General features: G+C 72.1%; 51 protein-coding genes and 1 tRNA gene. 28 read left to right on the top strand and 24 right to left on the bottom strand.

What is annotated here, in order from left to right; genetic code table 11:
* Positions 1-165: 165 nt before the first annotated feature.
* Positions 166-1,014, bottom strand: a complete 849-nt coding sequence (locus tag AB0J02_RS02930; RefSeq protein ID WP_363191725.1) for a DUF4097 family beta strand repeat-containing protein — start codon at positions 1,012-1,014, stop codon at positions 166-168.
* 176 nt (positions 1,015-1,190) lie between these two features.
* Positions 1,191-1,724: a hypothetical protein gene (locus tag AB0J02_RS02925; protein ID WP_363191724.1), complete on the bottom strand. Its 534-nt coding sequence runs from the start codon at positions 1,722-1,724 to the stop codon at positions 1,191-1,193.
* A 226-nt stretch (positions 1,725-1,950) separates the two neighbouring features.
* On the opposite strand from AB0J02_RS02925, the gene AB0J02_RS02920 reads away from it, so the two are divergent.
* The gene (locus AB0J02_RS02920; RefSeq protein ID WP_363191723.1) at positions 1,951-2,658 is read left to right on the top strand and encodes a DMT family transporter; all 708 of its coding nucleotides are present in this window, start codon (positions 1,951-1,953) and stop codon (positions 2,656-2,658) included.
* Positions 2,655-3,107 carry a DMT family transporter gene (locus tag AB0J02_RS02915; protein WP_363191722.1) on the top strand — a complete coding sequence of 151 codons (453 nt, stop codon included), beginning with the start codon at positions 2,655-2,657 and terminating at the stop codon, positions 3,105-3,107. The genes AB0J02_RS02920 and AB0J02_RS02915 overlap by 4 nt, the downstream gene beginning before the upstream one ends.
* A gap of 30 nt (positions 3,108-3,137) precedes the next feature.
* Here AB0J02_RS02915 and AB0J02_RS02910 read toward each other — a convergent pair whose 3' ends face one another.
* Positions 3,138-3,566 (bottom strand): cytidine deaminase, encoded by a 429-nt coding sequence (locus AB0J02_RS02910; protein WP_363191721.1) that lies wholly within the window; start codon positions 3,564-3,566, stop codon positions 3,138-3,140.
* A 296-nt stretch (positions 3,567-3,862) separates the two neighbouring features.
* Here AB0J02_RS02910 and AB0J02_RS02905 point away from each other — a divergent pair, with 296 nt between their 5' ends.
* Entirely contained in the window at positions 3,863-4,084 is a 222-nt protein-coding gene (locus AB0J02_RS02905; protein ID WP_324776050.1) for a hypothetical protein, read from the top strand.
* A gap of 129 nt (positions 4,085-4,213) precedes the next feature.
* Here the strand turns inward: AB0J02_RS02905 and AB0J02_RS02900 are convergent.
* Positions 4,214-4,286 (bottom strand) — tRNA-Arg (locus AB0J02_RS02900).
* 365 nt (positions 4,287-4,651) lie between these two features.
* Here AB0J02_RS02900 and AB0J02_RS02895 point away from each other — a divergent pair.
* The 8 genes from AB0J02_RS02895 (at position 4,652) to AB0J02_RS02860 (ending at position 14,992) form a co-directional block, all read left to right on the top strand.
* Positions 4,652-6,295 carry a GTPase domain-containing protein gene (locus AB0J02_RS02895; protein WP_363191720.1) on the top strand — a complete coding sequence of 548 codons (1,644 nt, stop codon included), beginning with the start codon at positions 4,652-4,654 and terminating at the stop codon, positions 6,293-6,295.
* Positions 6,292-8,085, top strand: a complete 1,794-nt coding sequence (locus AB0J02_RS02890) for a YfjP family GTPase (protein WP_363191719.1) — start codon at positions 6,292-6,294, stop codon at positions 8,083-8,085. Before AB0J02_RS02895 ends, AB0J02_RS02890 begins: the two co-directional genes overlap by 4 nt.
* Positions 8,086-8,183: 98 nt before the next feature.
* Positions 8,184-8,657, top strand: coding sequence for a single-stranded DNA-binding protein (locus tag AB0J02_RS02885; protein WP_363191718.1), 474 nt, complete (start codon positions 8,184-8,186; stop codon positions 8,655-8,657).
* A gap of 434 nt (positions 8,658-9,091) precedes the next feature.
* Positions 9,092-10,447, top strand: coding sequence for a Cys-Gln thioester bond-forming surface protein (locus AB0J02_RS02880; RefSeq protein WP_363191717.1), 1,356 nt, complete (start codon positions 9,092-9,094; stop codon positions 10,445-10,447).
* A 111-nt stretch (positions 10,448-10,558) separates the two neighbouring features.
* The gene (gene argG, locus AB0J02_RS02875; RefSeq protein WP_363191716.1) at positions 10,559-12,004 is read left to right on the top strand and encodes an argininosuccinate synthase; all 1,446 of its coding nucleotides are present in this window, start codon (positions 10,559-10,561) and stop codon (positions 12,002-12,004) included.
* Between the two features lie 224 nt (positions 12,005-12,228).
* Positions 12,229-13,893, top strand: a complete 1,665-nt coding sequence (gene ettA / locus AB0J02_RS02870; protein WP_363191715.1) for an energy-dependent translational throttle protein EttA — start codon at positions 12,229-12,231, stop codon at positions 13,891-13,893.
* Entirely contained in the window at positions 13,893-14,312 is a 420-nt protein-coding gene (locus AB0J02_RS02865) for a thioesterase family protein (protein WP_363191714.1), read from the top strand. Before ettA ends, AB0J02_RS02865 begins: the two co-directional genes overlap by 1 nt.
* Complete coding sequence (locus AB0J02_RS02860; RefSeq protein WP_363191713.1) at positions 14,309-14,992, top strand: hypothetical protein; 684 nt, start codon at positions 14,309-14,311, stop codon at positions 14,990-14,992. The genes AB0J02_RS02865 and AB0J02_RS02860 overlap by 4 nt, the downstream gene beginning before the upstream one ends.
* Positions 14,993-15,037: 45 nt before the next feature.
* Here the strand turns inward: AB0J02_RS02860 and AB0J02_RS02855 are convergent, their stop codons facing one another.
* Positions 15,038-15,916 carry an ATP-binding cassette domain-containing protein gene (locus AB0J02_RS02855; protein WP_363191712.1) on the bottom strand — a complete coding sequence of 293 codons (879 nt, stop codon included), beginning with the start codon at positions 15,914-15,916 and terminating at the stop codon, positions 15,038-15,040.
* A gap of 49 nt (positions 15,917-15,965) precedes the next feature.
* Between AB0J02_RS02855 and AB0J02_RS02850 the strand changes: the two genes are divergently transcribed.
* On the top strand, positions 15,966-16,550 hold the full coding sequence (locus AB0J02_RS02850) for a hypothetical protein (RefSeq protein WP_363191711.1): 585 nt from the start codon (positions 15,966-15,968) through the stop codon (positions 16,548-16,550).
* A 274-nt stretch (positions 16,551-16,824) separates the two neighbouring features.
* On the opposite strand, the gene AB0J02_RS02845 is transcribed toward AB0J02_RS02850, so the two are convergent.
* Entirely contained in the window at positions 16,825-17,229 is a 405-nt protein-coding gene (locus tag AB0J02_RS02845) for a globin (protein WP_363191710.1), read from the bottom strand.
* A 104-nt stretch (positions 17,230-17,333) separates the two neighbouring features.
* On the opposite strand from AB0J02_RS02845, the gene AB0J02_RS02840 reads away from it, so the two are divergent.
* Complete coding sequence (locus AB0J02_RS02840) at positions 17,334-18,326, top strand: methyltransferase domain-containing protein (RefSeq protein ID WP_363191709.1); 993 nt, start codon at positions 17,334-17,336, stop codon at positions 18,324-18,326.
* A 33-nt stretch (positions 18,327-18,359) separates the two neighbouring features.
* Here AB0J02_RS02840 and AB0J02_RS02835 read toward each other — a convergent pair whose 3' ends face one another.
* From AB0J02_RS02835 to AB0J02_RS02775, 13 genes are all read right to left on the bottom strand, one after another.
* Complete coding sequence (locus AB0J02_RS02835; protein ID WP_363191708.1) at positions 18,360-19,580, bottom strand: FHA domain-containing protein; 1,221 nt, start codon at positions 19,578-19,580, stop codon at positions 18,360-18,362.
* A 52-nt stretch (positions 19,581-19,632) separates the two neighbouring features.
* Positions 19,633-20,973 carry a VWA domain-containing protein gene (locus tag AB0J02_RS02830; RefSeq protein ID WP_363191707.1) on the bottom strand — a complete coding sequence of 447 codons (1,341 nt, stop codon included), beginning with the start codon at positions 20,971-20,973 and terminating at the stop codon, positions 19,633-19,635.
* Between the two features lie 67 nt (positions 20,974-21,040).
* A complete protein-coding gene (locus AB0J02_RS02825; protein WP_363191706.1) occupies positions 21,041-22,348 on the bottom strand; it encodes a PP2C family serine/threonine-protein phosphatase in 1,308 nt (435 codons plus the stop codon).
* A 4-nt stretch (positions 22,349-22,352) separates the two neighbouring features.
* On the bottom strand, positions 22,353-24,911 hold the full coding sequence (locus AB0J02_RS02820) for a tetratricopeptide repeat protein (protein ID WP_363191772.1): 2,559 nt from the start codon (positions 24,909-24,911) through the stop codon (positions 22,353-22,355).
* Between the two features lie 89 nt (positions 24,912-25,000).
* Positions 25,001-26,320, bottom strand: coding sequence for a hypothetical protein (locus AB0J02_RS02815; protein ID WP_363191705.1), 1,320 nt, complete (start codon positions 26,318-26,320; stop codon positions 25,001-25,003).
* Between the two features lie 50 nt (positions 26,321-26,370).
* Positions 26,371-27,414 (bottom strand): glutamate ABC transporter substrate-binding protein, encoded by a 1,044-nt coding sequence (locus AB0J02_RS02810; protein WP_363191704.1) that lies wholly within the window; start codon positions 27,412-27,414, stop codon positions 26,371-26,373.
* Between the two features lie 14 nt (positions 27,415-27,428).
* Entirely contained in the window at positions 27,429-28,886 is a 1,458-nt protein-coding gene (locus tag AB0J02_RS02805; protein WP_363191703.1) for a hypothetical protein, read from the bottom strand.
* 220 nt (positions 28,887-29,106) lie between these two features.
* Entirely contained in the window at positions 29,107-30,093 is a 987-nt protein-coding gene (locus tag AB0J02_RS02800; protein WP_363191702.1) for a BadF/BadG/BcrA/BcrD ATPase family protein, read from the bottom strand.
* The gene (locus tag AB0J02_RS02795; protein WP_363191701.1) at positions 30,084-31,349 is read right to left on the bottom strand and encodes a 6-phospho-beta-glucosidase; all 1,266 of its coding nucleotides are present in this window, start codon (positions 31,347-31,349) and stop codon (positions 30,084-30,086) included. Before AB0J02_RS02795 ends, AB0J02_RS02800 begins: the two co-directional genes overlap by 10 nt.
* 16 nt (positions 31,350-31,365) lie before the next feature.
* Entirely contained in the window at positions 31,366-32,274 is a 909-nt protein-coding gene (locus AB0J02_RS02790) for a carbohydrate ABC transporter permease (protein WP_363191700.1), read from the bottom strand.
* 5 nt (positions 32,275-32,279) lie between these two features.
* A complete protein-coding gene (locus AB0J02_RS02785; protein WP_363191699.1) occupies positions 32,280-33,215 on the bottom strand; it encodes a sugar ABC transporter permease in 936 nt (311 codons plus the stop codon).
* A 10-nt stretch (positions 33,216-33,225) separates the two neighbouring features.
* Positions 33,226-34,563 carry an ABC transporter substrate-binding protein gene (locus AB0J02_RS02780; RefSeq protein ID WP_363191698.1) on the bottom strand — a complete coding sequence of 446 codons (1,338 nt, stop codon included), beginning with the start codon at positions 34,561-34,563 and terminating at the stop codon, positions 33,226-33,228.
* A 59-nt stretch (positions 34,564-34,622) separates the two neighbouring features.
* A complete protein-coding gene (locus AB0J02_RS02775; protein WP_363191697.1) occupies positions 34,623-35,789 on the bottom strand; it encodes an ROK family transcriptional regulator in 1,167 nt (388 codons plus the stop codon).
* A 314-nt stretch (positions 35,790-36,103) separates the two neighbouring features.
* On the opposite strand from AB0J02_RS02775, the gene AB0J02_RS02770 reads away from it, so the two are divergent.
* The 4 genes from AB0J02_RS02770 to AB0J02_RS02755 all read left to right on the top strand — a co-directional run bounded on the left by AB0J02_RS02770 (position 36,104) and on the right by AB0J02_RS02755 (position 38,299).
* Positions 36,104-36,433: a hypothetical protein gene (locus tag AB0J02_RS02770; RefSeq protein ID WP_363191696.1), complete on the top strand. Its 330-nt coding sequence runs from the start codon at positions 36,104-36,106 to the stop codon at positions 36,431-36,433.
* Positions 36,434-36,440: 7 nt separating this feature from the next.
* Positions 36,441-36,968, top strand: a complete 528-nt coding sequence (locus AB0J02_RS02765) for a hypothetical protein (RefSeq protein ID WP_363191695.1) — start codon at positions 36,441-36,443, stop codon at positions 36,966-36,968.
* A 24-nt stretch (positions 36,969-36,992) separates the two neighbouring features.
* The gene (locus tag AB0J02_RS02760; protein ID WP_363191694.1) at positions 36,993-37,979 is read left to right on the top strand and encodes a hypothetical protein; all 987 of its coding nucleotides are present in this window, start codon (positions 36,993-36,995) and stop codon (positions 37,977-37,979) included.
* Between the two features lie 149 nt (positions 37,980-38,128).
* The gene (locus AB0J02_RS02755; RefSeq protein WP_363191693.1) at positions 38,129-38,299 is read left to right on the top strand and encodes a hypothetical protein; all 171 of its coding nucleotides are present in this window, start codon (positions 38,129-38,131) and stop codon (positions 38,297-38,299) included.
* Between the two features lie 125 nt (positions 38,300-38,424).
* Here AB0J02_RS02755 and AB0J02_RS02750 read toward each other — a convergent pair whose 3' ends face one another.
* Entirely contained in the window at positions 38,425-38,961 is a 537-nt protein-coding gene (locus AB0J02_RS02750; protein WP_324769927.1) for an HNH endonuclease, read from the bottom strand.
* A gap of 270 nt (positions 38,962-39,231) precedes the next feature.
* Between AB0J02_RS02750 and AB0J02_RS02745 the strand changes: the two genes are divergently transcribed.
* Complete coding sequence (locus AB0J02_RS02745) at positions 39,232-40,308, top strand: mechanosensitive ion channel family protein (RefSeq protein WP_363191692.1); 1,077 nt, start codon at positions 39,232-39,234, stop codon at positions 40,306-40,308.
* Between the two features lie 24 nt (positions 40,309-40,332).
* Here the strand turns inward: AB0J02_RS02745 and AB0J02_RS02740 are convergent, their stop codons facing one another.
* The 3 genes from AB0J02_RS02740 to AB0J02_RS02730 are packed head-to-tail and all read right to left on the bottom strand — an operon-like array spanning position 40,333 to position 42,943.
* The gene (locus AB0J02_RS02740; protein WP_363191691.1) at positions 40,333-41,685 is read right to left on the bottom strand and encodes an FtsX-like permease family protein; all 1,353 of its coding nucleotides are present in this window, start codon (positions 41,683-41,685) and stop codon (positions 40,333-40,335) included.
* The gene (locus AB0J02_RS02735) at positions 41,682-42,404 is read right to left on the bottom strand and encodes an ABC transporter ATP-binding protein (protein WP_363191690.1); all 723 of its coding nucleotides are present in this window, start codon (positions 42,402-42,404) and stop codon (positions 41,682-41,684) included. Before AB0J02_RS02735 ends, AB0J02_RS02740 begins: the two co-directional genes overlap by 4 nt.
* Positions 42,401-42,943, bottom strand: coding sequence for a PadR family transcriptional regulator (locus AB0J02_RS02730; protein ID WP_363191689.1), 543 nt, complete (start codon positions 42,941-42,943; stop codon positions 42,401-42,403). Before AB0J02_RS02730 ends, AB0J02_RS02735 begins: the two co-directional genes overlap by 4 nt.
* A 264-nt stretch (positions 42,944-43,207) precedes the next feature.
* On the opposite strand from AB0J02_RS02730, the gene AB0J02_RS02725 reads away from it, so the two are divergent.
* From AB0J02_RS02725 to AB0J02_RS02690, 8 genes are all read left to right on the top strand, one after another.
* Positions 43,208-43,420, top strand: coding sequence for a hypothetical protein (locus AB0J02_RS02725; protein ID WP_363191688.1), 213 nt, complete (start codon positions 43,208-43,210; stop codon positions 43,418-43,420).
* Positions 43,417-45,528, top strand: coding sequence for a 4-alpha-glucanotransferase (gene malQ, locus AB0J02_RS02720; RefSeq protein ID WP_363191687.1), 2,112 nt, complete (start codon positions 43,417-43,419; stop codon positions 45,526-45,528). Before AB0J02_RS02725 ends, malQ begins: the two co-directional genes overlap by 4 nt.
* A 20-nt stretch (positions 45,529-45,548) precedes the next feature.
* The gene (locus AB0J02_RS02715) at positions 45,549-45,788 is read left to right on the top strand and encodes a hypothetical protein (protein ID WP_363191686.1); all 240 of its coding nucleotides are present in this window, start codon (positions 45,549-45,551) and stop codon (positions 45,786-45,788) included.
* Positions 45,789-45,959: 171 nt separating this feature from the next.
* Entirely contained in the window at positions 45,960-47,444 is a 1,485-nt protein-coding gene (locus AB0J02_RS02710; protein WP_363191685.1) for an FAD-dependent monooxygenase, read from the top strand.
* 27 nt (positions 47,445-47,471) lie between these two features.
* Positions 47,472-48,737 (top strand): sensor histidine kinase, encoded by a 1,266-nt coding sequence (locus tag AB0J02_RS02705; protein ID WP_363191684.1) that lies wholly within the window; start codon positions 47,472-47,474, stop codon positions 48,735-48,737.
* Positions 48,701-49,345: a response regulator transcription factor gene (locus AB0J02_RS02700; RefSeq protein WP_363191683.1), complete on the top strand. Its 645-nt coding sequence runs from the start codon at positions 48,701-48,703 to the stop codon at positions 49,343-49,345. The genes AB0J02_RS02705 and AB0J02_RS02700 overlap by 37 nt, the downstream gene beginning before the upstream one ends.
* Before the next feature lie 123 nt (positions 49,346-49,468).
* Positions 49,469-50,404, top strand: coding sequence for a DMT family transporter (locus tag AB0J02_RS02695; protein WP_363191682.1), 936 nt, complete (start codon positions 49,469-49,471; stop codon positions 50,402-50,404).
* Between the two features lie 89 nt (positions 50,405-50,493).
* Entirely contained in the window at positions 50,494-51,477 is a 984-nt protein-coding gene (locus AB0J02_RS02690) for an alpha/beta hydrolase (RefSeq protein WP_363191681.1), read from the top strand.
* On the opposite strand, the gene AB0J02_RS02685 is transcribed toward AB0J02_RS02690, so the two are convergent.
* A complete protein-coding gene (locus AB0J02_RS02685; protein WP_363191680.1) occupies positions 51,437-51,949 on the bottom strand; it encodes a GNAT family N-acetyltransferase in 513 nt (170 codons plus the stop codon). The two genes, AB0J02_RS02690 and AB0J02_RS02685, sit on opposite strands and share 41 nt — an antisense overlap.
* 33 nt (positions 51,950-51,982) lie before the next feature.
* On the opposite strand from AB0J02_RS02685, the gene AB0J02_RS02680 reads away from it, so the two are divergent.
* Both AB0J02_RS02680 and alc read left to right on the top strand, forming a co-directional pair.
* Positions 51,983-52,888, top strand: coding sequence for a LysR family transcriptional regulator (locus tag AB0J02_RS02680; RefSeq protein ID WP_363191679.1), 906 nt, complete (start codon positions 51,983-51,985; stop codon positions 52,886-52,888).
* 76 nt (positions 52,889-52,964) lie between these two features.
* The gene (alc, locus tag AB0J02_RS02675) at positions 52,965-54,089 is read left to right on the top strand and encodes an allantoicase (RefSeq protein ID WP_363191678.1); all 1,125 of its coding nucleotides are present in this window, start codon (positions 52,965-52,967) and stop codon (positions 54,087-54,089) included.
* Positions 54,090-54,499 lie beyond the last annotated feature (410 nt).

Genomic DNA, 54,499 nt, shown 5'->3' with positions numbered 1-54,499 from the left:
GAGGGCGGAAGGGGCTGAGGCGGAGGAGGCCGAGACGGAGAGGCCGAGGGCGGAAGGGGCTGAGGCGGAGGAGGCCGAGACGGAGAGGCCGAGGGCGGAAGAGGCCGGGACGGAGGAGGACGGGACGGAAGGGGCTGAGGCGGAGGAGGCCGGGGCGGGCGGGGATCAGACGCGGGCGCGCCGGACCTCGATGTTGCCGTGCCGGGTACGAGCTCTGACTTCAACCGTGTCCTCGGTCTTCCCCGGGCTCTCGGACGCGGTGAGCGAGTTGAGAACCTGCCCGGAACCCGAGCTGACGTCGAGCCAGGCGGCCGTGCCCTCGCGAACGCCGACCTCGATGGCCCCGTAGGACGTCTCCAACTGCACGGTTCCCCGGGCGACTTCGAAGAGACGCAGAGTGCCGTGGGCGGTGGTGGCGGTGACGGAGCCCTCGGCCCGGTCGATGGTGATGTCACCGTTGGCGCCGCTGACCCGCAGATCGCCCGTGATGTCGCCGAGGGTCGTGGTGCCGTGCGTGTTCTTCAGGACGGCAGCGCCCTCCACGGCGCCGACGCGCAGACTGCCGGAGCTGGTGGTGATCTCGGCCGGGCCTGTGACCCGGTCCACGGAGATCGAACCATGGGAGGCGGTCAGGTGCAGCGGCCCGGTCGTGCCGAAGCGGACGTCGCCCGACGAAGTCTTCACGCGGACCTCGCCCAACGTCCCCTCACCCCGTACCTGCGCCCAAGCGCCGGTGATGTCGAGCCCCGAGCCGGCGGGCAGTTCTACCGTCACGTCGACGGTGCCGGTGCGGCCGAGGCCGAAGAGGGCGGCCTTGGGCGTCCTGATGTGCAACGTGCCGTTGCTGAAGGCGACCTCGGTCTGCTCGGCGGCCTTGACGTCCAGTTCCCTCTTCGCATCGCGGGGCCGCGCTTCGACGACGGTGTCGCCGCGCTTGCCGGCCACGAACTGGAGGGACCCGGCGTCCACATGTGCGGTGACCGAGATCGGCTGCGGAGTGTCGAAAGCAGGCATGGCTGTCCCGTCCTCTTGGCTCTTGGTGCGCCCCGCTGGGGGACGTGAAGGTGGATGGCGAGTGGGGCGGCGTGCGGTGTGCAGCGTGTGGCGTGCACCGTGTGGAGTTCCGGCCGACGGGTTCCGGGTTTCGGGCGCCAGGCGCCTGGCGCCCGAAACCCGGTGGTCGGCTGCGGTCAGCGCACCCAGCCGGTGAAGCTCTGTCCGACGGCGCGGGTTCTCTCCGGTGTACGAGGCTGAGCGCCGCCCGGTTCGACGGCGGCCGAGACGGCCCGCACCAGCCACGCGTTGACCGACAGCCCCTCGCGGTTCGCCGCTTCCTCTGCGCGAGCCTTGAGGTGGGCGGGCAGCCGCAGGTTGACGCGCGCGGTGCCGCCCTCGTCGGCGGCGTCGGCCGCGGCGGGGGCCGGAGCCGGAGCCGTCAGCGGTTCGGGCTCCCGTCTCTGCTCCCCGTGAGGAAGATCGCCGGGCGCCAGCATCACCACGAAGTCGGGGTCGAGCCCGCGCAGCCGTACATCGACCGAACCAGGGGCAAGTTCGCGGGTGACCTCGCCCATCGCGGCGGAGAGCGCGTTGAGCAGGGTCAGTCGGGTCGCCGACTCCAGGGGGGCGGTGAGCCGCTCGGCCAGCGCGCGAGCTTCATCCCCTCCGGCTTCGGCGGCCACCGCGAGTTCGCGGCGGAGCGAGTCGACGTACGGCGTGAGGTCCATGGCGCCATAATGGCACCACAATGGCACCATGCGCAAGACCGGATGCGATCTGAACGTTGCCGTACGCCTGCGCACGTGCCCTGAACTGCGAGAACGCGGTGGCGCCAACTTGTCTCGACGTGATGCCATCGAGACTCTGGACCGAGCTGGAGTCAGCAATGGCGCCGAATGGCGCCAGGTGGCGCCACGTGGGTGCCAAACGACACCACGCGGCGCCACAGGCCTCGTGCGGCAGCTACACGGCGCGCCGCGCCGGTCCGCCACGCACGGCGCGCCGCGCCGGTCCGCCACGCACGGCGCGCCGCGCCGGTCCGCCACGCACGGCGCGCCGCACAAGCCCGTCACGCACGGCGCGCCGCACAAGCCCGTCACGCACGGCGCATCGCTCGTGGTGTGGTGCCACACGGCGTTCACGCTGCCGCAGCACCGCGCCCCTACCGTCGGAAGGATGACGACATCGGGGCACGGCGGCCGGCACGGGCGCGCCGCAGACTGGCTGCTCGCCTGCGCGGGCGGTGTGCTGCTGACGCTCATGACCCGGTTCAACGCGGAGCTCGCCGCGTACTCGACCGCCGCGTACGCCTCCTGGATCGCGCACGCGCTCGGCGCCGCCGTGGCGCTCGGCCTGGTCGGGATCGCGGCCCGCCGCCCGTTCGACCCGCCGGACCTCTCGCCCGGCAGGGCCCCGCTCTGGTTCCATCTGGGCGGCATCCCCGGCGCCCTCGTGGTGACGCTCTCGGCGATCGCCGTCAACAGCGACCTCGCCCTCGCCGGCACCACCGCCTTGATGCTCACCGGCCAGATCCTCTTCGGCATCGCCTCCGACGCCTGGGGCCTGCTGCGCGTCCCGCGCCGCCGGATCACCGGAGTCGACCTCGCCTCCGCGTTGTGTGTGCTCGGCGGCAGCCTGCTGATCGTCACGGGCGGGGCGTGAGCGCGGTGTTCCCGTACGTGGTGCTGGCTCTCCTCAACGGAGTCCTCATCGGCACGAGCCGCGCCGTCAACGGTCAACTGGCCGCCCGCATCGGAGCCTTCAGAGCCTCGGTCTGGAACCACGTCGTCGGCTTCGCGTTCCTGACGCTGTTCCTGCTCGGCGCGATGGTGCTGTTCGGCAGCTGGCCAGGACCGGGCGACGCCCCTCCCGCCGCGTACCTCGGCGGCGTGTTCGGCGCCCTCTTCGTCGCCGTCAACAGCCACGTCTTCCCGCGCCTGGGCGCCATGAACGCCTCGCTCCTGGTGATCGGCGGGCAGGTCCTGTCGGCGGTGCTGCTCGACTGCGTGGCACAACGCGCGTGGCCGACGGCGCTGCGTATGGGGGGAATGGCCCTGGTCCTGGCCGGGCTGATTCTGCCGCGGGTCGTGCAGCGGGGTCGGCCGCGCTGAGGGCGCGGACGGGTCGAGGCGTTCCGGGCTCTACTCGATCTGCTGCTCGTCGAGTTGATGGTCGGCCCATACGTAGGTCACGGGAAGCAGCTCACTGATCCGAACGGTTCGGATGGCCCCACCCGTCCCGTCCCCGACGATGACCTCGATATCGGGGAAGTAGTCGAACAGCACCTGGCGGCACCGCCCGCACGGCGGCACGACGCCCCGGTCGCGGTCGCCCACGGCGACGATGGTGTCCAGCTCGTACGCGCCCTGGGCGGCGGCCGCGCCGATGACGACGAGCTCCGCGCAGGGTCCGCCGGTGAAGTGGTAGGCGTTCACGGCGGTGACGATCCGGCCGTCCCGGGCACGGGCCGCGGCGGCAATGGTGTGGTTGTCGCCGCGACAGCGCGTGCGGGCGACGTCGGCCGCGGCGTCGATGAGTTCGTGGTCGACGCGCGGTGCCTGCGTGGTCATGGTGGTCTCCGCTCAATTCGGGCCCAGCTCGGTACGCCGGGCAATTCAGTACTCGGGCAGCCCTCGGGCTACCGGCCTCCCCGCGGCGACCTTCATCATCGCGGCAGGCCCCAGGCGGGCGGGAACACCCCCCCGGGGCCTGGCGGGCGGGAACGCCCGGGGGAGCCCGCGTCGCGGCCCGCCCCGAAAGGGACCCTGGTCAGGGGCGTGTCGTAGGCGCGAGTCTCGCTTCGTTGCCTTACTGGGTCCTTACGGCCTGACATATCGAGGCTCCGTGGGCGCATACTGGCATCACGATGACGAAGCCCTCCGCGCCCCGACGCCACCTGCCGACAAGCCCCTTCAACGCTCCGTCCGCTGCACCCCCCAAGCACTTCGCCCTGGGGGATCGGGTCACTCACGACCGCTACGGCCTGGGAAGGATCATCGGCGTCGAGAACGGCGTCGCGATGCTCGTCGACTTCGGCTCACGCCAGGCCCGCATCAGCAGCCCGTACACGCACATGGACAAACTCTGAAGTTCGTCCAACCGGCCGGCCCCGGCCTCTTCCCCTGATCGGTGAGGGAGAGGGCCCGGGGCTTTGTCGTGTCGCACATCACCCCGGCGACCAGCAAAAAGGCCCTCCCGAAGGAGGGCCGTGGAGAGGCGCCCCCGGCAGGACTCGAACCTGCGGCCAAGCGCTTAGAAGGCGCCTGCTCTATCCACTGAGCTACGGGGGCCGGTGTGTGGCCGGTGGCGCGGACCGGATGTGGGGGAGATCCGTGACCTTGCCGGGGACAAGGATAGGGCTCCCGGGTCCCGGACCTTGCTGCTTCACCTCCGTGATGCGATGTGGAGGTTCAGTGAAGCGGTCCTGATAATCGCAGGCAGGTACGAATCGTGCATCGCTTTTGGCGTCTCACGCCCCGGGTGTTGTGCACTCGTTATGCCTGCGCCCCCTGCCTCCCCATCCGTCCCGCTGTGTGCTTCCTGTGCGGAAACGAGCACCTTGTTCGGGGTGCCGTGCCTGCCGACCGGTGCTTTATCGGCGCGCAGAGGTGGTCATATGCTTCAGAAAGCGGCCAAAATTGGGCATTCTTCGCATGTGGTGACCTTGGACGTACGGCCTCAGCTGCTCGACGCACTTACCGCCCTGCGCGACCGCGTCGCCGCCGCGCGCTTCCCGCTTCCCCTCGCGGGGGCACCACGGGCGCGCTCCAACCGCGGTGAGTTGCTCGCACAGCTCGACGACTATTTGGTGCCCCGGCTGCAGGCCCCCGAAGCCCCGCTGCTCGCGGTGATCGGCGGCTCCACGGGGGCAGGCAAGTCCACCCTGGTGAACTCCCTCGTAGGGCGCGTGGTCAGCGAGGCGGGCGTGTTGCGGCCGACGACGCGTACGCCCGTACTCGTCTGCCATCCCGACGACCACCACTGGTTCTCCGGGATGCGGGTCCTGCCCGACCTCACGCGCGTGTGGGTGCCCCGACAGGCGGACGACGAGGCCGACGGCGACCTCGACGAGGACGAGGCGCTGACGCCCCTCCTGGAGGACGGGGAGCGGGCGTTGCGGGTGGAGACCGCGGGGACGATGCCTCGGGGACTCGCCCTGCTGGACGCGCCGGACGTCGACTCGCTCGTCGCCGAGAACCGGCTCCTCGCCGCCCGGCTGATCAACGCCGCCGACGTGTGGGTCATGGTCACCACCGCCTCCCGTTACGCCGACGCCGTGCCGTGGCACCTGCTGCGTACCGCCAAGGAGCACAACGCTTCCCTGGTCACCGTGCTCGACCGCGTACCGCATCAGGTCCTCGCCGAGGTGTCGCGGCAGTACGGCGCGCTGCTCACCAAGGCCGGACTGGGGGAGGTGCCCCGGTTCACCGTGCCCGAGCTGCCCGAGTCGACGGGCGACGGCGGGCTGTTGCCGGCCACCGCCGTCGCGCCGCTGCGTGCCTGGCTCACCCATCGCGTCCAGGATTCCGACGCCCGGGCCCTCGCCATGACCCGCACCGCCCGGGGCGTCCTCGACTCGCTGCGGACCCGGATGCCGGAACTGGCCGCATCCGTCGCCGCCCAGTACTCGGCCGCGGTCCGGCTCACCTCCGCTGTCGAGGACGCGTACGAAAGCGAGCACGCGCGCGTACGCACCAGGCTGCAAGGAGGTGGCGTACTCACCGGGGACGCCCTGAAGCGGTGGCGGAGCTACCCGTTGGACTGCTCGGCGGGCGAGCTGCTCGACGCGCTCGTCGAGAGTCTGGGCGCGCTTCTACTGTGCGCGGTGACCGCCGCTGACGAGCGGATCGACCAGGCGTGGCGCCGCGAGCCGGGGAGCGGCGCCCGCGAGCTGGCCGGGCGCGACCCCGAGTTGGAGAGCGCCGAGCACCGCGTCGGGATGTCCGTACGACGCTGGCGGCGGGTGCTCGAGGAGTACGCGGAGGAAGAAGTGCGGGCCGTCGGCGACCTCCAGGGCTCGACGCCGCCCGACCCCGAGGTCGTCGCCGCGCTGGTGGCCACCGCCCTGCTCGGCGGGCGGCGGGCCGCCGCCGCGGGCGAGAACCTCGCCGAGCGGATCGGCGCGCAGGGCGCCCTGCGCCTGCGCGATCGCGGCGGGCGACTGCTGAGCGAGTACCTGGACAGCGTCCTCGGCTCGGAGCAGGAACGCCGGCTCGCGCCGATGGACACGCTCGGCGTCGGCCCCGAACCCCAGGCCGAACTGATCGCCGCCCTGTCACTGCTGCAGAAGGAGAGGTGAGGGCGGTGACCGCCGTCACGGACCACTCGGATCACACCGAACGGGCCGAGCCCTGGGACGACGGGCTCATCGCGCGCCGTGCCGGAGGACTGCCGGTCGAGGCGCTGGAGACGGGCCCGATGAGCCCGGCGACGTACGAGGCACCTCCCGAAGGGGAGCTCAAACAGCGGCTCGACTCGCTGCGCGAACTCGTCGGGCTGTCCCGGACGCGGCTCGACGGAGCGACGCTCGCCGAGGCCGGGCGCGTACTGGACGAGGCGGCTGCCCGGCGGCGCCTCTCCGCACGGCACACCGTGGTCGCCGTCGCGGGAGCGACCGGGAGCGGCAAGTCGACACTGTTCAACGCCCTGGCCGGGGTGCCCCTTTCGGAGACCGGGCTGCGCCGGCCCACCACTTCCGCGCCGATCGCCTGCAGTTGGACGGACGGCGCGGCCGGGCTGCTCGACCGGCTCGGCATTCCGGGACGCTCGCGGCGGCGGCCGCTGCAGGGACAGCACGGCGACGCGACGCTGGACGGCCTCGTCCTCGTCGACCTGCCCGACCACGACTCCGCGGCGCCCGCGCACCGCCAACAGGTCGACCGGGTGCTCGCCCTGGTGGACGCCGTGATCTGGGTCGTCGATCCCGAGAAGTACGCCGACGCCATGCTGCACGAGCGGTACCTGCGACCCATGGCGGGCCACGCCGAGGTCATGTTCGTCGTCCTCAACCAGGTCGACCGGCTGCCCGGGGACGCCGCCGAGCAGGTCCTCGACGACCTGCGCCGACTGCTCGACGAGGACGGCATCGCGCTCGGAGAGCACGGCGAGCCCGGCGCCACCGTGCTGCCCCTGTCGGCCCTGACCGGCGAGGGAGTCGGTGAACTGCGCGAATCTCTCGGCCAGTTCACGGCCGAACGGGGAGCCGCCGCCCGCAGGATCGCCGCCGACATCGACGCCGCCGCCGACCAGTTGCGGCCCGTGTACGCGGTGGGGCGGCAGACGGGGCTGAGCGAGGCGGCCCGCGAGGAGTTCGCGGACCGGCTCGCCGACGCGGTGGGCGCCGCCGCCGCGGGCCAGGCCGCCGAGCGCGCCTGGTCCCGCGGGGCCAACAAGGCGTGCGGCACCCCCTGGCTCAGGCTCTGGCGGTGGTACGAGGATCAGCGCAGCCTCACATCGCCGGCCGCGGCCCCCTCGGTGCCGCCCGACGAGGAGGCCACGGCGCGGCAGCGCGTCGAGCACGCGGTGCGGGCGGTGGGTGACGCCGCCGCGACGGGGCTGCCCGCCGCGTGGGGACAAGCCGTGCGGGAGGCCGCCGCGCGGGGTGCGGAAGGGTTGCCTGAGGCGCTGGACGAGCTGGCCGTGGAGGCCGACTCGCCGGACGGGGGCGTCGGCCGGGGCTCCGTCGTGCCGTACGGGAGCGGCGGCAGCGGCTGTGGCGGGAGGCCGCCGCGGCCCGGGTGGTGGCCGGTCGCGGTGCTCGTCCAGGTGTCGATGACGGTGCTTCAGGTGCTGGGCGGGCTGTGGCTGTTGGGCCAGATCGTCGGCGTCGTCCCGCCGAACCTGGGCGTGCCCGTGCTGATGATGCTGACCGGGATCGTGGGCGGCCCGTGCGTCGAGTGGTCCTGCCGGCTGGCGGCGAAGGGGCCCGCGCGGCGGTACGGCCACGAGGCGGAACGGCGCCTGCGGGACGCGGCCGCGGCGTGCGGCAGGGCGCGGGTGCTCGACCCCGTCGCGGCGGAGTTGCTGCGGTACCGGGAGGTGCGGGAGCAGTACGTACGGGTGGCCGGGTTTTCCACAACCGGCCGGTAGAACACAGGCGTCGGCGCGGTTCGCGGCGCCGGGGCAGTCTGGGATTCGCGGCTCGGGGAGGGCTCGGGCCGCGATGCGGACGGGGAGGGACGTACGACATGAACGAGACGCTGCTGACCGTGGTGGGGAACGTCGCGACGACACCGGTGTACCGGGAGCTGCCGACAGGGCCGGTGGCACGGTTCCGGCTCGCGGTGACCCCACGCCGCTTCGACGCGGTGCAGAACACATGGGTGGACGGGCACACCAACTTCTTCACGGTGTGGGCCAAGGGAACGCTCGGCGCGAATGTGCAGGGTTCGGTGTCGATCGGTGAACCGGTCATCGTGCAGGGCCGGTTGAAGGTACGGGACGAGGAGCGGGGCGGACAGCACTGGACGTCGGCGGACATCCAGGCCACGGCGGTCGGGCACGATCTGTCGCGCGGCACGTCGGCGTTCCGCCGGGCCGCCAGGAGGGCGGCGGCGGACGCGAGCGGACTGCAGGACGGACTGCAGGGCGGGCGGCAGGACGGGCCCCAACAGGTCCAGGACGACGTGTCGTTCGAGATTGAGCCGGAGCCGGTGGGGTGAGCGGCACCCGGCGACGGGATGGCGGGTCACCGACGACGGCCGACCGGTGGCGGGTGACTGACGGCGGCCGAGGGGTAGCGGCCGGGTGGGGGTGACCGAAGTGCGGCTTATCGACGACTGCGTGCCGGTGATTTGTCGATAAGCCCAGTTCGGAGGCGGTGTCGGCGATAACGATTGCGAGTCGGATCGGTTGCCGGGGCGCAGCTCCGGGGATCGTGATGGGCCGCGTCCCTAGGATGCCGGGCGTAGCTCTATGGGCTTCATGGGTGTCGAGAGCCTCAAGAGGCTCCAAAAGGCTCAATGATTCTGTCGGCGGGACACCACCCCCCCATGTGTGTAAGAGCGTCCTGCCTGAAGGGAATTGCGTGTTTTCTGTGTTCTCACGGGCCGGGCGTCGTCGGCGAGGCACCACTCGCCTCGCCGCGGCGGCCCTGATGTCGGGACTCGTGGTGGCCGGGGCGATATCCGGTACCGGACCGGCCTTCGCGGACGACGGCACCGAGAAGCCGGGCGGCGCGAGCGCCACGATAGGGGGCTTGGAGACGTACGGGGCGGCCGTCATCCACGACGGCGGGCGCGACGAGCAGGTCTCCGCGGGGCTGTTCCGGATGACCGTCGACGGTGGCGGGATGCTGCAGACGTACTGCATCGACATCCACAACCCGACCCAGACGGACGCCAAGTACCAGGAGACCCCCTGGAGCGGCACGTCCCTGAGCGGCAACGCGGACGCGGGCCGGATCCGCTGGATCCTGCAGAACTCCTACCCCCAGGTCAATGACCTCGCCGCGCTCGCCCGCAAGGCCGGTGCGGGCAGCCTCACCGAGCAGGACGCCGCGACCGGCACGCAGGTCGCCATCTGGCGCTACTCGGACAAGGCCGACGTGGACGCCGTGAGCCCCGCGGCCGAGAAGCTCGCGGACTACCTGCAGAAGAGCGCCCGCGATCTCGCCGAGCCCGGCGCCTCGTTGACCCTGTCGCCGGCGGCCGTCTCCGGGCGCCCGGGCGAGCGGCTCGGCCCGGTCACCGTGCACACGAACACGGACGCCGTCTCGGTGACACCGCCCGCCGAGGCCGCCGCCGACGGCGTGACGGTCGTCGACAAGGACGGCAAGCCGGTCACCGCCGCGGCCGACGGCAGCCAGATCTTCTTCGACGTGCCCGAGGACGCCTCGGCGGGCTCGGCCGCGCTGACCGTGCAGGCGTCGACGACCGTGCCGGTCGGCCGTGCCTTCGCCTCCGAGTCGCGCAGCCAGACGCAGATCCTCGCGGGTTCCAGCGAATCCATGGTCGCGGCGACCGCCACGGCGAACTGGGCGAAGGAGGGGCCGGTACCGGCGCTGTCCGCGCGGAAGAACTGCGCGAAGAGCGGGGTGGACATCACCGCGGTGAACAAGGGCGACAAGCCGTTCACCTTCACGTTGATGGGCGCCGAGTACACGACTCCGGCCGAGGCCTCGCGGACGGTGACGATCCCGCTGCAGGAGGACCAGGCGTACGACTTCACGATCAAGGGGCCGCACGGCTTCGAGAAGCGGCTGCGCGGGGTGCTGGACTGCCGGACGGTGGCCGACGCGGCCGCCTCCGCCGAAGACGGGCTGACCACGCAGACGACGACGCAGCCGAGCCCGGCGTCCGTCGGCGGCACCGGTGCCGGCCAGGACCTCGCCGAGACGGGCAGTTCCAACGCGACGCCGGTGATCGCGGGGATCGCCATCGTGCTGGTCCTGATCGGCGGAGCCTCCGTCTTCCTGGTCCGTAAGAAGAAGACGCCGACCAAGGGCGAGTGAGCCCCGTTCCCACCCCGTCGGCGGCCGTCGCCGCCGACTGTTTCCGCCGTCCGGCGGGGTGGGACGCACATCACCTTTGCATGATCATGCGTGATGATGCATACTCTTCCTATGTCCAAGGTCCTCACCTCTCTTCCCGTCGGCGAGCGCGTCGGCATCGCCTTCTCGGGTGGCCTCGACACCTCTGTCGCGGTCGCGTGGATGCGTGACAAGGGCGCCGTCCCCTGCACCTATACGGCGAACATCGGCCAGTACGACGAGCCCGACATCGACTCGGTCCCGGGCCGTGCGCAGGCCTACGGCGCCGAGGTCGCGCGCCTGGTCGACTGCCGTGAGGCGCTCGTCGAGGAAGGGCTCGCCGCGCTCACCTGCGGGGCGTTCCACATCCGTTCGGGCGGTCGCGCCTACTTCAACACCACGCCGCTGGGCCGCGCCGTCACCGGCACGCTCCTGGTCCGCGCGATGCTCGAGGACAACGTCCAGATCTGGGGCGACGGCTCGACGTACAAGGGCAACGACATCGAGCGGTTCTACCGCTACGGCCTGCTCGCCAACCCGAACCTGCGGATCTACAAGCCGTGGCTCGACGCGGGTTTCGTGGCCGAGCTCGGCGGCCGCAAGGAGATGTCGGAGTGGCTGGTCGCCCACGACCTGCCCTACCGGGACTCCACGGAGAAGGCGTACTCCACCGACGCCAACATCTGGGGCGCCACGCACGAGGCCAAGATCCTCGAGCACCTCGACACGGGTGTGGAGACGGTCGAGCCCATCATGGGCGTCCGTTTCTGGGACCCGTCGGTCGAGATCGCCACCGAGGACGTCACGATCGGCTTCGAGCAGGGCCGCCCGGTGACCATCAACGGCAAGGAGTTCGCCTCCGCCGTCGACCTGGTGATGGAGGCCAACGCCATCGGCGGCCGCCACGGCCTGGGCATGTCCGACCAGATCGAGAACCGGATCATCGAGGCCAAGAGCCGCGGCATCTACGAGGCACCGGGCATGGCCCTCCTCCACGCCGCGTACGAGCGCCTGGTGAACGCGATCCACAACGAGGACACCCTCGCCCAGTACCACAACGAGGGCCGGCGTCTCGGCCGTCTGATGTACGAGGGCCGCTGGCTGGACCCGCAGGCCCTGATGGTCCGCGAGTCGCTGCAGCGCTGGGTCGGCGCCGCCGTCACCGGTGAGGTCACCATCCGCCTGCGGCGCGGCGAGGACTACTCGATCCTCGACACGACCGGACCGGCGTTCAGCTACCACCCGGACAAGCTGTCGATGGAGCGCACCGAGGACTCGGCGTTCGGCCCGGTGGACCGCATCGGCCAGCTCACCATGCGCAACCTCGACATCGCCGACTCGCGCGCCAAGCTGGAGCAGTACGCCGGCATCGGCCTCATCGGCACCGCCAACCCGGCGATCGGAGCCGCCCAGGCCGCCGCGACCGGCCTCATCGGCACCATGCCGGAGGGCGGCGCCGAGGCCATCGCCTCGCGCGGCGACATCTCCGACGACGCGGAGCTGCTGGACCGGGCCGCCATGGAATTCGGCACGGACTGACCCGCAAAGCCCCAACAGCCCGGCCCGACGCCCGCACGGCGCCGGGCCGGACTGCCTACGTCCCTCTCTCCGCTCCCACAGACCCCCAGCTCAGGCCCACCCCCTGATACGGGTTTCCGCCCAGGGGTGGCCGTACGGCAAGATGGGGTGTATCTGCCCTCACGCGGTGGAGCCGCCTCACGCGGGCCCCTCGCTGCCACACTTCGACTGCCGGACGGTTTCTCTTGGCTGAGTTCATCTACACCATGCGCAAGACGCGCAAGGCGCACGGCGACAAGGTGATTCTTGATGACGTCACCTTGAACTTCCTGCCGGGGGCGAAGATCGGCGTCGTCGGTCCGAACGGTGCGGGCAAGTCGACCGTTCTCAAGATCATGGCGGGCCTGGAGCAGCCGTCGAACGGTGACGCCTACCTGTCGCCCGGTTTCAGCGTCGGCATCCTCATGCAGGAGCCGAAGCTCGACGAGTCGAAGACGGTCCTGGAGAACGTGCAGGACGGCGCCGCCGAGACCATGGGCAAGCTCAAGCGGTTCAACGAGGTCGCCGAGCTCATGGCGACCGACTACTCCGACGCGCTCATGGAAGAGATGGGCAAGCTCCAGGAGGACCTGGACCACGCCAACGCGTGGGACCTGGACGGTCAGCTGGAGCAGGCCATGGACGCGCTGGGCTGCCCGCCCGGCGACTGGGGTGTCACGAACCTCTCCGGTGGCGAGAAGCGCCGCGTCGCGCTCTGCAAGCTCCTCATCGAGGCGCCCGACCTGCTCCTCCTCGACGAGCCCACCAACCACCTGGACGCCGAGTCGGTGAACTGGCTGGAGCAGCACCTGGCCCAGTACGCGGGCGCCGTCGTGGCCGTCACCCACGACCGGTACTTCCTGGACAACGTCGCCGAGTGGATTCTCGAGCTCGACCGCGGGCGGGCCATCCCCTACGAGGGCAACTACTCGACCTACCTGACCAAGAAGTCCGAGCGGCTCAAGGTCGAGGGCAAGAAGGACGAGAAGCGGCAGAAGCGCCTCAAGGAGGAGTTGGAGTGGGTTCGCTCCAACGCCAAGGGGCGGCAGGCCAAGTCCAAGGCGCGTCTGGCCCGTTACGAGGAGATGGCCGCCGAGGCCGACAAGATGCGGAAGCTGGACTTCGAGGAGATCCAGATCCCGCCGGGCCCGCGCCTGGGCAGCATCGTCGTCGAGGTCGAGCACCTCAGCAAGGCGTTCGGTGACAAGGTCCTCATCGACGACCTCAGTTTCACGCTGCCGCGCAACGGCATCGTGGGCGTCATCGGTCCGAACGGTGCCGGTAAGACCACCCTGTTCAAGATGATCCAGGGTCTTGAGACGCCGGACTCCGGCGCGATCAAGGTCGGCGACACCGTCAAGATCAGTTACGTCGACCAGAACCGCGCCAACATCGACCCCAAGAAGACGCTGTGGGCCGTGGTGTCGGACGAGCTGGACTACATCAACGTGGGGCAGGTGGAGATGCCTTCGCGCGCGTACGTCTCCGCCTTCGGCTTCAAGGGTCCCGATCAGCAGAAGCCCGCGGGCGTGCTCTCCGGTGGTGAGCGCAACCGCCTCAACCTGGCGCTGACCCTCAAGCAGGGCGGCAACCTGCTGCTCCTCGACGAACCGACGAACGACCTGGACGTCGAGACCCTCAGCTCCCTGGAGAACGCGCTCCTCGAGTTCCCCGGTGCCGCTGTGGTCGTCTCCCACGACCGGTGGTTCCTGGACCGGGTCGCCACGCACATCCTCGCCTACGAGGGTGACTCCAAGTGGTTCTGGTTCGAGGGCAACTTCGAGTCGTACGAGAAGAACAAGATCGAGCGGCTCGGTGCCGACGCGGCCCGTCCGCACCGCGCCACCTACAAGAAGCTGACCCGCGGCTGATGGCTCGCCACGTATACGCCTGCCCCCTGCGCTGGGCGGACATGGACGCGTACGGCCACGTGAACAACGTGGTCTTCCTCCGGTACCTGGAGGAGGCGCGAATTGATTTCCTGTTCCGTCCGGACAAGGATTTTCAGCAGGGGTCCGTCGTGGCACGCCATGAGATCGACTACAAGCGGCAGTTGGTCCACCGGCACGCGCCGGTGGACATCGAAATGTGGGTCACGCAGATAAGGGCGGCGTCGTTCACGCTCGCCTACGAGGTCAAGGACCCGGACCAGGTGTACGTCCGGGCCTCGACGGTGATCGTGCCGTTCGACTTCGAGGCGCAGCGGCCGCGCCGCATCACCGCGGACGAGCGGGCGTTCCTGGAGGAGTACCGGGACGAGAGCGGTGACGCGGGGGCGCTCGCCGCATGAGCGCGCCCTTGCTGCACTTCGCCGATGCCGGGGAGGCGGCGGATCTCGCCGCCTTCCTGGGCCGGCTGCTGCACTACGACAAGGCGGCCGCCGTACGCCTCCAGGCGCAGGCCGGCGGTCAGGCGCTCGCCGTGTTCGGGCGGCCGCCCTCGTTCGAGGTGCTGGCGATCCGTACGGCACGGCTGCTGAAGCCGTACGAGAACGGGATCGACGACGTACTCGACGCGACCGTGTCGGCCGGGGAGCTGCTCGAATCAATCGACGAGGGTGCTTCGACCGCCGCGGTCCCGGGGGCCGTCACCGGGCCGCCGTGGGCCGGGGTGCTGCCGCCGCGCGGCGGCTGGGAGCGGGTCTCCGGATTTCCGGGCGCGGAGGCGCTGCGCGGCCTCGTGAAGGTCGCCGTGGGTGAATTCCGGGCGCGGGTCGAGGAGTTGGCGCCCGAGGAGCGGACCCGGGCCGGGCTCGACGGGATCGGCCGGGAGATCTGGTCCCGGGAGATCGGCGGCACCGGGGTGCCGGTGCGGCTCGCGCACGCGGCGGCCTCGCTCGGCTTCCTCCGGGGCGACCATGTCGATCTGCTCGCGGCCGGGGCGTGGGCGCGGTTGCGCACCCCGTACGGGTCCGTGGCCCTGCGGCGCGGGACCGCCGGACTCGGCGGCCTCGCGGTCACCCCGGCCTGAGCGCCTGCCGGACCGGCTGCCGGACCGACTGCGGCGCCAGGTGTGTCACCGCTCCTGGTCGTCCGGCCAGATCTGGATGTGGTCCTCCTCCAGTTCCAGCATGACCCGGTCCCGCATGCCCAGTGACTCGGTGTATTCCGCGGGGAGTTGCAGCCGGCCCGCGCGGTCCAGCATCGCGTACTCGCGCGAGAGCAGGGACTCCTGGCCCGTCGCCGCGTCGACGTGGGTGCGGCGCAGCACCTCCGTCGACGTACGGCCGCCGCGGATGGCGACCGTGCGGCGCACCTCCGAGGCGACCGTCTGGTCGTGGGTGACGATGACGACGGTCGTGCCCAACTCCTCGTTCGCCGTGCGGAACGCGGCGAAGATCTGCTCGCCGGTGTGCGAGCCGAGCTCACCGGTGGGCTCGTCGGCGAGCAGCACCTTGGGTTCGTTGGCGAGGGCCACGGCGATGGCGACGCGCTGCTGCTTGCCGCCGGACATCTGCTGCGGGCGGCGGTCGTGACAGTCGGCCACGCCGAGGAGGTCCAGGAGTTCGGTGGCCCGCTCGGTCTTCTTGGACCGGCGGGTCTTCCCGCGCAACTGCATGGGCAGCGCCACGTTCTGAGCTGCCGTCAGGTACGGGAGGAGGTTGCGGGCCGTCTGCTGCCAGACGAAGGCGACGGCTTCGCGGCGGCAGCGGAGCCGTTCCTCGGCGCCCATCGTGAGCAGGTCGTGGCCGGCGACCTCGGCGGCGCCCGCGGTCGGGCGGCGGGTGAGGTCCATGGTGCGCAGCCGGGCCAGCAGCGCGAGGCGTTCCGGGGCGGCCCTGGCCAGGGCGAGGAGCAGGGCCAGGGCGGCGAAGCCCGCGCCCGCGGCGACCGCGGCGACGTAGATGCCGGTGGCGCCGGTCTGCGGCGGGGAGTCGATGTAGCGGGCGCGCACACGGACGGTCCTTGCCGGGCCCGCCGCCTTGTGGAGCGCGCCCGCGTCGATGGCGGCCCCGCCGAGCAGCAGCGTCGTGGGGCGCTTGGGGGCGCCGGTCGTCGCTGACCTTGCCGCCGGCCACCACCGACGGGTCCGCGAGCAGCGGCCCGTACGTCGTGAAGCTCAGCTTGCGGACTCCGCGCCCGCCCAGTTCGTCGAGCGTCCAGTACGGGGACTGCGGCCGGGCCGGGCGGTAGACGCCGGTCAGTTCGACGGCGACCGCGGGGCCGCCGAGCCGGTCGGCGAGGGTGAGGCGGTCGCCCGGCTTCAGCTTCAACTGCTGCGCGGCGACCACCGGGAGCGCCGCCTCGATCACCGGGCCGTCAGCCGCCCGGGGCAGCCGTCCCGCGGTGACCTTCACCTCGGACGGCTCGATCGCCGCGAACCTCGTCAGGTCCGGCTGCTTGCCGCGCGGGGTGTGCGGCAGACCGTACGGGCCGGAGGTGATCAGCGCCTCACGGCGTACGGGCAGCCCGTCGAAGGTGTGCCGCGCGCCTTTGTCGAGCGCGGCGATGGCTGCTTCGCGCCCCTCTGCCGGGACATCGGCGCGGACCACGAGCGCGGTCGTCGCCGCGTCCCGGGTGCGCAGTGAGTGCCGCAGCGAGGCGTCGCCGATCGCCCCGGAGAACGCGCTGAGCATGGCGAGCACCGAGGTCGTCAGCAGCACGGCGAGCACCGCCGCGGTCAGCAACAGGCGATGCGCCCGCACACGTAGGAGGACAAAACCCCACACCTTGGCCGCCCGCGGATTCCCCTGCCACGCCACACGCCCCCGAAAGCCTGTCCGGACGCTGTCAGAAGCGACCGGGGTCGGGGAAGAGGTCTGGACCGGGCGGGGTGCCCGTTGAGCGGTGTTCCGGCGGGCGTCAGCCCTCGGTGTTCACCATCGACGCGGCCGCGTACGTCAGGTAGTTCCACAGCGTCCGCTCGTGCTCGTCGGAGAGCCCGATCTCGTCCACCGCGTCCCGCATGTGCTTCAGCCACGCGTCGTGCGCCGCCCGGTCCACCTGGAACGGGGCGTGCCGCATCCGCAGGCGCGGATGGCCCCGGTTGTCGCTGTACGTGCGCGGGCCGCCCCAGTACTGCATCAGGAACAGGGCGAACCGCTCCTCGGCGGGGCCCAGGTCCCCCTCCGGGTACATGGGACGCAGCAGCGGGTCCTGTGCGACGCCCACGTAGAAGCGGTGCACGAGGCGGCGGAAGGTCTCCTCGCCGCCCACCTGCTCGTAGAACGTCTGCTCCTGAAGCGTGTCGCGCGGGATCTCAGTCACAGGTCCATGGTCTCAGACAGGGGGGCCTAGGACTTGGGGCTCAGGACCCCGCCGGTCGTGACGAGGGGCTCGCCGATCCGGCGCCCGCGCAGCACAGTGGACATATGGGCGCAGAGCACGTCGAAGGACCTGATGACTTTGAACTGCTCGCCGTACGCGCGCGGGCCGCGCTCGTACGGGAGATCGCGGAGAGCGGGGCGTGGGACGCGGACTCCCGGTGGCGGGAGGCGTTCGAGCACGTACCCCGCCATCTCTTCGTGCCGTACTACTTCGCCGGCGTCACCGGTGGCTACGAACGGCTGTGGGGCGAGTATCCCGAACCCGAGCGGCGACGGCGCTGGCTGCGCGGTGTCTACGCGGACCAGCCGCTGGCGACCCGGCTGCGCGACGGGGAGCTGGTCTCCTCCAGCAGCCAGCCGTCGCTGATGGCCCAGATGCTGGTCGACCTGGACGTCCGCGACGGGGACCGGGTCCTGGAGATCGGCGCGGGCACCGGCTACAACGCGGCGCTGCTCGCGCACCGGCTCGGCGACGAACGCGTGACGACTGTCGACCTCGACCCCGAGATCACCGAATCGGCGCGGTCGCACCTCGCCGCCGCCGGGTACCGGCCGACCGTGGTCACCGGGGACGGGGCGCGCGGCTGCGCGGAGCGGGCCCCCTACGACCGGATCATGGCGACGTGCGCGCTGCGCTCGGTACCGGTGGCCTGGCTCGCGCAGTGCCGTCCCGGGGCGCGGATCCTCGCGCCGCTGTCGACCGGGCTGCTGATGCTGACCGTGCGGGACGCGGCGTACGCCGAGGGGCGGTTCCTGCACACGCCCGCGTACTTCGTCGCGCTGCGCGGCGACACGGAGGGCGCGGCGCCCGTGCAGCACATCGGGGGACTGCCGCGCCGGGTGCTCCAGGACGAACTCTTCCGGTTCCTGCTGACGCTGACGGCCGGGGCCATGGACCCGCACGAGGCGATGGCGCTGTGGCTGCGGGAGGGCCGGCCCGCGCGGGAACGTTTCGGGGTGACCGTGTCCGGGGGGCGGGAGTGGGCGTGGCTGGACGATCCGGAGGGGCCGTACGTGTGGGCCCTGCGGGGGGCTTAGCGCGGCCCCCCGCCCGGCGTCCGCCGGAAGGTGTCAGCCCCGGTGGATCGTGATGGTCGTCCAGGCCCCTACGTGCACCCGGTCGCCGTCCTGCAGCGGGACCGGGACGAACGGCTGGATCGGTTCCTCGCCGCCGTTGACCGTCGTGCCGTTCGTCGAGTTCTGGTCGACGACCGCCCACGTGCCGTCCGGCTGCTGCACCAGCACCGCGTGCGAGTGCGAGACGCCCGGGTCCTCCGGCGGCACCGACAGGTCGATGTCGGGGGTGTCACCGGTCGAGTGGCGGCGGCGGCCGATCGTGATCTGGTTGCCGATGAGCTGACGCTGCTGCTCGGGCGAGTACGCGGGCAGGTTCAGGCCCGACGCCTCGGGTCCGCTGCGGTGCATCATCGCCATGAAGTACTCGCGGTCGGGACCGATCGTCGCCGACCAGCTCACGGGCGCCTGCGGCTGCTGCGGCTGCTGTTGGTAGGGCGGCGGCGCGGCCGGTGACTGTGACGACGGCGGCGAGATCACCCAGTCGTCACCGTTGGTCCCGGTCCCAGGTCCGGTCCCGGAACCGCCGAAGGACGGGTTCGAGGGGGCCGGCGGCGGAGGCGGGGCCTGTGGGGACTGGGGACGGTTGAAGTCCGGGTACGGCGGCGGCGCGGGCGGACCCGGCTGCGTCGGCGCGGGCGCCGGCGGCTGCTGCTGGAACGCCTGGGGGACGCCGCCCCCCGTCCCGGTCGGCCCCGGCGGCGGCGGGAACGGGGACGGGCCCGACGGCTCACCGCCGAAGGGGCTCGGCGGGATCGGCTCGGCCGGCCGGTTCATCTGAGAGGGGCGCGAGCCCTGGTACTCGTACGGGTCGCGGCCCTGCGGCGGCTGCTGGAAGCGCAGCGCCGGGTTCGCACCCTGCGGTCCGCCGGGGCCTGTGGGACCACCGGGACCACCGGCGCCGCCGGGGCCGCCCGCGGTCGGGAGCGGCGGGTTCGGGGCCGCCGGGGTGTACGACGTCGCGGTGTTCGTGAGGAAGTTCCAGCGGCACTCCTCGCAGAACGGCGCGCCGCCCTCACGCGGCGTGCGGCACTGCGGGCACAGCTCGGGCGCTCCGCCCATGCCCCCCGGCATCGGCGGCACGGCAGGCCCGGGGTAGCCGTAACCGGCGGCCGGGGGCGGCGGAGGGGGCGGGGGCACGGCACCGGTCATGCGGTGACCGCAGACCTCGCACCAGTCGTCGGAACCCGACTGGTGTCCGTTCGGGCAGGTCGGCATGTCGGCGCTTCCCCCTCTCCTTCGTACGTACTCGTACGTCCGTCTGAGCTGCTTACTTCTTCACGCGAACTGTCTTGGTGGACCGGGTCTCGAGAGTCATCTCGTCGGCCTCCGCGACCTTCGCCTTCAATCGAACAGTACCTTCCGCGGCATCGACCACGTCCACCACCTTCGAAAGCAGTTTCGCCGTATCCGCGTTCCCGGAGAGCGCCGCGAGCTGCACCGCACGGCCCAGTTTCGCGGTCGCCCCGTCCGCGTCGCCCGCCTTGCGCGCGTCCAGGCCCTGCTGGATGGCCTGGGCCAGTTCGGCCTGGCCCGTGTAGTGCGCGACCTGCGGGTTGATCGACGTAGAGGCCACCATGTCGTCCGTCCACACCGCGCGGACGAGGCCCTGCGAGAGGGTCTGTGCCGTGCCGTCCGGCTGCGGGATCACCAGGGAGACGCGGGCGGCGAGCATCTCCTGGCCGAGCTCGGCGTTGGGGACCTGGACGCACACGTGGTAGTCGCGGGACTCGTCGCCCCACGAGCCGGTCGGGTAGTCGCCCGCACGCGGTCCCGCCTCGGTGCGCCGGTCGGTCAACTCGCCGACGGTGGGCGCCACTTGCTTGACGAACTTGATCTCGGAGCCGAGCGGGGTCCACAGCCGCAGGGCGACGTCGGCGACCTCCTTGCCCATCGCCGTCTCCATCATCCGCGTGAAGTCGGACGCCAGATGCGCCGGGTCGGCGACGATGTCGGCGGTGCCGAGCAGCGCCGAGGCGACGCCTGTGACCTCCTTCACCTCCCAGTCCGTGCCGACGCCGCGGGCGTCACAGGTGAAGCGGCCCGCGCACGCGTCCAGCGTCGCCCGCAGGTCCTCGGGGGACTCGTGCTCGTTGCGCCCGTCGGTGAGCAGGATGCCGTGGCGCACCGCCGAGGCGGGCACGTCGGCGGAGGAGAGGAGGCGGTCGGCCAGGCGCAGCCAGGTGCCGATCGCGGTGCCGCCGCCCGCGGAGAGCTGACGCAGCGCCTGCCGGGCCTGTTCACGGGTGCTCGGTGAGGCGACGGCGAGCCGCCCGGCGCCCGGATAGACCTCCTTGGCGACGTGCGTGCCCGCGATCACCGCGAACCGCACCCCGTCGCGCAGGGCGTCGATCGCCGCGCCCGACGCGTCCCGGGCGCCTCGCATCTTGGTCGGCGGATAGTCCATCGAGCCGGAACAGTCCACCATCAGCACCACCGCGGCGTCCGTCCCGCCACCCGTGCCGTACAGGTGCGGGGCGCCCGCGGTGCCGCCGCCGGTGGACGTCACGGTGACGATCGCGTTGACCTCGCGGCCGCCCTCGGGCAGGTACTCGTTCTGATAGACCTCGACGGAGAACTGCGGGACGTTCGACTTCGAGAAGTTGGCCATGGTGACAAGTCCCCCCTGAACAAGACCATCTGTGACGTTCGACACGAGCCGCACGTATACGTCCGGCCTAGGCCGATCCTGCCCCCTGCTGCGCGACCGGGAACGGCAGCACCGCCACTGTTACGTTGTCGTGGCCCCCACCGTCGAGGGCGTGCCCGACGAGCACCTGGGCACTGTGCAGCGGGCGCAGCGCGGCGTCGGCGGGCACGATCCGCGCCATCTCCTCCGCGCTCTCCGCGTAGTTCCACAGTCCGTCGGTGCACACCACCACCACACCAGGCCGGTCCGGTTTGAAGGAAGCGGTGTGCGGCTCCAGTTCGTACGCGTCCGCGCCGAGCCAGCCGGTGATCGCGTGGGCCCGCTCGTCGGCGTACGCCTCCGCCTCGTTCATCAGACCGGCGGCCACCATCTGCGCGGCCCACGAGTCGTCCTCGGTGAGCCGGGCCGCGGGCGCCGTGCGGTCGTCGGGCACCCAGTAGGCGCGCGAGTCGCCGACCCAGCCGACGATCAGCAGCTCGCGCGTGATGACCGAACCGACGAAGGTGCAGGCCGGCGCGTTCTGATGCGGCTGGTGCTCGCGGGCCGTCTCGGGCTCCTGGGCCAGGGCGTTGACCGACTCGGCCGCCGCCACGATCGCCTCGTGCATGGCCTGCTGCGGGTGCGTGCCCCGGGGCAGCGACTCGTGCAGCGCCTCGTTGGCGGCGCGGGACGCGGCCAGCGACGCGTCGTCGGGGCGGGTCGCCGAGGACACCCCGTCACAGACGACGGCGACGACCGCGGGGAACCCGTCGGGCAGCGCCGCCGAGGAGATCGCGAACGCGTCCTCGTTGCGGTGGTGCCGCAGGCCCCGGTCGCTGACGGCCGCGACCGCGCCCAACTCCTGCTCCATGTGGTCGCGTTCGCGCGGCTGGGCGTGCCCGCAGTTCTCGCAGTAGCCGTCGGCGTCGACCTGCCCGGCGCGGCAGGCCACGCACAGCTTGGTGCCGGACGCCGGTGTCGCGGCCTCCAGCTCCTCGGGCGAGGCCGTCCGCGGATCGGGCGCGGCGAGCTCGAAGTCGCCCTCCGGGGGGTCGTCGAACCGGACGGCCGCGGGCAGTTCGCCCCCGCCGGACTCGATGCCCTCCAGGTCGCTCGCCCGATGGACCGGCGCGGGCGTGTCCGAGCTGGTCGGCTCGGGGGCGTCCGGCCAGTCCACCTCGGCGGCCTCCGCCGCCTCGGGAGCGGCGACAACCGGCTCCGACGACGGGCCGTCCGACAGGGACGGCTCCGACGACAGGTCGTATCCACAGGCCCCGCAGAAGCGGTCGCCCGCGTCGAGCGGCTCCTCGCAACTGGGACACACCGACATAGCGGTCGGCTGGTGCGTCTGCGACATCAACTCACACCCACGTCCGGGGGCGGTAGCGGTTTGCCCGCTCCACCAGTTCGATCCTCTCCTCGCCGCGCTGAGCGAGCCTGGCCAGTGTCCGGTACGAGCGCTCCAGGCCGAGGCGCAGGCCGCGCTCGTCCAGATCGTTGCCGAGAACCACCGTGCGCCCGGGGCCCTGCGGCTGACCGGAACCCTGCCTACCGGAGAGTACCCAGTCCAGCGCCGTGCCGAGGACCTCGGTGGACAACTGCTCGCGGCGGACCGCGTCGAGGCCGAACGAGTCGAGCGCCTCGACCTGTCCGGCCGCGGCGGTCAGGTCGTTCAGCAGAGGGTCGCCGTTGACACCCTCGGTCATACGTCCCCGCAGCCGTGCCCGTACCGAGGCGACCCGGGCCGCCGTGTAGTGGATCGAGGACTCCGGCACCGACTCCAGGGTGCGCACCGCGCCGCCCCGGTCGCCGGCCGCGAGCTGCACCCGCGCCAGTCCGAAGGCGGCGCTCACATAGCTCGGGTCGGTGGACCACACCAGGCGGTAGTACTCCGCCGCGTTGTCCAACTGACCCAGGACCTCCGCGCACACGCCGAGGGCGAGCTTCGGCGCGGGCTCGCCGGGGAACGCGTCGTAGATCGCGTCGAACGACAGCGCCGCGTTCTCGTGGTCGCCCGTCGCGAGCGCCGCGACCCCCCGGTACCAGACCACCCGCCAGTCGTCCGGATGGTCGGCCTCCAGCGCCGCGAGGCCCCGTACCGCGGAGTCCAGTTCGCCCATCTCCAGGCGGGCCCGCAGTTCGCGCAGGCGCAGCTCCAGGGAGCCGGTGGGGGCCGCGTGCAGCGCCGAGATCAGCTCGGCGGGCGCGGACGCCATCAGGCCCGCGAGGAACCCGGCGTTCGGGTCTGCCGGGTCCACCCGCGGCACCGGCAGCGCCAGCGCCGTGGTGGGGGCCTGGAGCCGCTTGACGAGCGCGGACGGCGACGGCGGCAGGGCGGGCACCGGCGGGGCGGCGGGGGTGCCCGCCTTCTGCCGTACGCGCACGGGGACCACGCGGGACCCGAGGTGCGACACCTCGCCCACGAAGCGCCCGAACAACTCCGTGTCGGTGACCTTCACTTCGGGACCGAAGAGCGTCGACAGAGCGGGACGCGGCCGGTTCGTCTGCAGCGCCACGACCTCGCGCAGCACGCCCGTCAGCTGCTCGGTCATCTCCTGCGCGGAGGCGAACCGGCGGGCCGGGTCCGGGTCGGTGGCGCGGACGAGGAGCCGGTAGAACGACTCGTACCGGCGGAAGACGTCGATGTTGTCGGGGTCGGGCAGGGAGTCCACGAACACATTCGTGTAGCCCTGGAAGTCGAAGGTCAGCACGGCGAGGGTGCGGGCGACCGTGTACAGGTCGGACGCGACGGACGGGCCGACCTCGGCGACCTCGGGCGCCTGGTAGCCCACCGTGCCGTAGATGGCGGACTCGTCGTCGTCCATCCGGCGGACCGCGCCCATGTCGATGAGCTTGAGCTGGTCCTCGGTCTGGATCGCGTTGTCGACCTTGAAGTCGCAGTACAGCAGGTTGCGGCTGTGCAGGTGGCCGAGGGCCTCGAGCGCCTCGATGCCGAACGCGCACGCCTGCTCCACCGGCAGCGGGTCGCGCCTGCCGTCGGGGGTGCGCCGCTCGTTGGCGATCTCCTTGAGCGACTTGCCGCCGACGTACTCCATGACGATGTAGCCGTCCATGGAGCCGGTGCGCTGGTCGAGGTGCTCGACGAAGTTGTAGATGCGGACGATGTTGGAGTGCTCGATCTCCGCGAGGAAGCGCCGCTCCGATATGGCCGCCGCCATCGCGTCCTGGTCACCGGTGTCGAGCAGGCCCTTCAGGACCACCCAGCGGTCGGACACGGCACGGTCGATGGCGAGATAGACCCAGCCGAGGCCGCCGTGCGCGAGGCAGCCCACGACCTCGTACTGGCCGTGCACGACGTCGCCCGCGCCCAGCTTCGGCACGAACGAGTACGGGTGGCCGCACTTCGTGCAGAACCCTTCCGTGCGGCCCGGCCGGTCGCCGCGCGCACGCCCCACCGGGGCACCGCAGTCCGAACGCGAGCAGAAACGCTTCCGCTCGGGGACCTCGGGGTTGCTCTGCACCATCACGCGCGGGTCGGGCCGCGGCACGTCCGGGACGCGCACCAGACCCGCGCCGAGCCGGGCCCGCCCCGAACTGCTCGCCGCCGAACCGGAACTGCGCACCGACACCGACCGGGACGCCGGGCTCCCCGACAGCGAACGGGACAGCCGCCCCGACACCGACCGGCGCGACTGCGAGGACCGGGCCGAGGCCCGCGACGAGGCCCGCGAAGTCGACGCCGAACTCTGCGAACCGCGTGAACCGCCGCCCGCGATCCCGGTCGGCGGCGACGACACCAGGCCGGTCGGCGACACCACCGGGGCGAGCCCACAGGTGTCGCAGTACAGCTCGCCGCCGCCGACATCCTCGTACGAGCCACCGCAACCGGGTCGCTGGCAGACCCGCGACGCGGCCCCTCCCTGTACCGGGGCGCCCGCCGCCGCGCCGTCCGGCTTCATCCCGCACAGATCGCAGTACAGCTCGCCCGCGATGTCCTCGTACGACCCCGTACAACCGGGCCGTGTGCATCTCCGCTCTCCGGCCATGCCTACGACTCCCCCCTCCGGTCGGTGGGCGCGGCCCGCTCGGGCCCGCCCGTCGACAACACCTCGGCGGCAGCCCGCTGATAGCGCAGCACCGCCTCTCCCGCCACCCGCAGATCACAGGGCGCGCTCCACAGCATGCGGCGCGCCGCGTCGTACCGCTCCACCAGGAACGGGTCCTCCGCGAAGCCCAGCCGCGAGACCTTCGCCTTGTACGCGTCGAGCCGCCCGCGCAGCTCCGCGCGGACGGCCAGCGGAGCCGTCACCGCCGTCAACGACTCGCGGGCGCGCAGCAGTTCGTCCTCGGCCTTCGCCTCCAGCGATTCCAAAAGGGGCGAGAGCCGGTGCCACTGACCGTGCCTGCGGTAGTCGGCGGCCGCCGCCAACTGCTCCTGCAGGGCGATCGGCGGCCCGGACACCGCGGGCACCTCCGACGCGGCGATCTTCGCCAGGACCTCGCCGCGCGCCGATCTCGCCTCGGCGAGCGTACGGTCCGCGCGCGAGAGCACGTCCCGCAGCCGGGCGAGCCGCGCCTCCGCGTCCTGCCGCACGGTCAGCACGGCCTCGATCTCGCGCCGCACCTCATCGAGGGCGCGCGCCTGCCGGTCGTACGCGGTCGTGTCGGGGCGCCCGCCGCCGGGAGCCGAACTCCCCTGCGCCTTCTGCCAGTACGTGAGCGGGTCCGACACCACCTGCTCGCGCAGCCGGGTCAGCGAGCTCGTGATCCGCTCCAGGTCGTCACCGGCCGGATGCTCCCCGGGACGTACGCCCACGGAGTGCGCGAGCCTTCGGGTGCGGCCCAGTTCGGCGGAGAGCAGGTCGATGCGGGCGGGCAGCGCCGACCACACCGCGTCGGCGGCCACGACCATGTCGAGGGACGACGCGTACAGGTCGTTCATCCGCTCCACGAGCGCGGCCAGCGTGAAGTGCTCGGAGAGCTTGGCCGGGCCGTTGATCGACGGCGACGGCGACGGCGCTGCGTTCCCCGCGACCGTGACGGCCTCGCCGCGCAGCACGTCCGTCAGCTGCGCGAGGTCGTCCCGGTTCGGCCACTTGCGCCGGGAGCGGACCTCGCGCGCGGTGCGCAGCGCGGCCGCGTACGCGTCGAAGTACGACCACAACAGCGTGATCGCCTGCTCGGCGGCCGCCCAGCGGTCCCGGGTCGCCCCGGTCAGCTCGGCGCCTTCCAGCAGGCGGCGCCCGGCGTGGTCCTGGAGCGCGAGCAGCGACGTCTCGATCGCCTCGTGCTCGGCGCCGAGCCGGGCCAGGGCACGGTCCACCTCGTCCCGGTCCATCACCGGACCAGGGGGTCCCGCGACGCCCATCGATCACCTCTCGCATCCATCGAAGTCCCTCAACCGGCCTGTCGTCCGCGCTACTTGTACTTGGGTGCCGGTGGCCCCTCCGATGTGCCGAGCGCGGCCTTCAGCCAGTCGTCGTACGACTTCTGCCAGCCGCCGCCGGGCTTGCGGTAGTCCTCCAGGACCTGGTTGACCCGGCGAACCAGGTCGTCCGAACCTTTCTTCATGGCGACGCCGTAGTACTCCTTGGTGAACGGCTCGCCCTTCAGCTCCACCGTCGGGTCCTGCGCGGCCTGGCTCGCCGCGAGCGCGCCGTCGGTGACCACCGCGTCGACCTCGCCGAGCTGCAGGCGGACCAGGCAGTCCAGCTGGTTCGGCACGGTCGTGGAGATGTCCGTGTCGGCCGGGATGCGGCCGTCCTTCTTGCCCTGCTCCAGAGCGCCCTCGGCCGTCGAACCGGCCGCGGAGCAGACCCGCTTGCCGCCGAGCGTCTTGTCGAAGCCCTCGATGTCCGACGTCTTCGGGGCGAGCACCTGCTGGCCCGTCTGGAAGTACGCGGTGGAGAAGTCGACGTCCTTGAGGCGGTCGCAGCTGATGGTCATCGTGCGCACCACCATGTCGACGTCGCCGCGCTGGATCGCGGGGATGCGCTGGTTGGTGGGGATCGCCTTGAAGCGGATCTTGTCCGGGCTGCCGAGGATCTCCTTCGCGATCTCATGGGCGAGATCGATGTCGAAGCCCTCCAGCTCACTGGACTCGTCCGTGCTGTTGGGGTCGCGGTAACCCCACCGGTAGCTGTTCTGGTCGACGCCGACCGACACATAGCCGCGGTCCTTGATGTCCTGCACGGCGCCGCCGTCGGTGCTGCCGGACCGGCTCACGCTGCGCTCCGGCTCCTTGCCCTTCACCTCCGGGTCGCAGGAGGCCGCCCTGGCCTGCACCCCGGCCGCCACTCCGCCCGGACCGAACCCCGTGCTCCCGTCACCGCCGCCGGTGCCGCCGCGCTGCGTCAGGGGGAGCAGCAGCGCGAACACCACCGTCAGGGCGCAGGCGACCGCCATCGCCGCCACGCCGCCCCAGCCGCGCAGACTCACCTTGCCGGTACCTCGCTCATCCATCGCCGCACCCCCTCTCACCGGTACTCCGAAAGCCGGCGCCCGATGCCGAGCACCGCGCCGGCGGCGGCCAGCACCGCCAACAGCGCGGCACCGACCGGCAGTCCGGTCATCGCGTCGAGCCCGTCACCCGCGTCGGTGCTGAACTGACGCTGCTCGTGCGCGAGCGCCTTGTCGAGATTCTGGTCCACCAGATCGAAGCACTCACCCGTCGGCTTGTCCTGCTTCGAACCGATGATCTTGTCGAGAGCGCCCTGGTAGTTGCCCGCGTCGTCCTGCTCGCGGGCGTCCGTGTGGCGCTTGAGCCATTCCTTCATGCTGGCGTCGGCGCCGTCCACGGGAGTGCGGCCCGCGCGGTCGTCCGCCGCCAGTTCGTCCGCCGCCGTCAACTTCGCCGCCAGCACGTTCATCTGCTTCTGGAAGTCGACGTCGTACTTGTCCTTGGTCTGGCCCTTGACGGTCGTCGTCTCGGCGCCGCGGCTGACCAGCGTCAGGTTCTCGTTGCCCCGCGCCTTCAGGGACGCGATGCTCGCGTCGTGCAGCACGTTAAGTGACCGTACGCCGCCGTCGTACGAGGCGTTGAGCCCGCTGCGCGCGACCGTGTGCCCCACGACGAGCCAGAGCAGGACGACCACGGAGGCGGCGGTGGCGGCGAGCATTCCGTGGTTGAACACCCGGTTCGTACGCCGGTAGTTGCGGCGCTGGGCCCAGACGAGAGCGGCGACGGCGAGCACGCCGATGGCGATCGCGATCCACGGGTACGGGGTCGCCGCGTCGTAGTCGTCGCGCAGCCGCTCGTTCTCGTTCGTGTAGAGATTCTCCGCCTCGGGGAGCATCTCGGTCTGCATCTTCTCGTTCGCGTACCGCAGGTAGGCGCCGCCCAGCGGGAAGCCCTGCCGGTTGTTGGCCCGGGCCCGCTCGATGAGGCCCTTGTACTGCGGCAGCAGCGTGTTGAGCTTCGCGATCGTCTTCGCCGAGGACGTGCCCGGGTCGGTGCTGGCCGCGGCGGTCACGAGCTTGGCGGCGGCGGTACGGATGTCCTTCTCGTACCGGTCGCGCATCGCGGCGGGCTCCTGCCCGCCGGCCAGGAAGCCGCTGGACGCCGCGGTGTTGGCGTCGGCCAGCGAGCGGTAGATGTCGGCGGCGTCGGCGCTCAGCGGCTGGCTGGAGTGCAGCACGTCGTCGGCGGCGGCCGAGCGGTCTGTCATCTGCCAGGCCGTCGTCGCGCCGAACGCGACGACGAGCAGGGCCAGCAGCGCACCGATGATGCGCAGCCGTCCCGGTTCCGTGGTGGCGGCCGACCGCAGCCGGTCCACGCCCTCCGCCCACGCGGTGCGGCGGGCGGGTGCGGGTGGCGGGGCGGACGGGGGCACGCCTTGTACCGCGCCCCGCGTCTGCTGCGGCGGCACGTTCGGCCTCGTCGGCGCGGCGGGATGCCCCGGCGGCGCCGCGCTCCCGTTCGGCGGGTATGTCACTCGACCCTCCCCCATGGAGTCGTACGTCGGCCGCAAGTATCGCTGCCGCGACGGACATCCGCACAGCCATTGACTCGATCTTGTTTGCGAGCCCTCCCCTTGAACACGTGTGGGGGGAGTGTTCGGTTCCCTGGGCGGGACGTGCTGCATGGTCGGCTGAGAGACCAGCCACGAAGAAGGGTGCACTCGACCACACGCGGCCGGGGCTACGGCGAAGCGCTCACCCCGCGTAAAAGTCGCGCACGCGCGCGTGGACCTCGGGCGGAGCCCCGACCGCGTCCAGACCGAGCAGGGCCGCGCCGAGTACAGGCCGCTCCGACACCACGCGAGGCGTCGCCTTGGGGGCCTGGCCCGCCAGCGACTCCGCGATACGCGAATCCAGTTGAGGATGACGGGCGGCGAGCACGCTGCCCCCGAGCAGCACCGGAACCTCCTCGTCCAGAAGATCGAGGCGGCGCAGCGCGACCGTCGACATGGCCACCACTTCGTCGGCCATCCGGTCGACCAGGGCGCGAGCCACCGGGTCCCCGTCCGCCGCCGTGGCGAAGAGAACCGGGGAGCATTCGTGACGCCGTGCCGCGGATAGGTGCCCCAGATGCAGCGCCTCGATCAGCGCGTACATGGAGGAGAGCCCGAAGTGGCCGGGGAGCGTGCGCATCAGGGCCGTGCGCTCGCCGCGGCCGTCCTCCGCCCGCGCCGCGTACCAGAGCGCCTCGTCGGCCAGGCCTCCTCCGCCGCCCCAGTCGCCGGATATCTTGCCGATCGCGGGGAACCGGGCGGTGCGGCCGTCGGGGAGCATGCCGGCGCAGTTGACGCCGGCACCGCACACCACGGCGACACCGCGCGGCTCCGCGTCCTCCAGCAGGCCCGCCCGCAGCACCGCGAACGTGTCGTTGCGTACGTCCACGCTCGACGAGTTCGACCAGCCGCGGGCGCGCAGCGCGTGCGCCAACTCCTTCTCCTCCACCGGGAGATCGGCGTTGGCCAGGCACGCCGACACGTGCCCGACCGCGTCGACGCCCGCCTGGGCGAACGCCTGGCCGACCGCGTCCGCCAGGACGTCCACGGCCCGCTCCACACCCACCTTGGGCGGCTGGAACCCGCCGCCGCGGGCCGCGCCGATGACACTGCCATCGCCCGCGACCACCGCGACGTCGGTCTTGCTGTTGCCCGCGTCGATCGCGAGCACGCTGGTGCTCAGGCCCACGCCAAGTGCTCCCGGTTGTGCGCGATCAGCTGGTCCGTGAGCTGCTCGGCGTACTCGATCTGGCCCACCAGCGGGTGCGCGAGCAGTGCCTTGATGACGCGGTCGCGGCCGCCGTGCAGGGCGGCCTCCAGGGCGAGGTCCTCGTACGCGGTCACGTTGGCGATGAGACCCGCGTACAGCGGGTTCAGCTGCGGGACGGGCAGCGGGCGGGCGCCCTTGCCGTCGACCGCGGCCTGCACCTCGATGACCGCGTCGTCGGGGAGGAAGGGCAGGGTGCCGTTGTTGTACGTGTTGACGACCTGGTGCGGCGAGCCTCCGCCGCCAAGAAGCGAAGCGGCCAGGTCCACGGCCGCCTCGCTGTAGAAGGCGCCGCCGCGCTTGGCGAGCAACTCGGGCTTCTCGTCGAGCGTCGGGTCGCCGTACATCTTCAGCAACTCCCGCTCCATCTCGGCGACCTGGGCGGCCCGGGACGGCTTGGTGCGCAGCTCCCGTACGACGGCGTCGTGCTGGTAGTAGTAGCGGAGGTAGTAGGAGGGCACCACCCCGAGGCGGTCGACGATCGCGCGGGGCATGTGCAGGTCCTCGGCGATCGCGTCGCCGTGCTCGGCGAGCAGCCGGGGCAGCAGGTTCTCGCCGTCCGGGCCGCCGAGGCGGACGCCAAGCTCCCACGTGAGGTGGTTGAGGCCGACGTGGTCGAGGTGGACCTGCGAGGGGGTCACGTCGAGCAGCTTGGCGAACTTGCGCTGGAATCCGATGGCCACGTTGCACAGGCCGACGGCCTTGTGGCCGGCCTGGAGCAGGGCCCGCGTCACGATGCCCACCGGGTTGGTGAAGTCGATGATCCAGGCGTTCGGGTTGGTGCGGCGTACGCGCTCGGCGATGTCGAGCACGACGGGGACCGTGCGCAGCGCCTTGGCGAGACCGCCGGCGCCGGTCGTCTCCTGGCCGACGCAGCCGCACTCCAGCGGCCAGGTCTCGTCCTGGTTGCGGGCGGCCTGCCCGCCGACGCGGAGCTGCAGCAGCACCGCGTCGGCGTCGGCGACGCCCGCGTCCACGTCGGACGTGGTGCGGATGGTGCCGGGGTGGCCCTGCTTGGCGAAGATCCGGCGGGCGAGGCCGCCCACCAGCTCCAGACGGTCGGCGGCCGGGTCGACGAGGACCAGCTCCTCGACCGGCAGGGTGTCCCGCAACCGGGCGAAGCCGTCGATGAGTTCGGGTGTGTAGGTCGATCCTCCGCCGACCACTGCGAGCTTCATTAGCGAATAACCGTCCTTAGCCCTTGACCCCGGTGAGGGTGACGCCTTCGACGAAGGCCTTCTGTGCGAAGAAGAAGACGATGCAGACCGGCGCCATCACGAGGAGCGTCGCGGCCATCGTCAGGTTCCAGTTGACGCTGTGTGCGGACTTGAAGGATTCGAGGCCGTAACTCAGCGTCCAGGAAGCCGGGTTCTGGGCCGCGTAGATCTGCGGCCCGAAGTAGTCGTTCCAGCAGTAGAAGAACTGGAAGAGGGCGATCGCGGCGATGCCCGGCTTGGCCATCGGCACCACGATCTTCAGCAGGGTGCGCAGCTCGCCGCAGCCGTCGACCTTCGCCGACTCGATGTACTCCTTGGGGATCGTCAGCAGGAACTGGCGGAGCAGGAAGATCGAGTACGCGTCGCCGAACGCCATCGGGATGATCAGCGGCCACAGCGTCCCCGCGAGATGGAACTGCTGGGCCCACACCAGGTACATCGGGATCACGATGACCTGCGGCGGCAGCATCATCGTCGAGATGACGAGGAGCATCGCGGTGCGGCGGCCGCGGAAGCGGAACTTGGCGAGCGCGTAGGCCACGGGGACCGCCGAGCAGACCGTCAGCAGCGTGCCCACGGCCGCGTAGACGATCGAGTTCCGCCACCAGTCCAGGAAGCCGTCGGTCTCGAAGACGGCCTGGTAGTTCTCCCAGTGCCAGGAGCTGGGCCACAGGTCGCCGCTCATCGCCTGGTCGTCACTCATCACGGACGTCAGGAAGACGAAGACGAAGGGCAGGACGAACAGCAGGGCGACGGCGATCGCGATGCTGTGCACGGCGATCCAGTTCAGGATCCGCTTGCGGCGGGCGCGGGCGCTCTCGGGCCCTCTCGGGTGCGGGGTCTCGGCGGCCGTCGTGGGCGCCGGGCGCGGGGTCGTGGTGGTCATGGGGATCAGTCCTCCGCCGAGAGCAGGCCCGAGCGCTTGCGCATGAGCAGCATGGTCACGGCCATCGCGATGACGAAAAGGACGAGCGAGAGCACGCACGCCGCGCCGGTGTTGAAGTTCTGGAAGCCCATCGAGTAGACGAGCTGGGGGACCGTGAGGGTCGAGTGGTCCGGGTAGCCGGGCTGGATCACGGAGCCAGGGCCGATGGAGACGCCGGAGGCGATCTTTCCGGCGACCAGGGCCTGCGTGTAGTACTGCATGGTCTGTACGACGCCGGTGACCACGGCGAACATCACGATCGGGGTGATCGACGGCCAGGTCACGTACCGGAACCTGCCCCATGCTCCCGCCCCGTCGAGCTCCGCGGCCTCGTACTGCTCCTTCGGTACGTCGAGCAGTGCGGCCATGAAGATGACCATGAGGTCGCCGATGCCCCACAGGGACAGCATGACGAGGGAGGGCTTGGCCCAGGCCGCGTCGTTGAACCAGTTGGGGCCGTCGATGCCGATCTTGGCGAGGACCTCGTTGACGGGGCCGGTCCCCGGGTTGAGCAGGAAGACGAAGGCGACCGTCGCGGCGACCGGCGGCGCCAGGTACGGCAGGTAGAAGGCGGTCCTGAAGAACCCGACACCCGTCTTGATCTTCGTGACGAGCATCCCGAGGGAGAGACCGAAGACGACGCGCAGCGCCACCATGATCACGACCAGCCACAGCGTGTTCCACAGGGCCGGGCCGAACAGCGGCATGTCCTGGAACACGTACTTCCAGTTCCTCAGCCCCACGAACGTGGGCGCCTTGATCTGGTTGTAGTGCATGAACGAGAAGTAGACGGTGGCGAGCAGCGGGTACGCGAAGAAGACGCTGAACCCGATCAGCCAGGGGGAGAGGAAGCCCAGCGTGCGCAGTCTGCGCCGGGCGGGCCGGGAGAGTGTGAGTGCCATGCGCGGGTCCTCAGTTCTGCGACTGCAGCGTGTCGGCGTCGATGAGCTTGTCGAGGCGTTGCAGCCCCTTCTTCAGATTCGGGACCTTCCCCGCTTCCTCCGTGTACGAGAAGTCCTGCAACTGCACGATGTACATGCCGCCGTTGGTCGACGGGGGCATCACCTGGCTGTACTTGTTCTTCGCGATGCCGAGGAACGTGCGGAACGCCGGATCGGCGTCCAGCTTCGGCGACTTGAGGGCCGCCTTCGTGGAGGGCACGTTGTGAATGGCGTTGGCGAACTGCACGACCTGGTCGGTGTCGGCGGTCAGGAACCTCACCAGTTCCCAGGCGGCGTTCTGGTGCTTGCTGCTGTGCGCGATGCCGGCGACGGTGCCGGTCAGATAGCCGCGGCCGTACGTGTCGGCCTGGTCGTCCGGGACGGGCATGGGCGCGACACCCCATGTGAACCTGGCCTTGGAGTCGTTCAGCATCAGCCCGCGCCACTCGCCGTCGAGGTGCATCGCCAGCTTGCCGCTGAGGAAGGCGTTCTGGTTGGACATCTCGTCGCCGAACGAGGTCCGGAACCGCTCCAGGGCGTCGTATCCGCCCTGCGCGTCCATCAGCTTCTTCGCGGTGCCGAGGAACTCGTAGGTGGCGGGGTCCTTCGCGAGCCGTGACTTCCCGTCCTTGTCGAAGTACGTCGGGCCCCACTGGGCGAACAGCCGGTCGGGGCTGTTCTGGTAGAGCCGGAAGTTCGGCATGAAGCCCACGCGCTTGTACGAGGACCCGTCCTTGACGGTGAGCTTCTTGGAGTCGGCGACGAACTCGGACATGGTCTTCGGCGGGTGCGTGATGCCCGCTTCCTTGAACGCGTCCTTGTTGTAGTACATGCCGAACACGTCCGCGAGCAGCGGCAGGGCGCACTGATTGCCCTGGTAGCTCGTGTAGTTGAGCAGCGACTCGGGGAAGACCTCGGTCTTGTCCAGCCCGGTCTTCTTCATGAACGGGTCGAGGTCGGCCCACATGCCGGAGTCGCAGTACTGGCCGACGTTGTTCGTGGTGAAGGACGAGACGACGTCGGGGGCCTCGTCGCCGCCGGCGCGCAGGGCCTGGTTCACGGTGGCGTCGGAGACGTTGCCGGTGGCCTGCACGTGGATGTTCGGGTGGAGCTTCTCGAAGCGGGCGATCGAGTCGTTGATCGCCTTGACCTCGCCGGGCGCCGACCAGCCGTGCCAGAACTTGATGGTGACGGGCTTCGTCGGATCGTCGGCGGCGCTGCCGGTACTCGGGTTGGCGCAGCCGGCGAGCAACAGTCCGGCCGCTGCGAGCACCACGGGGGCGCGCAGGGGTATACGCCATCGCGGCATGGCGAACGTCCTTTACTGGTACGGGGGTTGGGGGCGGTTCTCGAAGGGGCGCGGGCGGGTCAGGCGCCGCTGGTATCGAAGACGGAGGAGCGGGCCTGGGTGAGGGCGGTGCGCAGGGCGCCGGTCAGGATGGGGTCGCCGTCGAGTTCGCTGATGCGCAACTGGGGCCGGGGTAGGGCGAGTCCGGTGAGTTCGGCCTCGACCCGCTCGCGCAGGGGGGCACCGCCGGCCTGGGCGACCTGCCCGGACAGGACGACGAGTTCGGGGTCGACGACGGCGACGACGGCGGCGAGCCCGGTGGCGAGGCGTCGGGCGACTTCGTCGAGAACGTCGTCCTGGGCGAGCGCCTTGCTCAAGTCTGCGACTCCGCCGGCGAGTTGGCGCACGGCGGGGGCGGCGACCAGGCTCTGGAATCCGCCACCGGCGTCGGTGCGGGCTGCGACGGCGTCGCCGCCGCGGGCCAGCGGGGCGCCGGGCAGCGGCATGTATCCGATCTCACCGGCGCCGCCGGTGGCCCCCCGGAGCAGCACACCGCCGAGCACGATGGCCGCGCCCACACCCTCGTCGACGTAGGCGAGCACGAAGTCGTCGTGGTCCTGGGCGGCGCCCTCGTACTGCTCGGCGATGGCGGCGAGGTTGACGTCGTTCTCGATGGAGACGGGCGTGCCGAGCACCTCGGCCAGCTCGGCGCGCAGGGTGCGCGAGTGCCAGCCCGGCAGGTGCGGGGCGTATCGCAGCTGGCCGGTGCCCGGGTCGATGGCGCCCGGGGTGCCGATGACGGTGGCGGTCAGGTCGTCGTGCCCGAGCCCGGCCCGGCCGAGCGCCCCGTCGACGGCCTCGGTGACGAGCTGGGCCGTGCGGTGGCGGACGTCCTCGGCGACGGCGTGGGCCTCGATGCGGCACCGGCCGCGCTCGGCGCCGGTGATGTCGGCGACGACGGCGGTGATGCCGTTCGGGTCGGCGGACAGCGCGGCGACGTGCGCGGCGCCGGGGCGGATCTCGTAGAGCACGGCGTTCGGCCCCGGGCGGCCGGTCTGGCTCCCGGTGGTCCGCACGAGCCCGGCGGCTTCGAGCCGCCCGAGGATCTGCGAGGTGGTCGGCTTGGAGAGGCCGGTGAGCTCGCCGATCCGAGTACGGGTCAGCGGGCCGTGCGCGACGAGGAGATCGAGGGCGGCCCGGTCGTTCATGACGCGCAGCACGCTGGGGGTACCCGGGGTTGCCGCCATCGTCGCTTTGCCTCTCGCCGTACTGTTAGGAAAGTTTCCTATTGGGGTGCGAGGAACGTAAGTCGGGCGTGAAGGGGGCGTCAATAGGGGGCGGCCCCCAGGCAACCAACTCGTTACCTGCGATTCCTCGGCCCCCCGGCCGCCGGTACCCGGCCCGGCCCGCCCCGTGAGCCGCGCCCCGGAGCGCCGGCCCGATGTGTTCTGATCCCGTACCAGAATGCTATTCGGTTGATAACAAGCTTCTCGGTCAAGGGAGTTGGGGGAATAGAGTCAGCGGTGAAGCAGGTGAAGCAGTCGACGCCTCGGGGGTTCGCATGGCCACCTTCCACATCAAGCAGCAGAGCGGCACGATCCAGCAGGCCGATGTGATCCACAACCACGCGGGCCTGCCGGGTGACCTCACCGACCAGCTCACCGCGCTCCTCGTGCGTCTGCGGGAGCCGTCGGTCGTGGATGGCGAGCGTGCCGAGCAGGCCGCGGCGCAGCTCGTCGCGGCCATCGAGGAGGCCTCGCGGCCGCAGGCCCGGCCCGGCCGCGTGCGCGCCGCGCTGGCGACCGCCGCGGACCTGCTGGCCCCTGTCGCCTCGGCCGCGGGCCTCGTCGGGTCCCTGCAGGCCATCGTCACCGCCCTGCCCCTCGGCTGACGGCGCCATGACGGAGTTCCGCATCGGTGACCAGCGCGCCGGGCTGATCCAGAACGCTGACGTGATCATCAACGCGTCCCCCGCCGCGACCGACCACCAGGCCGCCGCCGAAGGGGCCCTGCGCGCCCGCGACTACGGCACGGCCATCGCCCGCCTCAAGGAGCACCTCGCCGCCGAACCGGCCGACTCGCTCGCCCGCTTCCGGCTCGTCGTCGCGGCCCTGCGCGGACGCCACCCCGACCGCTACGAGGCCGGCCAGATCCACCGCCTCACCGCCCGCCTGGTCCGGCTCGCCGCCGACGACCCCGGCTGCCACCACGCCAAGGTCCTCGCGGTCGTCATCAACGACGGCATGCTCTCGCGCAGCCGCACCAGTCCCCTCCCGCCCTCCGCCGACACCCTCCGGCTCGTCGCGGCCGTGGTGCGCACCGCTCCCGGCCGCGCCCGCGAGATCGTCGAGCACGTCCCCGTCCCCGAGAGCCCGACCTGGGCCGAGCTGCGCCGCGCGCTCGGTGCCGCCCCGCCGCGCTCCTGACAGCCGTACGAGGAGAACCGAGCCATGACGTCCTTCCCGCAGCCCCCGTCGACGGGACCCGTGCCGCACCAGCCCGGCGCGCACCCCCAGTCCTCGCGCCCGCCGGCCTACTGGATCGCCCGCTACTTCGTCGACCCGCCGCATCCGAGCCTGCTGAAGTCCGCGCAGACGAAGATGGCGGTCGGCGGAAGCCTCGCCGTCCTCGGCGTGCTGGTGCTCGTCCTGGCCGGCGGCGGCACGAAGGCGCTGGGGTTCATCATGCTGGTGGTGGGGTGCATCGTCGGCGGCAACGGCCTCTCGGCGAAGAAGGTCTACGACCGGGCGTACGCGCTGACGATGCCGCGCCCCTCCGACGCCGACATCGACCAGCTCATCCTGACCGACACGCTCTCCATCATGAACCGCGCCCTGCCCCAACTCGGCCTCACCGAAGCGGACCTGGTCCGGCCGAGAGGTGCCACAGGCCCGGCCGGAGCGGACTTCACGGACATCGCGGGAGCCGCGGCGGCCCCCGTGACCCCCGGCGGCAACCAGATGGTCGTCTACGGCCCGTCGTTCCCCTGCAACATCGCCATCGGCGCCGACAACCGCAAGCGCTTCTCCCGCTACGAGTTCATGGTGATCTGCCCGACCCACTACCAGCTGGCCATCTACACCTGCCAACTCGACCTCTACACCGGCCAGTTGACCGAGCAGACGAACGAGTACCACTACCAGGACGTGGTGGCGGTCCGCACCTCGTCCATCCCGCTCAACACATTCCGCGGCGTCACCCTCAACCCCCGCCCCTCGCAGCGGGCGCACTTCATGCACCTCGACACGGCCCGCCAGATGCAGATCATCGTCTCCAGCGGCGACCGCACGGCGATCACTCTGCGGGTCTCCTCCTCCGCCGAAGCCACCGTCGACTCGGGCGATCCCCTGGACTTCCCCCAGGTCCTGGAGCGCGTACGGGCGACACTGCGCGAGAAGAAGGGCGGCGTGCAGCAGCCGGACAACGACCTGATCTGACGCCGTCGGCGGCACCTGCTCCATGCCGAACGGAGCGGTGTCCAGCGACGGGCAGGGCGACGGCAGCGGCAGAGGCCGGCCCAGGTCGACCTCGGTGCGGGTCGTGCAGTGGCCGTCCACGGGGTCCTCGTGGCAGACGCCTTCTTGGCGTGCCGGTCGACGCGGACGTGGACGGGCGCGCCGGCGGCGGCATGCGTCCGCGGTTCCGGGCCGGTGTCCGTCTCGTGGTCGCTGGACGTGACCTCACCGACGAGGACGAGCATGTCGATGGGGCCGCGGTGGGTCTCGCGGTAGGACTCGTCGAGGTCGGTGGGATCTGACCGACGTCCGGGGCGAACGCATCGTGCTGATCCAGGTCGCCTGGATATGAGGCCGGACATGGGGGCGGCCGCGCGCCCACCGGCGTGCGGCCGCCCCCGACAGACGCGGAGACCCGGATCGAGTGTCAGGCGGAGACGCCTTCGATCCGGGCCAGTGCCTCGTCCGCGCCGAACGGCTGCAAATAGGGCAGCCAGCGCGGATCGCGATGTCCGGTCCCGATGATGCGCCAGGCCAGACCCGACGGCGGAGCCGGTTTGTGGCGCAGGCGCCAGCCGATCTCCACCAGGTGGCGGTCGGCCTTGGTGTGATTGCAGCGGCGGCACGACGCCACCACGTTGTCCCAGGCGTGCAGACCCCCGCGGCTGCGCGGGATCACGTGGTCGACGCTGGTTGCGACGCCACCGCAGTACATGCACCGGCCGCCGTCGCGGGCGAACAGTGCACGCCGGGTCAGAGGAACGGGCCCCCGGTAGGGGACCCTGACGAACCGCTTGAGCCGGACCACGCTGGGAGCGGGGACGGTGCGTGTCGCGCTGTGCATGAAGGCGCCGGACTCCTCGAGGCACGTGGCCTTGTTCTCGAGGACGAGTACGAGCGCGCGGCGGAGCGGTACGACGCCGAGTGGCTCGTACGACGCGTTGAGGACCAGGACATGCGGCACGGATGCCTCCTTGTACGCCGGCGGCGCGTGGCTCGCGCCGGGACGATCTCGTAGCCAGTCTCCCCTCATGGCTGGTCGTGGCGCCACCATGTCCACGTAACGGCCTTGGAGTGTTTTCGACCACACGTCCTTCATCCCCCAGTGAGCACCGTCTCTCCCTCCAACATGACAACGATCCACACACAATGCCCCGTTAGTGTGGTGGGTCTGCCCGCTGATGTCCCCGAGCCACCCGAGGCGAGCAGATGGCCACGCCTGGAGGTACCTGCCGTGATCTCGTCCGTCCTGTCGGCCGCGGGGGCGAGCGACTCCTCGTCCGACTCCCCGCAACCCACCCTCAAGGACGCCCAGGAACAGGCCGGACAGGCCGCCAGCTGGGTGGAGCAGAACTGGTCCGCCTGGCTGGGCATCGGCCTGCGGGTGCTGCTGATCGTCGTCATCGCCTGCGTGTTGCGCGTCGCGATACGCAGGGCCATCACCAAGCTGATCGAGCGCATGAACCGCACGGCGCAGGCGGTCAACGGCACTGCGCTCGGCAGCCTGCTGGTGAACGTGGAGCGGCGCCGTCAGCGCTCGCACGCCATCGGTTCCGTGCTGCGCTCGGTCGCCTCGTTCGTGATCATGGGCACGGCCGCGCTGATGATCCTCGGCACCTTCGAGATCAATCTGGCGCCGCTGCTCGCCTCCGCCGGGGTCGCCGGTGTCGCGATCGGTTTCGGCGCCCGCAACCTCGTCACCGATTTCCTCTCCGGCGTTTTCATGATTCTGGAGGATCAGTACGGCGTAGGGGACACCATCGACGCGGGCGTCGCCTCCGGCGAGGTCATCGAGGTGGGGCTGCGCGTCACCAAGCTGCGCGGCGACGGCGGCGAGATCTGGTACGTGCGCAACGGCGAGGTCAAGCGCATCGGCAACCTCTCGCAGGGCTGGGCCACCGCAGGCGTCGACGTCTCCGTCCGCGCCGACGAGGACCTGGACAGGGCGCGGGCCGTGCTGGCCGAGGTCGGCGAGGCCATGAGCAAGGCCGAGCCGTGGAACGAGATGCTGTGGGGCCCCATCGAGGTGCTCGGCCTCGACAGCGTCCTGCTCGACTCGATGGTGGTCCGGGTCACCGCCAAGACCATGCCCGGCAAGGCCCTGACCATCGAACGCGAACTGCGCTGGCGCATCAAGGGCGCCTTCGACGAGGCGGGTATCCGGATCGTCGGCGGCGCCCCGGTGCAGGTGGACGGCGAGGCGGCCGTGGACCCGGCGGCCGGTGTGTCGGCGCCGTCCGCGTACGCCTCGGCCACCTCGCCGCAGTCGCTGGCCGCCTCGCCGATACCGCCGACGAACCTGGCCAAGTAGAGCGCCGGCCGGGGCCCGCCCGGCTCAGGCGGTCCGCAGCAGGGCCGGGTGCACCGAGCGGCGCAGCAAGGGCAGTGCGGTGGCCGCCGCCAGGATGCAGGCCGCGTAGACGCCGACCGGTACCAGCAGCGGCAGCGCCCAGGGGACGCCCTGGCCCGAGGTGACGGCGTACGCGATGTGGATCGCCGTGCCGCCGAGGGTGGCCAGGACGAGCGCGGGGGCCAGCGGCAGCGCGGTCTCCAGGAGGAGCGTGCGGGTGAGGATCCGGCGCGGCACCCCGGCGGCGACCTGCGCGGCGAGCGCCCGGCGCCGCGTGGACAGCGACTCGGCCGTGCCCACCGCGAGCGCGGCCAGGCTGATCACGAGGGCGGTCAGGACGGCCCCCGAGGAGAGGTCGAGGCCGAAGGTGTAGTAGTCCATGGGCGCGGCGGTGCTGCCGTGGCGCTGGATGTCGTGCAGGTCGGCGACGAGGACCCGCCGGACGCCGACCATGCCGACGCCCACGATCGTGACCAGTACGACAGCGGCGTGGCTGCGGGCCGCCGCCCAGGGGTCCTCCTGGAGCCGGGCGGCGGCGATCAGCACGGCGGGGTTCCCGGTGCGGCGCCCGAGCCGTCGCCCCGTCGCGCGGGCCGACGCGCCGGCGACCCAGATGGAGCCCGCGCCGGTGAGCACGACCGTGCCGAGCACGAACAGCGGCAGGCCCGCGATGCCGGTGCGGGAACCGTGGGTCATGAGCAGCGCCACCCCGAGGGCGACGGCGAGGGCGGGCAGCAGCAGCGCGGTCAGCGGCCGGGGCCCGCGCCGCGGCCGCTCCCGGCGGACGTGCCCCAGCGGCGAGGCGATGACCCGGCGCAGGGCGACGGCGCTCACCAGCGCGGCGAGCACGGGGATCACCAGGACGACGAGGACGAGGCCGGGCCACGCGACGCCGGGCGGTGTCCAGCCCACGGCCGGCAGCAGCGCGGCGAACACGACGAACCCGGCGAGCGTCCCCGCCAGGCAGGCGAACCCGGCCTCCAGCGCCGCGATCCGCCGCACCTGCCGCGGCCCGGCCCCCGCGAGGCGCAGGCCCGCGAGGCGCCGGTCGCGGTGGACCGCGCCGATCCGGGCGCACTGCCCGAGGAAGCCGAGCAGCGGGACCAGCAGGAGGAGCAGCCCGGCGACGATGCCGTGCCGGGTGCCGGGCTGGTCGAGGAGACCGTGCCCGTACGTGAAGTGGTACTGCCCCTGGACGCTCGCCAGGGCCACCGCGGGCAGGGCGAACCAGGTCGCCACGGCCGCCCCCGCCGCGGTGAGCGCGGCCCGCCGCCGCTCCAGGCGGTCGGCGCCGTGGGTCAGCAGCCACGCGAGGCGCAGGTCGGAGGCGACGCTCATCGCGCCACCTCCGACGACGGCGCGAGGGCGGAACCGGTGGGTCCGAAGCCCCCGGAGGTCTCCTGCACCACCCCGTCCCGCAGGCTCACCTCCCGGTCCGCGTAGGCCGCCACCTGCGCCTCGTGCGTCACCAGGACCACCGCCGTGTGGGTCTCGCGCACGGTGTGGACCAGGGACGTCAGGACCTGCTCGGTCGCCAGGGAGTCGAGCGCGCCGGTCGGCTCGTCGGCGAAGACGGCCTTCGGCTCCGTCACCAGCGCCCGGGCCAGCGCGACCCGCTGGGCCTGGCCGCCGCTCATCTCGCCCGGCCGCACCTCCCGCCGGCCGCGCACCCCGAAGCGCTCCAGCCACGCGTCGGCCTCCTGGTGCGCGGCGGCGCGCGGTCGGCCCGCGAGCAGCAGCGGCAGGGCGACATTGTCCAGGGCCGTCAACTCCGGGATGAGCTGGCCGAATTGGAAGACGACGCCGAAGTCCGTGCGGCGCAGCTCGCTCAGCCGCTCCTCGTCGAGCCCGTCGAGTCGGACACCGCCGTACGTCACCGTGCCCTCCTCGGGGCGGACGATGCCGGCCAGGCAGTGCAGCAGCGTCGACTTGCCGCTGCCGCTGGCGCCCGTGACGGCGAGGATCTCGCCGGTGCGGACCTCGACGCTCGCGCCGCGCAGCGCGGGTGTCCTGCCGTACGACTTCGTGAGTCCTTCGGCGGCCAGGAGTGTGCTCATGCTGCGGTGACCTCCGCGGTCAGAGTGGCGAGCCGGGCGGCGGTGGTGGTCATCCAGCGCAGATCGGCGTCGAGGTGGGCGAGGGCGTAGTCGGCGGACAGGACGGTGGTGAGGTCGGCGCCGGGGTCGCTCTTCACGGCGGTCAGCTCCCGCATGCGCGCCATGTGCGCGGCGCGCTGGGACAGCAGGTGCGCGGCGGGGTCGGCGCCCTGCCCCGCGACCAGGATGGAGACGACGACCTTGGCGAAGATCTCGTTGGCGACGTGCGGGGCGGGCGGCGTGATCTCGGCCGCCCAGTCGAGGAGTTCGCGGCTGCCGCGGGGCGTGGAGCGGTACAGGGTCCGCTCGGGGCCGCCGTCCGAGTCGGTCCCCTCGACCTCCACGAGGCCGTCGCGGACCAGGCGCTGCAGCGTCGTGTAGACCTGCGCGTAGGCGAGGGGACGGGCCTGTGGGAACCGTTCGTCGTGGCGTCGCTTGAGGTCGTAACCGTGGCTCGGACCGGAAGCGAGCAACCCCAGCAGGATGTGGCGGGTGCTCATGGCGAAGAGTATGTACCGCGTATATGTACTGAGTACATAGTGGTTCGCGAAGCGGCATCAAGTGGGAGTCATGGTTCCGGTTAGGTGCCGGACCGCAGGACTTTCGGTTTTCGCGGTTCCCTGATCAAGTTCTTCTTGCCGTACACAATGTGACCAGCAACACGTTGTCCGCCCGAACAGGTCTGCCTTCGTGTCCACTGGGTAGGGACTCGGACTCCTGACCCGTACGAGACATGTATGAGACCTCTGACGAAGGAGGCCCCCGTGGCCGCATCGGCACATCTTCTGCTCTCGGCCCTCTCCAAACAGGCGGACACCACCCTGACCGGCGCCGACACCACCACGTCCTCCGCCGAACCGCCGCTGACCAGCGAACCGCCCTTCGCCGACTACGCCCCGCTGACCTCCGAGCCGCCCCTCACCGACGCGGCCCCGCTGACCTCCGAGCCCACCCCGAGCGGCCTGGCCGCGGGATGAGCCTGGCCCGGCTCGCCGAGCTGTACGGCGTGGCCACCTCCTACTCACCCGCGCCGGGCCGCACGGTCCGCGCCTCCGGCACCGCCGTCACGGCGGCGCTCGCCGCGCTCGGCGTGGACGCGAGTACGCCGGAAGCGGTGCGGGACGCGCTGGCCGCGCGGGAGGCGGAGTCGGCGGCGCGGCTGCTGCCGCCGACGGTGGTGTGGTGGCTCGGCGCTCCACGGCCGGGCTGGCTGGACGGACTCCCCGAGGGCACGCGTCTCTCCCTGGCCGCTGCATCGCCGGGTGACGAGGCGGGTGGGTGGCAATATCCGCCGAGCGGCGGCGACCCGCAAAGCCCCCCGCCGGGGGTGCACACACTCACGGCGGAGACCCCCGCGGGCGTCACGGCGACGGCCCACCTGATCGCCGCCCCGCGCAAGGCCCCGGTCCCGCCGCCGCGCACGCACGGCCTCATGCTCCAGCTCTACTCCCTGCTCTCCGACCGCTCCTGGGGCATGGGCGACCTCGCCGACCTCGCCGATCTGGCGTCCTGGTCGGCGCGCACCCACGGCACCGGATTCCTCCAGGTCAACCCCTTGCACGCGGCGGTCCCCAGCGGCCCCAGCGGCCCCGACGGCGCCGGCGACCCGTCCCCGTACCGCCCCTCGTCCCGCCGCTTCCCCGACCCGGTGCACCTGCGGATCGAGGACGTCCCCGAGTACGCGTACGTCCCCGCGCGCGCCCCCTCGATCACCAGCGAGGCCGCCCGGCTGCGCCAAGACGTCCTGGAAGAAGCGGGGTTGATCGACCGCGACGCCGTGTGGGCGCTGAAGCGCGAGGCCCTCGAAGCGGCCCACGCCGTTCCGCTGACCCCCGGCCGCCGCGCCGCCTACCAGGACTTCCTCACCGAACAGGGCGCCGCCCTGGAGGACCACGCCACGTACAACGCGCTCGCCGAGCGCCACGGCCCCGACTGGCGCACCTGGCCGGCCGCCCTTCAGGACCCGCGCTCGCCCGACACGGCCCGCGCGCGCCGGGAGGCGGCGGACCGCGTCGACTTCCACCGCAGGCTCGCCTGGCTCACCGACATCCAACTCGGCGCCGCCCAGCGGGCCGCGCGCGACGCGGGCATGCCGATCGGGCTCATGCACGACCTCGCGGTCGGCGTGCACCCCGGCGGCGCCGACGCGTGGGCCCAGCGGCTCGTCTTCGCGCAGGGCACGAGCGTGGGCGCGCCGCCGGACGCGTTCAACGCGCGGGGCCAGGACTGGGGCCTGCCCCCGTGGCGCCCCGACCGCCTCGCCGAGACCGGCTACGCGCCCTTCCGCGACCTCCTGCGCAACCTGATGCGGCACGCGGGCGCCGTCCGCATCGACCACGTGATGGGCCTGTTCCGGCTCTGGTGGATCCCCGAGGGCCAGGCGCCGACCGAGGGTACGTACGTCCACTACGACGCCGAGGCGATGCTGGCCGTGCTGCTCCTGGAGGCGTCGCGATCGGACACGTACGTCATCGGCGAGGACCTCGGCACGGTCGAGCCGGGCGTGCGCGAGCGGCTGCGTGAGGGCGGGGTGCTCGGCACGTCGGTGCTGTGGTTCGAGCGGAACTACCCGCCCGAGGGCGACGGGCGTCCGGTGCCGGCCGAGGAGTGGCGCACCGACTGCGTCGCCACGGCCACCACCCACGACCTGCCGTCCACCGCGGCCCGGCTCTCCGGCGACGACGTGCGGCTGCGCGAGCGGCTCGGCCTGTCCACGGCGACGCCCGCCGAGGCGGCGGCGGAGATCGCGGAGTGGCTCGACCTGTTCACCCGTCTCGGCCTGCTGCCGCCCGGCGGCCACGGCGACGAGGAGGAGGCCGCCCGCGCGGTGCACCGTTTCCTGCTGCGCACCCCGGCCCGCCTGGTCGGCATCTGGCTGCCCGACCTGGTGGGCGACCGGCGACCGCAGAACCTGCCCGGCACCTGGACCGAGTACCCCAACTGGCGGCTGCCCGTCGCGGACTCCGCGGGACGGCCCCTCACCTTGGAGGAGCTGACTTCCTCGCCCCGCGCGCACGCGTTGCTCCAGGTGTTCGCGGGAACGGCCGTGCCTCTTACAGGCCCCCCGGACGCGCGCGTCGTTTAGGCGTTCGCTACGTTGGCACCGTGGACAAGAAGAACGCCCTGCGCGCCGGCGCCCTGGCCTCCGGTACGACGCTGATGATGCTGCTGATGTCGTCCCCCGCGCTCGCGCTCACGCGCGACGACGGCGACGACCCGGGTAACGGCCTGAGCGTGATCGACACGCTCGGCCTCTACGTGGTCGCCCCGATCGTCATCTTCCTGGTGATCGCCGGTCTCGTGATGCTGGGTGACAAGTCCCGCAAGCAGCAGAAGCAGGGCTGACCCGCAGAGTTCTCCCGTCGAGGGCACCCGCCGCGCACATGTCGCGGCGGGTGCCCTCGACGCGTTCTGCGCGAAGAGGCCTTCCGCGTTCCTGACGGAGCGCATCACCATGGACGGGCCGACGCGACCACCGGGCGCCGGCACGGTCACGGACGGTCGTAGGAGGCCTTCATGAACGGCACCCCGAGCATCGGCACCGCACCCGACGGCACCCCGCACGACCGCTCCGTCATCGTCGTCGGCGCGGGCCCCACCGGCCTGCTGCTCGCCGGGGACCTCGCCGCCGCCGGCGTGCCGGTCACCCTCGTGGAGAAGCGCCCGCCCGGCATCAGCAACCTCTCCCGCGCCTTCGTCGTGCACGCCCGCACCCTGGAGCAGCTCGACGCCCGCGGCCTCGCGGACGAGATCGAGGAGCGGGGACGGCCACTCGACCGGCTCCGCCTGTTCGGCGGGCTCTCCATCGACCTGTCCGGACTCCACTCCCGCTTCAACCACGTCCTCGTCGTCCCGCAGTACGAGGTGGAGAAGGCCCTGGAGCGGCGCGCGGTCGGCGCCGGGGTCTCCTTCGCGTACGAGACCGAGGTGACGGGGCTGGTGCAGGGCACGGACGGGGTCACCCTCCAGGTGCGGAACAAGGACGGGGAACAGGCGGAGCTGAGCGCCGCCCACGTCGTCGGCACCGACGGCATGCGCAGCGCCGTACGGGGCGCCGTGGGGCTGCCCTTCCCCGGCAAGTCCGTCATCCGCTCGGTCGTGCTCGCCGACGTCCGCCTCGCCGAGCAGCCGGAGGACCTGCTCACGGTGAACGCGGTCGGTGACGCCTTCGCCTTCATCGCGCCCTTCGGCGACGGCTACTACCGCGTCATCGGCTGGAACCGCGCCCGGAACGTCTCCGACAGCGAGCCCCTCGACCTCGACGAGATCAAGGAGATCGCCCGGCTCGCCCTCGGCCGCGACTTCGGCATGTACGACGCCCGCTGGATGTCCCGGTTCCACAGTGACGAGCGTCAGGCGCCCGCCTACCGCGTGGGCCGCGTCCTGCTCGCGGGCGACGCCGCGCACGTGCACACCCCGGCGGGCGGCCTGGGCATGAACACGGGGCTGCAGGACGCCGCCAACCTGGGGTGGAAGCTGGCGGCGGTCGTCAACGGCCGTGCCGGGGAAGCCCTGTTGGACACGTACGAGGCCGAGCGGCACCCCGTCGGCAAGGCCGTCCTGCGCAGCAGCGGCGGCATCGTGCGGATGGCGATGGCGAAGCGCCCCTGGACGCTCGGCACCCGCGCCGCCTTCACCCAGGTCGTCGGCCGGGTCCGCCCCGCGCGCACCCGCGTCGTCGGCCGGATCACCGGCGTCGGCGTCGCCTACCCGGCCCCCAAGGGCGCCCACCCGCTGGTCGGCAAGCGGGTGCCCGACGTGGCGCTGGCCGGCGGCGCGCGGCTCTACGAGGTGCTGCGCGGGGGCGAGTTCGTGCTGATCCTGCCCGAGGGGGACGCGTACAAGGGCGACGGGATCTGCGTCGTCCACTGGGCGAGCGGCCGCAGGACCGCCCTGCTGGTGCGGCCCGACGGGTACGCGGCGTGGGCGTCGAGCGGCGCGGATGGGGGAGTTAACTCCACCGACATGCCCGAGGAGTTCGCCTCATACTCGTTGCGGTAGGCGGAGCGAGCAGGGGAGTTGGGGGACATGGAGAGGGTCGAGGCGCTGCGGCGCTGCCAGCGGCTGTGGCTGCTGTCGATGGTGGCGATGTACTGGTCGACCGTGGTTCACGTCGCGGTGTGGACGCCCGTCCCGGGGCTGCTGCCGCGGGCCGCGGCCGGGATGCGCCGCATGGTGGACCGCGAACGGGCCCTCGCCGCCGAGTGGTCGGGCGTCACCGTGGAGGCGACGCCGTCCGCGCAGGGCCGGCGGGAGAAGGAGAGCCGCGGCCTCCTGGCCCGCTACCGGTGGCTGTTCGGCGACGCGCAGCGGTTCCGCGAGTGGCGCTGGACCACCATGTACTCGCTGGTCGGCGGCCTCATCGCGGGCGTCCCCGGCGCGCTCGTCCTCTACGGCCTGTGGGGTGTCTTCCTCGCGTTCTTCGGCCCGTACCTCGCGGGCCGGGGGGCCGGCTGGGACGGCCTGTGGTACACGGTCATCCACGTCACGGACGTGCCCACCGCCGTCATGGCGGGACTGCTCGGCCTGGTGGTCGGCAAGGCCGGCCTGTGGCTGGCGCCCGGCACCGTCGCCCGGCACGCCCGCTTCGTGCGGGCCACGCTCGCCCCCAGCGAGCAGGAGATCATGGCCGCCCGCATCGCCCACCTCGCGGCGACCCGCTCCGACGCCGTCGACACCTCGGCGGCCGAACTGCGGCGCATCGAGCGGGACTTGCACGACGGCGCGCAGGCCCGCCTCGTCGCGATGGGAATGACCCTCGACGCTGCCGAGCACCGGCTCGCCGAGGACCCGGAAGCCGTGCGCGCCCTGCTCGCCGAGGCCCGCGCCTCCTCCGTCGCGGCCCTCCAGGAGCTGCGCGATCTCGTCCGCGGTATCCACCCGCCGGTCCTCGCCGACCGCGGACTCGGCGACGCCGTACGGTCGTTGGCGCTGCTGAGCCCCCTGAACACGGAGTTCGCCGTCGACCTGGAGGGCCGCCCCGAGCCGCCCGTCGAGTCCGCCGTGTACTTCGCGGTCGCCGAGGCCGTGACGAACGCGGCCAAGCACGGCGGCGCCGAACGCCTGTGGATCGACATCGGCTACGACCCCGCGCGCTCGGCCCTGAGCGTCAGCGTCACCGACGACGGCCGCGGCGGCGCCGACCCGTCCCGGGGCAGCGGCCTGGCCGGCATCGAGCGCCGCCTGGCCACGTTCGACGGCGTCCTCGCGGTCAACAGCCCGGCCGGCGGGCCGACGCAGATCTCGATGGAGGTGCCGTGCGCGTTGTCGTCGCCGAAGACCACTTCCTGCTGAGGGACGGTCTCGTCCGGCTCCTCGGCGCGTACGGCCATGAAGTCGCCGCCGCCGTCGACAACGGCCCCGAGCTGCTCAAGGTCCTGGTGGCGGAGCGGCCCGACGTCGCGATCGTCGACGTACGCCTGCCGCCGGACTTCGGCGATGAGGGCCTGCGCGCGGCCCTCGCCGCCCGCGAACAGGTGCCGGGACTCCCGGTGTTGCTGCTCTCGCAGTACGTGGAGCCTTTGTACGCACGGGAGTTGCTGGCGGACGGTGCGGGCGCGGTCGGCTACGTCCTGAAGGACCGGGTCACGAACGGCGGCGCATTCCTGCGCACCATCGGGCAGGTCGCGGACGGCGGGACCGTGATGGACCCCGAGGTCGTCTCGAAGCTGCTCGCCCGCAAGGTCCGCGACCGCAAGCTCGGCTCGCTGACCGCCCGCGAGCGCGAGGTCCTCGGGCTGCTCGCGCAGGGGCGCTCCAACGCGGGTGTCGCGGAGGCCCTGTTCGTCGGCGAGAAGGCCGTGACCAAGCACATCGGCAACATCTTCACCAAGCTCGGCCTGCTGCCCGGCGAGAGCGGCAACCGCCGGGTGCTGGCCGTACTGGCGTATCTGGAGGGCTGAGCCCAGCGACGCAATCGTTCGTTTCTGTTGAACACAAGCAGCGGAAACATTCGATGGACGTGACAGGTGGTGTGCTGCGACGGTGCTTCCGTACCCGCAGACAGCACACACGAGAGGCCCCCGATGGCAGTCCTGGACCGTATCCGCACCCCTGTCGAGCCGAGACGGGCGGTCGGGGGCCTGGGCGCGGGACTGGCCCTCGCCGCGCTCGCCACCGTCGTCTGGTCGGGCAGCTTCGTCACCTCCCGCGCGCTGCACGACAGCGTGCCGCCGGTCCAGCACGCGTTCTGGCGGTGGATCGTCGCGATCGTGGCCCTCGCCCCCTTCGGACTCCGGGCGGCCTGGCGCGAACGGGCGCTGATCCGAAGGCACTTGGGGTACGTCACCCTGGCATCGCTGCTCGGCGTCACCGTCTACAACACCCTCGTCAACCAGGCCGGACTGACCACCTCCGCGGGCAACATGGGCATGATCATGGCGGCGTCGCCGGTGCTGATGGCGCTGTACGAACGGCTCGGCGGCGCGCGCCTCGGCGCCCGCCGCGTCACCGGAACCCTGGTGGCCTGCGCGGGCGTCGTCCTCCTCGTCAGCAAGGGCTCACTGTCCCCCCGGTTCGCGCCCGGCGACCTGTGGGTGGTCGCGGCCGCGGTCTGCTTCGGCTCGTACAGCGCGCTGCTGCGCCGCAGGCCCCGGGAGATCGGCGGCGTCGCGTTCCTGTTCGCCACGTTCGTGCTCGGCGCGCTGATGCTGCTGCCCGCCTACGTGGTGAGCGTGGCGGTGCAGGGCGGCTTCGAGGTGCGCCCGGGCACGGCCGGCCCGCTGCTCTACGTCGGCGTCGTCTCGTCGGCCCTCGCCTTCTTCGCCTGGAACAAGGCGATCGCCCTGATCGGGGCCGCCCGCGCGGGCGTCGTCTACTACCTGCAGCCCGTCTGCGTGGCCCTGCTGTCGTACGCCGTGCTCGGCGAGGCCATGGGCCGGATGCGGCTGGTGTGCATGGCGCTGATCCTGGCCGGCGTCGTGCTGGCCTCGGCGGCGCGGCGGACCCCGAAGCCCCGGTGAACTTGCCGGACCGGCAAAAAGGGGCGGCGCCGCGGACCGGCCGGGGAGACGATCGGAACACCGCAACGCCGTCCTTCCCGGAGGTCCGCATGACGCAGTCACCCGCCGCGCCCGTCCACCACCTCGTCCCCACGCCCGCCGGCCGCACCCACCTCGTGGAGCAGGGCACGGGCCCGCTCGTCCTGCTCGTGCACGGCTTCCCCGAGTCCTGGTACTCCTGGCGCCGCCAGCTCCCGGCCCTGGCCGCCGCCGGCTACCGGGCCGTCGCCGTCGACGTGCGCGGCTACGGCCGCTCCTCCCGGCCCGCCGCGACCGAGGCCTACCGGATGACGGAGCTCGTCGAGGACAACGCCGCCGTCGTGCGCGCGCTCGGCGAGGAGTCCGCCGTGGTCGTCGGGCACGACTGGGGAGCGAACATCGCCGCGAGCTCGGCGCTCCTGCGGCCGGACGTCTTCCGCGCCCTCGGCCTGCTGAGCGTGCCGTACGCACCGCGCGGCGGACCCCGCCCCAGCGAGGTGTTCGCCGGGATGGGGGGCGGGCCGGAGGAGTTCTACGTCTCCTACTTCCAGGAGCCCGGCCGCGCCGAGGCCGAGATCGAGCCCGACGTGCGCGGCTGGCTGGCCGGGTTCTATGCGGCGTTCTCCGGCGACACGATGCCGCCGCCCGGCGCCCCCGACCCGCACTTCCTCACGCGCGGCGGCCTGCTGCGGGAACGCTTCCCGGCGGCGGGGCGACTGCCCGACTGGCTCGGCGAGCCCGAACTCGACTTCTACGCGGGCGAGTTCGAACGCACCGGGCTCAGCGGCGCCCTCGCCCGCTACCGGAACATGGACCGCGACTGGGCCGACCTGGAAGCCTACGACGGCGCCCCGATCACGCAGCCGTCCCTCTTCATCGGCGGCGCGCTCGACGCGTCCACGACGTGGCTCGCCGACGCGATCGACGCCTACCCGAAGACCCTCCCCGGACTCGTCGCCTCGCACATCCTCGACGGGGCCGGGCACTGGCTCCAGCAGGAGCGGGCCGACGAGGTCAACCGCCTGCTGCTGGAGTGGCTGGCCGCCCTTCCGTAGCCGCGGCCCGCAGCGCCAGCTCCATCAGCGGCAGCACCCGGCCCGGCAGCGACCCCGACGGGATCGAACCGACCCGGCGCCCACCCATCGCCTCGTAGAACGGCACCGCGTTCGGGTCGGCCGCCCAGCCGAACCGGGTGAATCCGGCGGCCCGCGCCGCCTCCCGCACATGGTCGAACAGGAGCCGCCCGACACCGCCGCCGATCGCGTCCGGGTCGACGAACATCAGCCCCAACTCGCCCCGCGGCGGCTGCCCTTCGAGCGTCGCCAGACCCAGGAGCCGGCCGTCCGGCCCCTCGGCCACCACGGCCCGGCGCGACCCGACCTCGTCCGCCCGCAACGTCAGCTCGGCCACGCACGCCGTAAGGAACTCCTCGTCGTAACCCCAGTGCGCCTTCGACCGCAGGGCCAGTGCGCTCAGCCGCTCCGCCTCGTCGGGGCGGGCCGCTCGGATCCGTACCGTCTGCTCCATGCCGCCAGCGTAGGCCGGGTTACGTTGTGACGTATGAGCGACCAAGCGCCGAGACCCGACCGCTGGGACATCAAGAAGCTGGTGATCCTGCGCACCCTGCGGGAGCGCGGCACCGTCACCGCCGCCGCGCAGGCCCTCCTCATGACGCCGTCCGCCGTGTCGCAGCAGCTCACCAACCTGGCGAAACAGCTCGGGGTGCCGCTCCTCGAAGCACACGGGCGGCGGGTGCGGCTCACCGACGCGGCGCATCTGGTGCTGGGGCACGCGGAAGCCGTATTCGCCCAACTGGAACGCGCCGACGCCGAGTTGGCGCAGTATGTGCACGGCGACGCGGGCGTGGTGCGGATCGCCGCGTTCTCCACCGCCGTGCCCGCCCTCGTCGTGCCCGCCGTCCGGGCGCTGCGCACGACCCACCCCGGCATCACCGTCCGCGTCCGCGAGGCCGAGGCGGCGCAGGCCTACGAACTCCTCGCGTCCGGCGACGTGGACCTCGCCCTCTCGCTCGCCGCACACGCGCCGACCGCCCGCGACCCGAAGTTCACCCGGGTGCCGCTGCTCGCCGATCCGCTGGACGTGGCCCTGCCGGTCGGGCATCCGCTGGCGGAGGCGCCCGGCCTGCGCCTCTCCGACCTCGCCGGGGAGCCATGGATCTTCGGCGGCTCCGGACCCTGGTCCGAGATCACCATCGCCGCGTGCGAGGCCGCCGGGTTCGTACCCGAGCAGGCGCACAGCGCGGCCGGGTGGACGGCGATCCTCGCCATGGTCGAGGCGGGGATGGGGGTCGCACTCGTACCGCGGATGGCGGCGGCCCGGCGGGACGGCGTCGTGATGTGCGCGCTCGGCGCCGACCGGCCCGTACGGCACGTGGTGGCGGCCGTGCGGAAGGGGGCGGAGGAGGGGGCGACGGTGCGGCGGGTGCTGGACGCGCTGCACGCGTGACCGTTCAGCTCAGCTGAACAGGCACCCCGGAAACTTTCGATGGACCTGCGAGGTCGGCGTCGCCGAGAGTACGGGCATGACGACGACCCCCGCGCACGACGACCCGCACGCCAACGACGCCGCCCCCTACGGAGGCGGCGACCCGTACGCCGACTACCGCACGTTCGGTGACGCCACCGGATTCGCCGGTCTCGTCGACCTCGCCGACCGCCGGCTCGGCGCCGGGGTCATCGCCGCCAACGACGAGTTCTTCGCCCAGCGCGAGAACCTCCTCGTGCGCGAGCGGGCCGTCTTCGACCCCGAGCACTTCGGGCACAAGGGCAAGGTCATGGACGGCTGGGAGACCCGGCGCCGCCGCGGCACCGCCGACTCCCCGTTCCCGGCGCCCGGGGACCACGACTGGGCGATCGTGCGGCTCGGCGCACCCGGCGTGATCCGCGGCATCGTCGTCGACACCGCGCACTTCCGCGGCAACTACCCGCAACGCGTGAGCGTCCAGGCCGCCGCCGTCCCCGGCACCCCGGGCCCCGGCGACCTGCTCGCCGACGACGTCAAGTGGGAGGAGATCGTCCCGCGGAGCCAGGTCCGCGGCCACGCCGCCAACGCCTTCACCGTCACCTCCGAGCGCCGCTTCACGCACCTGCGCATCTGCCAGCACCCCGACGGCGGCATCGCCCGCCTGCGCGTCCACGGCGAGGTGATACCCGATCCCGGGTGGCTCGGCCTGCTCGGCACGTTCGACCTGGTCTCCGTACTCAACGGGGGTGTGTACGAGGACGCGTCGGACAAGTTCTACTCCTCGCCGACCCAGATCATCCTGCCCGGTACCTCGCGCAAGATGGACGACGGCTGGGAGAACCGGCGCCGCCGCGTCCACGGCACCAACGACTGGGTCCGCTTCCGGCTCGCCGCGCAGGGCGCGATCCGCGCCGTCGAGATCGACACGGCCTACTTGAAGGGCAATTCGGCGGGCTGGATCGCCCTGAGCGGCCGGGACGGTGACAGCGGCGAATGGTTCGAGGTCATCCCGCGCACGCGGCTGCAGCCGGATACGTTGCACCGGTTTGCGCTGCCCGCGGAGGTTGTGGTGACGCATGTCCGGCTGGACGCGTTCCCTGACGGTGGGGTGGCCCGGATGCGGGTGCACGGCGCTCTGACGGAGGCGGGTCGTTCGTCGCTGGAAGAGCGGTTCCGTGGGTGAGCCGGCCGCTCGGGTGCGGGAATCCGGTTCTCGCCGCGAGGTAGCAGGTCCGCTCCGGGGCGCGGCGCCGTCGTGGCTGGTCGCGCAGTTCCCCGCGCCCCTGAAATGCGCACTGCGTGCGCCATTTCATAGGCGCGCATGCAGCGCCCCTGGGGCTGCGGCGAAGCCGCATGCTCCAGGGGCGCGGGGAACTGTGCGAGAAGTTCCCACCGGGCCGCGGTCGCATGAGGGGGGCGACATGGCAGACGCTCAGGGGCGCGGGGAACTGCGCGAGAAGTCCCCACCGGGCCGCGGTCGCATGACGGGGGCGACATGGCAGACGCTCAGGGGCGCGGGGAACTGTGCGAGAAGTTCCCACCGGGCCGCGGTCGCATGACGGGGGCGACATGGCAGACGCTCAGGGGCGCGGG

It is taken from the genome of Streptomyces sp. NPDC050264, assembly GCF_040655895.1.
In the GTDB taxonomy this organism is placed as follows: Bacteria; Actinomycetota; Actinomycetes; order Streptomycetales; family Streptomycetaceae; genus Streptomyces.
This window is presented reverse-complemented; position numbering and strand designations above follow the sequence as displayed.

Excerpts from the sequence above, each read along its gene's own strand:
- AB0J02_RS02820 (WP_363191772.1), bottom strand. The coding sequence starts at position 24,911 with ATGAAGCCGGACGGCGCGGCGGCGGGCGCCCCGGTACAGGGAGGGGCC.
- AB0J02_RS02685 (WP_363191680.1), bottom strand. The coding sequence starts at position 51,949 with ATGGAGCAGACGGTACGGATCCGAGCGGCCCGCCCCGACGAGGCGGAG.
- alc (WP_363191678.1), top strand. The coding sequence starts at position 52,965 with ATGACGACGACCCCCGCGCACGACGACCCGCACGCCAACGACGCCGCC.
- AB0J02_RS02865 (WP_363191714.1), top strand. The coding sequence starts at position 13,893 with ATGGCTCGCCACGTATACGCCTGCCCCCTGCGCTGGGCGGACATGGAC.
- AB0J02_RS02850 (WP_363191711.1), top strand. The coding sequence starts at position 15,966 with ATGGCGGCCCCGCCGAGCAGCAGCGTCGTGGGGCGCTTGGGGGCGCCG.
- AB0J02_RS02880 (WP_363191717.1), top strand. The coding sequence starts at position 9,092 with ATGTCGGGACTCGTGGTGGCCGGGGCGATATCCGGTACCGGACCGGCC.
- AB0J02_RS02680 (WP_363191679.1), top strand. The coding sequence starts at position 51,983 with ATGAGCGACCAAGCGCCGAGACCCGACCGCTGGGACATCAAGAAGCTG.
- AB0J02_RS02840 (WP_363191709.1), top strand. The coding sequence starts at position 17,334 with ATGGGCGCAGAGCACGTCGAAGGACCTGATGACTTTGAACTGCTCGCC.
- AB0J02_RS02710 (WP_363191685.1), top strand. The coding sequence starts at position 45,960 with ATGAACGGCACCCCGAGCATCGGCACCGCACCCGACGGCACCCCGCAC.
- AB0J02_RS02760 (WP_363191694.1), top strand. The coding sequence starts at position 36,993 with ATGACGTCCTTCCCGCAGCCCCCGTCGACGGGACCCGTGCCGCACCAG.
- AB0J02_RS02795 (WP_363191701.1), bottom strand. The coding sequence starts at position 31,349 with ATGAAGCTCGCAGTGGTCGGCGGAGGATCGACCTACACACCCGAACTC.
- AB0J02_RS02885 (WP_363191718.1), top strand. The coding sequence starts at position 8,184 with ATGAACGAGACGCTGCTGACCGTGGTGGGGAACGTCGCGACGACACCG.
- malQ (WP_363191687.1), top strand. The coding sequence starts at position 43,417 with ATGAGCCTGGCCCGGCTCGCCGAGCTGTACGGCGTGGCCACCTCCTAC.
- AB0J02_RS02925 (WP_363191724.1), bottom strand. The coding sequence starts at position 1,724 with ATGGACCTCACGCCGTACGTCGACTCGCTCCGCCGCGAACTCGCGGTG.
- AB0J02_RS02790 (WP_363191700.1), bottom strand. The coding sequence starts at position 32,274 with ATGACCACCACGACCCCGCGCCCGGCGCCCACGACGGCCGCCGAGACC.
- AB0J02_RS02835 (WP_363191708.1), bottom strand. The coding sequence starts at position 19,580 with ATGCCGACCTGCCCGAACGGACACCAGTCGGGTTCCGACGACTGGTGC.
- AB0J02_RS02785 (WP_363191699.1), bottom strand. The coding sequence starts at position 33,215 with ATGGCACTCACACTCTCCCGGCCCGCCCGGCGCAGACTGCGCACGCTG.
- AB0J02_RS02825 (WP_363191706.1), bottom strand. The coding sequence starts at position 22,348 with ATGTCGCAGACGCACCAGCCGACCGCTATGTCGGTGTGTCCCAGTTGC.
- AB0J02_RS02780 (WP_363191698.1), bottom strand. The coding sequence starts at position 34,563 with ATGCCGCGATGGCGTATACCCCTGCGCGCCCCCGTGGTGCTCGCAGCG.
- AB0J02_RS02695 (WP_363191682.1), top strand. The coding sequence starts at position 49,469 with ATGGCAGTCCTGGACCGTATCCGCACCCCTGTCGAGCCGAGACGGGCG.
- AB0J02_RS02775 (WP_363191697.1), bottom strand. The coding sequence starts at position 35,789 with ATGGCGGCAACCCCGGGTACCCCCAGCGTGCTGCGCGTCATGAACGAC.
- AB0J02_RS02765 (WP_363191695.1), top strand. The coding sequence starts at position 36,441 with ATGACGGAGTTCCGCATCGGTGACCAGCGCGCCGGGCTGATCCAGAAC.
- AB0J02_RS02860 (WP_363191713.1), top strand. The coding sequence starts at position 14,309 with ATGAGCGCGCCCTTGCTGCACTTCGCCGATGCCGGGGAGGCGGCGGAT.
- AB0J02_RS02705 (WP_363191684.1), top strand. The coding sequence starts at position 47,472 with ATGGAGAGGGTCGAGGCGCTGCGGCGCTGCCAGCGGCTGTGGCTGCTG.
- argG (WP_363191716.1), top strand. The coding sequence starts at position 10,559 with ATGTCCAAGGTCCTCACCTCTCTTCCCGTCGGCGAGCGCGTCGGCATC.
- AB0J02_RS02770 (WP_363191696.1), top strand. The coding sequence starts at position 36,104 with ATGGCCACCTTCCACATCAAGCAGCAGAGCGGCACGATCCAGCAGGCC.
- AB0J02_RS02830 (WP_363191707.1), bottom strand. The coding sequence starts at position 20,973 with ATGGCCAACTTCTCGAAGTCGAACGTCCCGCAGTTCTCCGTCGAGGTC.
- AB0J02_RS02810 (WP_363191704.1), bottom strand. The coding sequence starts at position 27,414 with ATGGATGAGCGAGGTACCGGCAAGGTGAGTCTGCGCGGCTGGGGCGGC.
- AB0J02_RS02910 (WP_363191721.1), bottom strand. The coding sequence starts at position 3,566 with ATGACCACGCAGGCACCGCGCGTCGACCACGAACTCATCGACGCCGCG.
- AB0J02_RS02930 (WP_363191725.1), bottom strand. The coding sequence starts at position 1,014 with ATGCCTGCTTTCGACACTCCGCAGCCGATCTCGGTCACCGCACATGTG.
- AB0J02_RS02735 (WP_363191690.1), bottom strand. The coding sequence starts at position 42,404 with ATGAGCACACTCCTGGCCGCCGAAGGACTCACGAAGTCGTACGGCAGG.
- AB0J02_RS02690 (WP_363191681.1), top strand. The coding sequence starts at position 50,494 with ATGACGCAGTCACCCGCCGCGCCCGTCCACCACCTCGTCCCCACGCCC.
- AB0J02_RS02740 (WP_363191691.1), bottom strand. The coding sequence starts at position 41,685 with ATGAGCGTCGCCTCCGACCTGCGCCTCGCGTGGCTGCTGACCCACGGC.
- AB0J02_RS02905 (WP_324776050.1), top strand. The coding sequence starts at position 3,863 with ATGACGAAGCCCTCCGCGCCCCGACGCCACCTGCCGACAAGCCCCTTC.
- AB0J02_RS02730 (WP_363191689.1), bottom strand. The coding sequence starts at position 42,943 with ATGAGCACCCGCCACATCCTGCTGGGGTTGCTCGCTTCCGGTCCGAGC.
- AB0J02_RS02815 (WP_363191705.1), bottom strand. The coding sequence starts at position 26,320 with ATGGGCGTCGCGGGACCCCCTGGTCCGGTGATGGACCGGGACGAGGTG.